The organism is uncultured Umboniibacter sp. (assembly GCF_947497555.1).
Taxonomy (GTDB): domain Bacteria; phylum Pseudomonadota; class Gammaproteobacteria; order Pseudomonadales; family DSM-25080; genus Umboniibacter.
This window is the reverse complement of sequence record NZ_CANMGY010000006.1, coordinates 1-57,671: the sequence shown is the minus strand read 5'-3', so window position 1 is coordinate 57,671 and position 57,671 is coordinate 1. Positions and strand designations below refer to the sequence as shown.

The 57,671-nt window shown below is 48.9% G+C and carries 52 protein-coding genes and 5 tRNA genes (1 of these 57 running past the window's edge); 26 read left to right on the top strand and 31 right to left on the bottom strand.

The features are described from left to right. From Q0698_RS08360 to Q0698_RS08350, 3 genes are all read right to left on the bottom strand, one after another. Positions 1-1,370: the 5' portion of a phospholipase D family protein gene (locus Q0698_RS08360; protein ID WP_298635658.1), read on the bottom strand. 193 nt of this gene lie to the left of the window's left edge; 1,370 of the gene's 1,563 nt are visible here — the first part of the coding sequence; the start codon lies at positions 1,368-1,370; its stop codon lies beyond the left edge, outside the window. A 311-nt stretch (positions 1,371-1,681) separates the two neighbouring features. Continuing rightward, the gene (gene dinB / locus Q0698_RS08355) at positions 1,682-2,761 is read right to left on the bottom strand and encodes a DNA polymerase IV (protein WP_298635655.1); all 1,080 of its coding nucleotides are present in this window, start codon (positions 2,759-2,761) and stop codon (positions 1,682-1,684) included. A 24-nt stretch (positions 2,762-2,785) separates the two neighbouring features. Continuing rightward, positions 2,786-3,139: a DUF5362 family protein gene (locus Q0698_RS08350; protein WP_298635653.1), complete on the bottom strand. Its 354-nt coding sequence runs from the start codon at positions 3,137-3,139 to the stop codon at positions 2,786-2,788. Positions 3,140-3,385: 246 nt separating this feature from the next. On the opposite strand from Q0698_RS08350, the gene Q0698_RS08345 reads away from it, so the two are divergent. Both Q0698_RS08345 and Q0698_RS08340 read left to right on the top strand, forming a co-directional pair. After that, complete coding sequence (locus tag Q0698_RS08345; RefSeq protein WP_298635650.1) at positions 3,386-4,555, top strand: GGDEF domain-containing protein; 1,170 nt, start codon at positions 3,386-3,388, stop codon at positions 4,553-4,555. Positions 4,556-5,066: 511 nt separating this feature from the next. Next, complete coding sequence (locus Q0698_RS08340; RefSeq protein WP_298635647.1) at positions 5,067-5,663, top strand: hypothetical protein; 597 nt, start codon at positions 5,067-5,069, stop codon at positions 5,661-5,663. Here Q0698_RS08340 and Q0698_RS08335 read toward each other — a convergent pair. From Q0698_RS08335 to rpsU, 7 genes are all read right to left on the bottom strand, one after another. Further along, on the bottom strand, positions 5,660-6,106 hold the full coding sequence (locus tag Q0698_RS08335) for a MarR family transcriptional regulator (protein ID WP_298635645.1): 447 nt from the start codon (positions 6,104-6,106) through the stop codon (positions 5,660-5,662). The two genes, Q0698_RS08340 and Q0698_RS08335, sit on opposite strands and share 4 nt — an antisense overlap. A 7-nt stretch (positions 6,107-6,113) precedes the next feature. Further along, on the bottom strand, positions 6,114-6,596 hold the full coding sequence (locus Q0698_RS08330; protein WP_298635644.1) for a hypothetical protein: 483 nt from the start codon (positions 6,594-6,596) through the stop codon (positions 6,114-6,116). A gap of 153 nt (positions 6,597-6,749) precedes the next feature. After that, a tRNA-Ile gene (locus Q0698_RS08325) sits at positions 6,750-6,826 on the bottom strand. 199 nt (positions 6,827-7,025) lie between these two features. Next, on the bottom strand, positions 7,026-8,903 hold the full coding sequence (gene rpoD / locus Q0698_RS08320; RefSeq protein WP_298635642.1) for an RNA polymerase sigma factor RpoD: 1,878 nt from the start codon (positions 8,901-8,903) through the stop codon (positions 7,026-7,028). A 94-nt stretch (positions 8,904-8,997) separates the two neighbouring features. Next, complete coding sequence (gene dnaG, locus Q0698_RS08315) at positions 8,998-10,815, bottom strand: DNA primase (RefSeq protein WP_298635640.1); 1,818 nt, start codon at positions 10,813-10,815, stop codon at positions 8,998-9,000. 43 nt (positions 10,816-10,858) lie between these two features. Next, complete coding sequence (locus tag Q0698_RS08310; protein WP_298635639.1) at positions 10,859-11,311, bottom strand: GatB/YqeY domain-containing protein; 453 nt, start codon at positions 11,309-11,311, stop codon at positions 10,859-10,861. 49 nt (positions 11,312-11,360) lie between these two features. After that, complete coding sequence (gene rpsU, locus Q0698_RS08305) at positions 11,361-11,576, bottom strand: 30S ribosomal protein S21 (protein ID WP_121876817.1); 216 nt, start codon at positions 11,574-11,576, stop codon at positions 11,361-11,363. A gap of 191 nt (positions 11,577-11,767) precedes the next feature. On the opposite strand from rpsU, the gene tsaD reads away from it, so the two are divergent. From tsaD to folK, 3 genes are read left to right on the top strand one after another with little or no spacing between them, the layout of a single operon-like run. Next, positions 11,768-12,808, top strand: coding sequence for a tRNA (adenosine(37)-N6)-threonylcarbamoyltransferase complex transferase subunit TsaD (gene tsaD / locus Q0698_RS08300; RefSeq protein WP_298635636.1), 1,041 nt, complete (start codon positions 11,768-11,770; stop codon positions 12,806-12,808). Further along, the gene (gene folB, locus Q0698_RS08295; RefSeq protein WP_298635635.1) at positions 12,798-13,157 is read left to right on the top strand and encodes a dihydroneopterin aldolase; all 360 of its coding nucleotides are present in this window, start codon (positions 12,798-12,800) and stop codon (positions 13,155-13,157) included. Before tsaD ends, folB begins: the two co-directional genes overlap by 11 nt. Continuing rightward, the gene (gene folK, locus Q0698_RS08290; RefSeq protein WP_298635633.1) at positions 13,154-13,672 is read left to right on the top strand and encodes a 2-amino-4-hydroxy-6-hydroxymethyldihydropteridine diphosphokinase; all 519 of its coding nucleotides are present in this window, start codon (positions 13,154-13,156) and stop codon (positions 13,670-13,672) included. The genes folB and folK overlap by 4 nt, the downstream gene beginning before the upstream one ends. An 81-nt stretch (positions 13,673-13,753) precedes the next feature. On the opposite strand, the gene Q0698_RS08285 is transcribed toward folK, so the two are convergent. From Q0698_RS08285 to lptD, 6 genes are read right to left on the bottom strand one after another with little or no spacing between them, the layout of a single operon-like run. Next, on the bottom strand, positions 13,754-14,572 hold the full coding sequence (locus Q0698_RS08285; RefSeq protein ID WP_298635630.1) for a symmetrical bis(5'-nucleosyl)-tetraphosphatase: 819 nt from the start codon (positions 14,570-14,572) through the stop codon (positions 13,754-13,756). Then, a complete protein-coding gene (gene apaG / locus Q0698_RS08280) occupies positions 14,572-14,952 on the bottom strand; it encodes a Co2+/Mg2+ efflux protein ApaG (RefSeq protein WP_298635628.1) in 381 nt (126 codons plus the stop codon). The genes Q0698_RS08285 and apaG overlap by 1 nt, the downstream gene beginning before the upstream one ends. Then, positions 14,949-15,758, bottom strand: a complete 810-nt coding sequence (gene rsmA / locus Q0698_RS08275; RefSeq protein WP_298635626.1) for a 16S rRNA (adenine(1518)-N(6)/adenine(1519)-N(6))-dimethyltransferase RsmA — start codon at positions 15,756-15,758, stop codon at positions 14,949-14,951. The genes apaG and rsmA overlap by 4 nt, the downstream gene beginning before the upstream one ends. A 19-nt stretch (positions 15,759-15,777) precedes the next feature. Further along, the gene (gene pdxA / locus Q0698_RS08270) at positions 15,778-16,755 is read right to left on the bottom strand and encodes a 4-hydroxythreonine-4-phosphate dehydrogenase PdxA (RefSeq protein ID WP_298635624.1); all 978 of its coding nucleotides are present in this window, start codon (positions 16,753-16,755) and stop codon (positions 15,778-15,780) included. Continuing rightward, positions 16,752-18,047 carry a peptidylprolyl isomerase gene (locus tag Q0698_RS08265; protein ID WP_298635622.1) on the bottom strand — a complete coding sequence of 432 codons (1,296 nt, stop codon included), beginning with the start codon at positions 18,045-18,047 and terminating at the stop codon, positions 16,752-16,754. The genes pdxA and Q0698_RS08265 overlap by 4 nt, the downstream gene beginning before the upstream one ends. Beyond that, positions 18,031-20,466: an LPS assembly protein LptD gene (lptD, locus tag Q0698_RS08260; protein ID WP_298635620.1), complete on the bottom strand. Its 2,436-nt coding sequence runs from the start codon at positions 20,464-20,466 to the stop codon at positions 18,031-18,033. The genes Q0698_RS08265 and lptD overlap by 17 nt, the downstream gene beginning before the upstream one ends. Positions 20,467-20,680: 214 nt before the next feature. Here lptD and rpe point away from each other — a divergent pair, with 214 nt between their 5' ends. From rpe to trpC, 5 genes are all read left to right on the top strand, one after another. After that, complete coding sequence (gene rpe, locus Q0698_RS08255) at positions 20,681-21,355, top strand: ribulose-phosphate 3-epimerase (protein WP_298635618.1); 675 nt, start codon at positions 20,681-20,683, stop codon at positions 21,353-21,355. Positions 21,356-21,595: 240 nt separating this feature from the next. Further along, entirely contained in the window at positions 21,596-23,083 is a 1,488-nt protein-coding gene (gene trpE, locus Q0698_RS08250; RefSeq protein WP_298635616.1) for an anthranilate synthase component I, read from the top strand. Beyond that, on the top strand, positions 23,080-23,664 hold the full coding sequence (locus tag Q0698_RS08245) for an aminodeoxychorismate/anthranilate synthase component II (RefSeq protein ID WP_298635614.1): 585 nt from the start codon (positions 23,080-23,082) through the stop codon (positions 23,662-23,664). Before trpE ends, Q0698_RS08245 begins: the two co-directional genes overlap by 4 nt. Continuing rightward, positions 23,664-24,695 carry an anthranilate phosphoribosyltransferase gene (gene trpD / locus Q0698_RS08240; RefSeq protein ID WP_298635612.1) on the top strand — a complete coding sequence of 344 codons (1,032 nt, stop codon included), beginning with the start codon at positions 23,664-23,666 and terminating at the stop codon, positions 24,693-24,695. The genes Q0698_RS08245 and trpD overlap by 1 nt, the downstream gene beginning before the upstream one ends. Then, positions 24,692-25,495, top strand: coding sequence for an indole-3-glycerol phosphate synthase TrpC (trpC, locus tag Q0698_RS08235; protein WP_298635610.1), 804 nt, complete (start codon positions 24,692-24,694; stop codon positions 25,493-25,495). Before trpD ends, trpC begins: the two co-directional genes overlap by 4 nt. 136 nt (positions 25,496-25,631) lie before the next feature. On the opposite strand, the gene coq7 is transcribed toward trpC, so the two are convergent. Both coq7 and Q0698_RS08225 read right to left on the bottom strand, forming a co-directional pair. Then, the gene (gene coq7, locus Q0698_RS08230) at positions 25,632-26,270 is read right to left on the bottom strand and encodes a 2-polyprenyl-3-methyl-6-methoxy-1,4-benzoquinone monooxygenase (RefSeq protein WP_298635609.1); all 639 of its coding nucleotides are present in this window, start codon (positions 26,268-26,270) and stop codon (positions 25,632-25,634) included. Beyond that, positions 26,267-26,692, bottom strand: a complete 426-nt coding sequence (locus Q0698_RS08225) for an OsmC family protein (protein ID WP_298635608.1) — start codon at positions 26,690-26,692, stop codon at positions 26,267-26,269. The genes coq7 and Q0698_RS08225 overlap by 4 nt, the downstream gene beginning before the upstream one ends. A 176-nt stretch (positions 26,693-26,868) precedes the next feature. Between Q0698_RS08225 and crp the strand changes: the two genes are divergently transcribed. Next, positions 26,869-27,513 carry a cAMP-activated global transcriptional regulator CRP gene (crp, locus tag Q0698_RS08220; protein ID WP_121876801.1) on the top strand — a complete coding sequence of 215 codons (645 nt, stop codon included), beginning with the start codon at positions 26,869-26,871 and terminating at the stop codon, positions 27,511-27,513. A gap of 74 nt (positions 27,514-27,587) precedes the next feature. Here the strand turns inward: crp and purD are convergent, their stop codons facing one another. The 11 genes from purD to Q0698_RS08165 all read right to left on the bottom strand — a co-directional run bounded on the left by purD (position 27,588) and on the right by Q0698_RS08165 (position 40,194). Next, entirely contained in the window at positions 27,588-28,859 is a 1,272-nt protein-coding gene (gene purD / locus Q0698_RS08215; protein WP_298635605.1) for a phosphoribosylamine--glycine ligase, read from the bottom strand. 11 nt (positions 28,860-28,870) lie between these two features. Beyond that, complete coding sequence (gene purH / locus Q0698_RS08210) at positions 28,871-30,436, bottom strand: bifunctional phosphoribosylaminoimidazolecarboxamide formyltransferase/IMP cyclohydrolase (RefSeq protein WP_298635603.1); 1,566 nt, start codon at positions 30,434-30,436, stop codon at positions 28,871-28,873. A gap of 172 nt (positions 30,437-30,608) precedes the next feature. Beyond that, a complete protein-coding gene (gene fis / locus Q0698_RS08205; RefSeq protein WP_298635601.1) occupies positions 30,609-30,881 on the bottom strand; it encodes a DNA-binding transcriptional regulator Fis in 273 nt (90 codons plus the stop codon). A gap of 32 nt (positions 30,882-30,913) precedes the next feature. After that, complete coding sequence (dusB, locus tag Q0698_RS08200) at positions 30,914-31,873, bottom strand: tRNA dihydrouridine synthase DusB (RefSeq protein WP_298635599.1); 960 nt, start codon at positions 31,871-31,873, stop codon at positions 30,914-30,916. Between the two features lie 77 nt (positions 31,874-31,950). After that, positions 31,951-33,999, bottom strand: coding sequence for a DUF3426 domain-containing protein (locus tag Q0698_RS08195; RefSeq protein ID WP_298635597.1), 2,049 nt, complete (start codon positions 33,997-33,999; stop codon positions 31,951-31,953). A 13-nt stretch (positions 34,000-34,012) separates the two neighbouring features. Further along, entirely contained in the window at positions 34,013-34,894 is an 882-nt protein-coding gene (gene prmA / locus Q0698_RS08190; RefSeq protein WP_298635595.1) for a 50S ribosomal protein L11 methyltransferase, read from the bottom strand. 96 nt (positions 34,895-34,990) lie between these two features. Further along, complete coding sequence (accC, locus tag Q0698_RS08185; RefSeq protein ID WP_298635592.1) at positions 34,991-36,331, bottom strand: acetyl-CoA carboxylase biotin carboxylase subunit; 1,341 nt, start codon at positions 36,329-36,331, stop codon at positions 34,991-34,993. A 15-nt stretch (positions 36,332-36,346) separates the two neighbouring features. Further along, complete coding sequence (gene accB / locus Q0698_RS08180; protein ID WP_298635590.1) at positions 36,347-36,805, bottom strand: acetyl-CoA carboxylase biotin carboxyl carrier protein; 459 nt, start codon at positions 36,803-36,805, stop codon at positions 36,347-36,349. Between the two features lie 46 nt (positions 36,806-36,851). Beyond that, positions 36,852-37,295, bottom strand: coding sequence for a type II 3-dehydroquinate dehydratase (aroQ, locus tag Q0698_RS08175; protein ID WP_298635589.1), 444 nt, complete (start codon positions 37,293-37,295; stop codon positions 36,852-36,854). 157 nt (positions 37,296-37,452) lie between these two features. Further along, positions 37,453-39,117, bottom strand: coding sequence for a protein-disulfide reductase DsbD domain-containing protein (locus tag Q0698_RS08170; protein ID WP_298635587.1), 1,665 nt, complete (start codon positions 39,115-39,117; stop codon positions 37,453-37,455). A 159-nt stretch (positions 39,118-39,276) separates the two neighbouring features. Then, a complete protein-coding gene (locus Q0698_RS08165) occupies positions 39,277-40,194 on the bottom strand; it encodes a catalase (protein WP_298635585.1) in 918 nt (305 codons plus the stop codon). A gap of 254 nt (positions 40,195-40,448) precedes the next feature. On the opposite strand from Q0698_RS08165, the gene Q0698_RS08160 reads away from it, so the two are divergent. The 3 genes from Q0698_RS08160 to Q0698_RS08150 are packed head-to-tail and all read left to right on the top strand — an operon-like array spanning position 40,449 to position 44,213. After that, positions 40,449-40,865 carry a copper chaperone PCu(A)C gene (locus tag Q0698_RS08160; protein WP_298635583.1) on the top strand — a complete coding sequence of 139 codons (417 nt, stop codon included), beginning with the start codon at positions 40,449-40,451 and terminating at the stop codon, positions 40,863-40,865. A gap of 25 nt (positions 40,866-40,890) precedes the next feature. Continuing rightward, complete coding sequence (locus Q0698_RS08155) at positions 40,891-41,925, top strand: DUF2333 family protein (protein ID WP_366140315.1); 1,035 nt, start codon at positions 40,891-40,893, stop codon at positions 41,923-41,925. Beyond that, the gene (locus tag Q0698_RS08150; protein ID WP_298635581.1) at positions 41,922-44,213 is read left to right on the top strand and encodes a DNA polymerase II; all 2,292 of its coding nucleotides are present in this window, start codon (positions 41,922-41,924) and stop codon (positions 44,211-44,213) included. Before Q0698_RS08155 ends, Q0698_RS08150 begins: the two co-directional genes overlap by 4 nt. Positions 44,214-44,230: 17 nt before the next feature. On the opposite strand, the gene Q0698_RS08145 is transcribed toward Q0698_RS08150, so the two are convergent. Next, positions 44,231-45,226 carry an adenosine kinase gene (locus Q0698_RS08145; RefSeq protein WP_298635579.1) on the bottom strand — a complete coding sequence of 332 codons (996 nt, stop codon included), beginning with the start codon at positions 45,224-45,226 and terminating at the stop codon, positions 44,231-44,233. 587 nt (positions 45,227-45,813) lie between these two features. Here Q0698_RS08145 and carA point away from each other — a divergent pair. From carA to greA, 3 genes are read left to right on the top strand one after another with little or no spacing between them, the layout of a single operon-like run. Next, positions 45,814-46,947, top strand: a complete 1,134-nt coding sequence (gene carA / locus Q0698_RS08140; protein WP_298635577.1) for a glutamine-hydrolyzing carbamoyl-phosphate synthase small subunit — start codon at positions 45,814-45,816, stop codon at positions 46,945-46,947. A gap of 10 nt (positions 46,948-46,957) precedes the next feature. Next, complete coding sequence (gene carB / locus Q0698_RS08135; protein WP_298635576.1) at positions 46,958-50,179, top strand: carbamoyl-phosphate synthase large subunit; 3,222 nt, start codon at positions 46,958-46,960, stop codon at positions 50,177-50,179. Beyond that, entirely contained in the window at positions 50,176-50,649 is a 474-nt protein-coding gene (gene greA, locus Q0698_RS08130; protein WP_298635573.1) for a transcription elongation factor GreA, read from the top strand. Before carB ends, greA begins: the two co-directional genes overlap by 4 nt. 109 nt (positions 50,650-50,758) lie before the next feature. Here the strand turns inward: greA and yhbY are convergent, their stop codons facing one another. Continuing rightward, the gene (yhbY, locus tag Q0698_RS08125) at positions 50,759-51,061 is read right to left on the bottom strand and encodes a ribosome assembly RNA-binding protein YhbY (protein WP_298635571.1); all 303 of its coding nucleotides are present in this window, start codon (positions 51,059-51,061) and stop codon (positions 50,759-50,761) included. 312 nt (positions 51,062-51,373) lie between these two features. Between yhbY and ftsH the strand changes: the two genes are divergently transcribed. From ftsH to Q0698_RS08080, 9 genes are all read left to right on the top strand, one after another. Next, positions 51,374-53,287 (top strand): ATP-dependent zinc metalloprotease FtsH, encoded by a 1,914-nt coding sequence (gene ftsH, locus Q0698_RS08120; protein WP_298635923.1) that lies wholly within the window; start codon positions 51,374-51,376, stop codon positions 53,285-53,287. Positions 53,288-53,332: 45 nt separating this feature from the next. Next, a complete protein-coding gene (gene folP, locus Q0698_RS08115; protein WP_298635569.1) occupies positions 53,333-54,166 on the top strand; it encodes a dihydropteroate synthase in 834 nt (277 codons plus the stop codon). An 11-nt stretch (positions 54,167-54,177) separates the two neighbouring features. Further along, the gene (gene glmM / locus Q0698_RS08110; RefSeq protein WP_298635567.1) at positions 54,178-55,524 is read left to right on the top strand and encodes a phosphoglucosamine mutase; all 1,347 of its coding nucleotides are present in this window, start codon (positions 54,178-54,180) and stop codon (positions 55,522-55,524) included. An 89-nt stretch (positions 55,525-55,613) separates the two neighbouring features. Then, positions 55,614-56,357, top strand: a complete 744-nt coding sequence (gene tpiA / locus Q0698_RS08105) for a triose-phosphate isomerase (protein ID WP_298635565.1) — start codon at positions 55,614-55,616, stop codon at positions 56,355-56,357. After that, positions 56,358-56,708 (top strand): preprotein translocase subunit SecG, encoded by a 351-nt coding sequence (gene secG, locus Q0698_RS08100; protein WP_298635563.1) that lies wholly within the window; start codon positions 56,358-56,360, stop codon positions 56,706-56,708. Positions 56,709-56,715: 7 nt separating this feature from the next. Further along, positions 56,716-56,801, top strand: a tRNA-Leu gene (locus Q0698_RS08095). Positions 56,802-56,819: 18 nt separating this feature from the next. Beyond that, positions 56,820-56,896 (top strand) — tRNA-Met (locus Q0698_RS08090). A gap of 165 nt (positions 56,897-57,061) precedes the next feature. After that, positions 57,062-57,138 (top strand) — tRNA-Met (locus tag Q0698_RS08085). A gap of 294 nt (positions 57,139-57,432) precedes the next feature. After that, positions 57,433-57,509: transfer RNA gene (locus Q0698_RS08080), tRNA-Met, on the top strand. Positions 57,510-57,671 lie beyond the last annotated feature (162 nt).

The window sequence follows — 57,671 nt, the reverse complement described above, 5'->3', positions numbered from 1 at the left end:
CGTTTTGCGAGCAGCGTACTTTCGAAGAGAACTCCCATTTCCGTATTTAGATCAACTGATCGGGGGTCCATATTGAAGCTCCCAACGAACATATAGCGTTTATCGACAGTGAATGTTTTAGCATGCAAACTGGCTCTGCTTATACCAAGAGAGTGGTTGTGAGCGTTACCCGCTGGCGCCGTAGGTTTAAATTCGAAGAGTTCAACACCTGCCTCGATCAACGCCTCACGGTAATTAATATAGCCAGCATGCACGATGCCGACATCGTTGGCGGCAAGCGAATTGGTGAGAATTCGTACTCGAACGCCGTTGTTGACCAATCGAGACATGGCTTTGACAAACTGATCGGTTGGGACGAAGTAAGCGGAGATAATTAACACATCATGATCAGCAATGCGTAGAAGGTTAAATAGATTGGCACCAACGTGCGTTGCCGTATCGGCTGATGAGTCTAACTCGCCCTTATTAGGAGCGTCATAGAGCACTTCGGCTCGCCCCCAATATAACGAATTTTCCACGTAAAAGTTGCTAAGCGGTAATCTAGATTCCGATGCAGCCCGGGTAAAATCACCGCTTCGTTCCCGCTGAACTCTAGCCATAATGTTGGTTCTTAGAATGGCTAGATCTTCGTCATCGACTTGGCTGGCGATATACTCAAATGGGTAGACCCAAGGACTATTCCAGTAACTATCGAACATGGTACTCACTTTACTCACCACCGGACCGATACTTAAAACATCCAGATCAGCAAAGGCTGCAAGTCCTCCAGCATTGAAATATTCATCGCCGATATTTCGGCCGCCAATAATAGTAACCTGACCGTCAACAGTCAGAGATTTGTTATGCATTCGATGGTTAACACGGTTAAGTTGATTAACACTTTCGAATAATCGGAAGGAACGGTTGGCGAACGGATTGTATACCCGAACATCAATATTGCGGTGTTGGTTTAAAGCACTTAGACCGGCATCCTTACCCGATGTGTCTAGGTCATCGAGTAATAGACGAACCCGAACCCCTCGCTCAGCTGCCTCCAGTAACGCATTAGCGAGGAGAAGCCCGGTGGAGTCGTTGTGCCAAATATAGTATTGAGCATCCACTGAGACTTCAGCTTTTTCGATCAGCTTGATTCTTGCCACGTATGCGTCCAGACCATCTTCCAGCATAAGGAAGCCTGAGTGGTTTGGACGTGCTGCAATCGCAGGATTTACATGCTCTGAGAGATACGTAATTTGATCGGCACCCATCGCAAAGGTTTCGGTGCGAGTTATTTCATCGGCAGGAGGTAGGCTTCGGCAGCTGCTTAAGCTAAGCGAAAAGGCAATGAACACACTGTAAAGCGCTAACTTTATTGAGGGGCTGGCCTGCATAGTTGCCTTCGAACCTAAATAGTTAAGAGGTTTCAAATAATCCTAGCACATCAAATGTATCCGTGTAGGGCGGTTACTTCCGCTGCCAATTGACCGAATCCTATTAAGATTCTCGATACTAACGCCAAGTCCGAGTGTGCGACGCACTTTCAGGCAGCGTTATTAGCAATTACGTCAGTAAATTAGCGACAGACCCAGGTGTAAGAGTGATTCATAGGACGACTCGACAAGTATCGCTCACCGAACTCAGGCGGGGGATCGGATAGTTAAGTTGAAGCTAGCGTGAAAGATTCAACGTTCAAAAAACAAAGCTAGTCGAAAAGTGGGAGTTGCTCGGCGACACCGGTTGGTTGTAACCGATCAAGTCCACAGTGAACGCCAATCAGCCGGACGCCGAGACCACTGCCGCGTTGATAAGCCGCTGAAAGGAGTTTTAGAAGCACCTCGTGATTGAGACTTCTCATTGCTTGGTCCTTGGTGGTTTGGCTGAAGTCAGAGAACTTAATCTTGATGCCAATTCGATTTACTTGATTACTCTCAAAGTAGCTTTTACTCCGGCGAGTGAATTCAGGAAGAATGACATCTTCATAAGCCTTAATGACTTGTTCTAGCGAGTTCAGATTAACGCTAAAGGTTCGTTCAACACCCACTGATTTTCGTTCTCGATAGGGAGAAATAGCTCGTTCATCGATGCCCTGGCAGCGCTGCCAAAGCACTTTACCGAACTTACCTAGTGCAGACGTTAGCGACGCCTCATCAGACGCCCTAATGTCGCAGCCACGACGAAATCCCAGCGCCTGTAAGCGCTCCCAAGTCACGGGTCCCACACCGGCGATCTTATTGAGTTCCAGTTCCTCAATAAATGATTCTACTTCGCTAGGCTGAATAACAGTTAAGCCGTCAGGTTTATGTATATCCGAAGCTATTTTAGCGAGAAACTTTAGCGGTGCGACGCCTGCGGAGGCGGTAAGACCGAGCTCAGTTTTGATATCTTGGCGGATGGCTTGGGCAATGAGGGTCGCAGAGCCTTGAAATTGCGTTGTGTCGCTGACATCGAGAAAAGCTTCATCTAGCGAGAGTGGCTCGATGACATCGGAATACCGTGAGAGAATTTCACGAAGCTGCGAACTAACTTCGCGATAGCGTTCCATCCTTCCAGGTACCACAACGAGTTTTGGGCACCTTCGGAGGGCTGTGGCGGTAGGCATTGCCGAGCGAACTCCAAACTGCCTGGCCTGATAATTGCAGGTTGAAATGACACCTCGACGCTCCGAAGCCCCCCCTACAGCCAGCGGGACCTGGGCAAGCTTGGGGTTGTCACGCATTTCCACCGCCGCAAAAAATGCGTCCATGTCGACATGAATAATTTTGCGAAGCAACGACGTCGACATAGATACAGTGGCAATGGCGCTTACTTAGAAGCCTTTAGAACCCGAAGCTAACTGACTGATAGCAGCAATGCCGCCTAAGCCTAGGAAGAGGAACATAAATACAAGACCGATCAACATCAGTACACCAGTGATGGTGAAATAAGTCTTTAATTTGGTTTGTGATTTTAAAAACTCGCCTTCGCTTTGGGTTAAATACGCCTGTTCAGAAGCTCCAGCTATTTGAAATAACAAAATCCCTAACCAGATAGGAACCCATGCGAAAATTATCCCAACCACGGATAGTGCCGTTAATACTCCGTTGATAATAAACATGACGCCAATAAATTTGAGCCAGCCACGTGCGCTGTAAAGAGGGCTACTAAGTGCTTGTAAGTCCATTTTTTTATTCCTTTAAAGGTTCTTATTGTTTGCGATATCTAGTTTATAACGAAATCGATTCTAAGAATACTTCCACAAGCTAGCATGACGGCTTTTCCGAGCGCTAGAGCACCAAGGTGAAGTCTTAAAATAGCTGGTCTGTCAATTAATTAGGGTGCTGTAACACTTTTGGCTATACTGGTATGAAAGAATTATTAGGTTTACCTTAACTTCATTTAGCGGTAGCTATAGAGATTGGGAGAAACAGTGAACACTGCTGTGATTGTGCTGTACATATTTCTTTTTCTTTCGATGTGCGTAAGTGCGACGGGAATTTGGCTTGCGCGAGATGGAAGTAAGGATTCGCGAGGAACCGTTCTGTGCACGATGTCCTATGTTGTCTTAGCGTTAGCGGCCTTGCTAGCAACACTGTGCTATACACTGCCCGCATCTTCGTCCATATTTTCCTTAAACATCATCAAGTTAATCGATTATTTACGCGCACTGTTAATGCCTAGCGCTGCCGCTTTATTTTACTTAGGTCTGCGAGTCCATGTAGAGCGCCCTAAGGATGACATCCCACGAGAAAAGCTATTGTTCTCGGCCATCTTTGCCACTGTGAGCTACGGATTCTTCACGTCTCAGCCCGAGGGTTGGCCAACAATCATTGTGAATTTTTGGATTGGTGTATCCGCTCTGCTTTGCTTGAGGCTTATCGTTGATACGAGGCGTCTCGCTACCGCAGACAAATTTATGGCTGGCGCACTGGCTTTATTATTAATGTTCTCATGGCTTCAAGTGATCTGGGGTTTTAGCGATCTGCATCGAGACCCGACTACTTCGATCGACGTTTTATTGTTAGTAGGCGCCACCAACTGTACCTTAGCTATCGCGATTGCACTGATTGTCCGGATCAATCACCGGGTAGTCGAAAGGCTTCGAAACCAAGCTGCAACAGATTCTTTGACCGGGGCCTTAACTCGCCGTGCTTTTTCGGAGCAGGGTGAATTTGCTATATCAATGTGCCGACGGCAGAAACTTCCCTGTACCGTTGCGTACATTGATATCGATAACTTCAAACGCCTTAATGATGATTTCGGCCATCGTATCGGTGACCGAGTACTGTATTCATTTGCTGAGGAATTAAAATCAGCAATTCGAAGCATTGATGTACTGGGACGTTTAGGCGGTGATGAGTTTGTCATAATATTCCCCAGTGCGACCGTTGCAGAGGTTAAGCGCTGTGTTGACCGCGTTCGAGATCAACTCGATCGAAATGTTACCACCGAGTTTCTCCAATTTAGCTGCGGAATCGCTGATGCCTTAGCGGCTGATCTGGAGCTTGATGAGGCCGTTTCTCGCGCTGATCAGGCGCTCTATGAAGCTAAAAAGTCAGGCCGCCATTGCAACTTTGTTTGGGGAGCAAAGGGCGCGTAGATCCGCTCCGTTTGGACGGTTTTGTTTAGGTCGCTCTCCAAGGATAGATTTTCGCGCTTTTATTTCCTTTTCTCGATACCTTTTTAACCTATCTAACGGATTGCTGGGAGCGGCTAGTTGCGCTTAAATTCGTCTTTCGATTGATGCCTTGATGGGATACCATAAAAATAGCCAGCGAGTTTATGTGTTGGATTGAATAATGAATTAGCGAAATCAACCCATCGAGATTGTAATGATTGTCAGTTTTTGAACGATCTTAATTTCAATCTCAACGTGAGTTCAACGTGAGTTCAACGTGAGTTCAATGTAGATTAAGTGCGTCCCAAGCGTTTAATTTATGCTCTGCCTGTTTATCCTTGTTTTATCGATGACGAAACTTCGAAGTATAAATAGATATGGGTAGTTGTTTCGGAGCTTCGATATGCATAGAAATTTGTGCGTTGGTACGAACTTAACTACCAATTATAGAGAATTTTAACTGCGCGAAGAGCGCGCTGATGGATATATGATAATGAAGCAATTATTAGCGGCTGTCGCACTGAGTTCCCTAGCAAGCTCTGGATGGGCCAACGAAATTAGTCTGCATTATGGGTATGTGGTGAGTGATTCTTTTCGTATTGAACGGGTTAGTGTTGAACCAAGCAGCGTGTCAGTTGAAGCCTTAGATGATTTTGCTGTGACGGTAAATTTTGATTATCAACGAGACCAGTTGATTGGCTTGTACTATAGCCATTTGAACACGCAAATGCTCGATAATCCGCTTGGAGATGATCCAGAATTGAGCGTCCAACATATTCATCTTATAGGAACAACTCTTTACCCTCAGGGCAACTGGACGCACCGCGTAAGCGCTGGGTTTGGTGGGAGCTACTTCTCGTATGGCAGTTCGGCAAACGGTGGCCAAGTTCGCTTCTCAGGTCAAATTGCGATTGGTACACGTTACGCCCTGACAAAGAATCTGGAGGTGGGAATCGAAGCGCGCTGGTTACCGCTCTTCATGAACGATGACGAGTACATTTTCTGTGATGATAGTTGTTCAGTAGGTTTCGGTTCGGATAACCTTTGGAACCAATTTGGCGCGGGAATGATGGTGTCGTTGAAGTTCTAACCAACAGACAAAACTTTTTCGCATAAACGCTTTAATACGGTTAATTCATCTATATCCAAGCCTAACTGACATGCCACGCGTTGCGGTATGTCAGTGGCGGCATGACGAATTTCTTCACCTTTTTGAGTAGTAGAAATTAGTCTTACGCGTTCATCGATACGCCCTCGCTTCCGCAGTACTAAGCCCTTCGCCTCCATGCGCTTCAATAGCGGGCTCAAGGTTCCAGAATCGAGGTTTAGTTTCGCGCCCAGCGCTTTTACCTCTAGCTCATTCGCCTCCCATAACACCATGAGAACAAGGTACTGAAGGTAACTTAGATCATACTCGGCGAGGTGAGGGCGGTAGGCCCTAACTACCTCGTTTGCGGCGCTATATAGAGGGAAGCAAACTTGGTTATCAAGCCTGAGTTGCTCGGGAATTTGTTTGCTATCGATGGTCGCCATTGAGAACTTACTTCGCCTTGAGCTTTAGCCACACTAGCTGACTAATAAGACCTATTAACCAGACGACTAGGATAATCAGGAACACCTTCTGGAGTAGAGGATCTTGCAAGCTAGAAACTACCGGAGCATCCATTGGGAAGCGCGTTAAGATTTCAGTTGCAGTAGGAAGAGCGTGGAATAATAGGGTGCCTGTGTAGCAAATATTACGAAGGTACTTGTTCCAGCCGCCAAACCACTTGGTAGCCTCAAGTACCACGCCCGCAAAGGTTGCCGCTAAGGTCAGAATAGCGAGCGCGTGAGCGGTGTTGAAACCACCGTGCTTAAAGATAGTAAGTGCCGATAGTGCGGTAAGCGCCGTCGCAATGAGATAGATCTTTCCCGAGAGGGTTTCAGCAAGAATTTGTTTATGCGTCCAAATTTGTTGGATAGCGGTGAATATAGCGATTAAACCAACTAGTGTGTGGAAAATTCCCATGGCGCTTAATGGCATCTTAAAAACCTCGAAGTAAGTTAAATATCAAAGTAAATTGTACGCAATTTAGTTGTGTGCGATATAAGTGTTTATCGAAGTGATCGGCCAGCAAAAAATGGGCAAGGTAGAAGTGCCTAGGTGTGGGGTTTTTATAGGTGTAGCGAAGAAAAATGGTGGGCCCGCCCAGACTTGAACTGGGGACCTGCCGATTATGAGTCGGATGCTCTAACCAACTGAGCTACGGGCCCGCTGAATTGAATTCAACTGTCGCAATTATAAAGAAAATTCAGGGATTTAAAATAGCTAAGAAGCGCTTTAGGAAAATAAATCGACTAAAGACAAAGACTTAGCGCCGTGAAGCGCCACGTAATCCTAAAGCGTCCTGTCATTTATTCGAGGCAAAAAAAAACACCAACCGAAGTTGATGTTTTTTGTGTGCCGTTTAGCCTATTTCTCGTCAATAAACGAGCGAAGATGCTCAGAGCGAGAAGGGTGACGAAGCTTACGAAGTGCTTTGGCTTCAATCTGACGAATACGCTCACGCGTTACATCAAACTGCTTACCGACTTCTTCCAGGGTGTGATCGGTATTCATGTTGATACCGAAACGCATGCGTAATACTTTCGCTTCCCTAGCGGTAAGTCCAGCTAGTACGTCTTTCGTCGCATTCTTGAGGCTTTCGCCCGTAGCTGAATCAACAGGCGAATCTAGGGTTGTATCTTCAATGAAATCGCCTAGATGTGAATCTTCGTCATCGCCAATAGGTGTTTCCATTGAAATGGGCTCTTTAGCGATCTTAAGTACCTTGCGAACCTTGTCCTCAGGCATTTCAAGTCGCTCGCCTAGTTCTTCAGGGGTTGGTTCTCTACCCATTTCCTGAAGCATTTGACGAGATACGCGATTGAGTTTATTGATCGTCTCAATCATGTGAACCGGAATACGAATAGTACGAGCTTGATCCGCAATAGAGCGCGTGATCGCCTGGCGAATCCACCAGGTAGCGTAGGTCGAGAACTTGTAACCGCGGCGATATTCGAACTTATCGACCGCCTTCATCAAACCGATATTACCCTCTTGGATTAAGTCCAAGAATTGCAGGCCTCGGTTGGTGTATTTTTTGGCAATGGAGATTACCAAGCGAAGGTTAGCTTCTACCATTTCCTTCTTGGCTCGACGCGTACGCGCTTCGCCGAGGCTCATTGCACGGTTAATCTCTTTGATTGCATTAAGCTCTAGCTGACCTTGTACTACGACGGCCGTCAGGCGTCGCTGGGAGCGCTTGATATCTTCTTCAATATGAACAATTTTGTCGCTCCATGGCTTACCAGCATTCTTTAGACTGTCAATCCAATCCGGATTAGTTTCGTTGCCAGGAAGAAGCTTGATAAATTCACCACGAGGCATACGACACTGACGAACGAGAAGTTGCATCAGTTGCTTTTCTTCCGTGCGAATACGCTCAAGACAGTCACGCACATCAGCAATGATTGGGTCGTAAAGTTCGGTGGTGAACTTGAAAAACTTAACCACTTCGGCGACTTCTTCAAACGCCTTGCGAGTAGATGGTGCATCGCGGCCATCTTTCTCTAACAGCTCAACCGCGATATCGTAAAGTTTGCGTGCGGCGCCAAAACGCTCAGCCGCTTCTTCTGGATCCGGACCGCTCTTAATGTCAGCCGAATCATCATCGTCGTCATCGTCGTCAGTATCTTCGGCGTCATCACCGTCGTTTTCGTTTTCAGCAGCTTCCGCGGCCGCTGCATTTTGACGAGCAATTTCGTTGGCACTTGGTACCACTTCCATTGGATCTAAGTAACCGATTAAAACGTCACTAAGGTCGAGATCGTCCTCTTCTTCACCAATACGATCATAGTGAGCAAAAATCGTTGGTAGCATGCTTGGCCAGTGAACCAAGGCGCTGGTTACGTCACGAACACCATCCTCAATACGCTTGGCGATCTTAATCTCGCCCTCACGGGTAAGGAGCTCGACGCTTCCCATTTCTCGCATGTACATGCGAACGGGATCAGTAGTTCGGCCGGTTTCGTTTTCTACGGCAGCAAGAGCCGCTGCAGCTTCAGCTGCGGCGATCTCATCGGGAGAACTATCGCCTTCCGCCATAATAAGCGTATCGGCATCGGGAGCGGTTTCAAAAACACGGATACCCATGTCGTTGATCATTTGAATGATTTCTTCAACCTGTTCTGGCTCTGAAATGTCATCGGGAAGATGATCATTGACTTCAGAATAGGTGAGGTAACCTTGCTCTCGACCACGTGCGATGAGCTCTTTAATACGAGATTGTTTTTGCGAATGTGCGGACATTAAGAAAACGAACCTTCTACTTTTGAAAGTTAAGAGGAGAATTATAGACTGTATATGGGGGCAATGGCTATGTATTCAAGTCAATTTGCTGAAATTATTCACGCCGTGTACGAATTAGTAGCCGATATTCATCGCGCTGTTCGTCGGACATTTCATTAAGTGGTATCTGCTTGAGTTCACTAAGTCGTTGAGATTTGGTTTGTGTGCGTGCTTTTTTGGCAAAATAAGTCTGATATTCCTTGAGCTCAGTGACGATATTAGCATCGGTCGTGTTTTGCGTTAAGGCAATGCAATCCATGAGCTCCTGGGCGTGAGTGGCGCCATGTTTCGCAAGCCAAACTCCGTAAAGTTGCGAGGAACTCATGTCGGGTCGCTTGCGAAGCACCTCGATTAAATCAATCAGGCTAAGTGTTGCGGGGGCTTCAGGCCAACTTGAATTCGTTTCGACGTCGCTAATAGCGAGTGGATGTCGACTGAGAAGGCCGATGACTCGGCGAATCATATCATTGGTGCGCGAAGCGGTTTGTATTGCCGCGAGTTTCGGCCTTACACGATGGGTCTCAGTTTCGTAAGAATGATAATCTTCCTGGTTCGTAGGAGGGTCTACATTCACCTCTGGTGAAGCCAAGATTCGATCAATCGTTGCCCGATTCAATCCTGTTCGCTTGGCGAGCTCATCGTTCATAAGTTCATGAAAAATACCCACGGGTAGCTTTGCAATTTGCGGCGCTACGCGCTTTGCTAACTTTGCTCGTCCGTCCATGCTGCTTAGATCAATATCTTCGCCAGCCTGCTCAAAAATATACTCTTCGAGTGGCATCGCGTGCGCGACTACCTTGAGGAACTGTTCAGTGCCAATTCGGCGAACAAGGCTGTCAGGGTCTTCACCATCAGGAAGGAATAGGAATCTAACGGTTCGGCCGTCCTCCACATAGGGCAGCGTATTCTGCAGTGCTCGCGCCGCCGCGCGTCGTCCAGCGGCATCACCATCAAAGCAAAAGACCAACTCTGGCGCATTCTTAAAGGCCAGTTGAATATGATCTTCGGTGGCTGCGGTGCCCAAGGTGGCAACGGCAAAGTGAATGTCGAATTGCCCCAGTGCCACCACGTCCATGTAGCCCTCCACCAGCATCAAGCGATCAATCTGCTTGAGTTTCTGCTTGCACTCGTAGAGACCGTAAAGCTCACGACCTTTATGGAATACTGGGGTTTCCGGCGAGTTGAGATATTTTGGCTTGCTGTCATCCAGCACTCGTCCGCCGAAGGCGATCACTCTTCCTCGGCTGTCCCGGATAGGAAACATCACTCGATTTCTAAATCGGTCATAGCGACGGTTACTGTCTTCGTTCTCAATAAGCAAGCCCGCTTCAATCAGCTGCTCGTCACGATAACCTTTGCTACTTAGGTGCTTTAACAGTGCGTCCCAGCTTCCCGGGGCGAAACCTAAGCCGAAATCGCGGGCGATTTGTGGCGATAGTTCTCTGCGCACCAAATAGTTGCGTGGCGCGGCTTCGTGTCGAAGTTGCGTAAAGAAAAATCGTGCGGCTTCAGTGAGCGCATCGTAGAGTGTCTTGCGTGTTTTCTCTTGCTTCTTTTGTTGCGGCGTTCGTTCTTCACGAGGTACTTCAATGCCGGCTTTGTTGGCGAGCTGTTCTACCGCCTCAGTGAACTCTAATCGCTCATACTCCATGAGAAATTTGATGGCATCGCCGCTCGCTCCGCAGCCGAAGCAATAGTAAAACTGTTTGTTGGGGTTAACGCTAAATGAGGGCGATTTTTCATTGTGAAAAGGGCAGCAGGCCATAAAATTTGCGCCCGTTTTCTTAAGTGGCACACGCGCATCAATCACTTCGACGATGTCGAGACGACTCACAAGATCTTCAATAAAGGTACGAGGTATTAGGCCAGCCATAGTTGGCTATTGTTGACTGTAGAGAGGGGCGTTGTAAAGGCGTTTAAGCGCTGAGAGCAGCCTTAACCAATTTACTGACAGCACCCATATCGGCACGGCCTTGAACTTGCGGTTTTACTAGCGCCATCAGCTTACCCATGTCCTGCATGCTGGCTGCGCCGGTTTCGGCTTTAGCGGCAGATACAATGGCGATGATTTCATCATCGGAGAGCGCTTTGGGAAGGAATTCCTGAATGATAGCAAGTTCGGCCTCTTCAATATCCGCAAGATCTTGACGATCCGCTGACTTGTATTGGTCGAGCGCGTCGCGACGCTGCTTCGACATTTTGTCGAGCACAGCAAGGCAACGGCTATCATCCAGTTCGATTCGCTCATCAACTTCAATACGTTTAAATTCCGCATTGATCATTCTTAATACGCCTAGGCGGGCTTTCGCGCGATCGCGCATTGCCTGCTTCGTTGCAGCAGAAATAGATTGTTGAACAGCAGAGCTCATCGGTGAATTCCTTTGAGTCGGGTACTAGCCGAAGCTAGTAAGCCAACGATTAGTACATACGTTTCTTATTTCGAGAGTCACGAGAAACTTTCTTCAAGTGACGCTTGACTGCAGCCGCTGCAGCGCGTTGACGCGTAGTTGTTGGCTTTTCGTAAGTCTCACGACTACGAACTTCTGCCAAGATCCCTGCTTTTTCACAACCGCGCTTGAAACGGCGAAGAGCCACGTCAAATGGCTCGTTTTCACGTACTTTAACCGACGGCATTAAACCACCTACCTTAAATAAATAATTAAAAGAAATTACCCGTATCTTATACACGGGCGCGGCATTCTACTATGATTGCCAGTCACTTTGCAAAGTTGTTTAAAAATCAAGCAGGCGGTTTTTGCCGTTTGAGATGGAAAGGCGTATCATGCGCGCTACCAACATGTGACCGCTTTATTGGGAGAATTAGTTTGCGCGTTCTTGGGATTGAAACATCCTGTGATGAGACAGGCATAGCCATCTACGACACGGATCACGGCATCATTGCTGATGCGCTCCACAGTCAGGTAGCTGTGCATGCAGAGTATGGGGGCGTCGTCCCTGAGTTAGCATCGCGAGATCACATTAAAAAGACCTTGCCCTTGATTCGCCAGGTTCTAGCTGAGGCGAATCTGAGCTCCGAAGATATCGACGCTGTTGCCTATACAGCCGGTCCGGGTTTAATCGGTGCTTTAATGGTTGGCGCTTGCCTGGGCAGGGCCTTGGCGTACGGCTGGAATGTTCCAGCGCTGGGTGTCCACCACATGGAAGGACATCTCCTAGCGCCGATGCTTGAAGAACAGCCGCCTGAATTCCCATTTGTGGCGTTACTGGTGTCCGGTGGCCATACGCAACTCGTAGATGTTAAGGCTATCGGCCGCTACGAGGTCATTGGCGAGTCGTTGGACGACGCCGCCGGCGAAGCCTTTGATAAAGCCGCTAAGATGCTTGATCTTGATTATCCGGGCGGACCTGAAATTGCTCGGCTGGCTGAATCGGGTGATCCCCATCGATTCAAATTTCCCCGTCCTATGGTTGATCGCCCTGGGTTGGACTTCAGTTTTAGTGGCCTGAAAACCTTCACGTTGAATTTAACGCAAAAGCATACCCTAGATGGCCCGCTACCCGATCAACAGACGATGGCAGATATCGCTGCAGGTTTTGAGCAAGCGGTGGTTGATACCATTGCAATTAAGTGCCGACGAGCATTGGAGCAGACAGGTTATAAGCGTTTGGTCATGGCAGGCGGGGTCTCCGCGAATCGAAAACTGCGACGTGAATTAGGTCAGAAGCTTGCCGCGGTCAAGGCATCGGTATTCTATGCGCGGCCTGAATTTTGTACTGATAACGGGGCAATGATCGCCTACGCGGGAGCCTGTAGGTTGGCGGCAGGGCAGAGCTCTGATTTATCAGTGATTGCGTACCCTCGCTGGCCAATGGATCAATTGGAGGCTATTGACGATGCAGGATAGTGTTATCATCGAAGGCTTGGCCGTTGATACGGTCATTGGAGTCTATGACTGGGAACGAAGCATTACGCAACGTTTAATATTTGACCTAGAGATGGCCTGGAATAATGCCCCGGCTGCCAGCTCGGATGATATTCAACTCGCTTTGAATTATGCCGAAGTGAGCTCAGCTATCCTCAGCTATGTCAGCGAGACAAGTTTTGAGTTGATCGAGACGGTGGCAGAACGAGTTGCCGAGCTTATTATTACTGAATTTGGCGTCTCAGAGGTCAGTCTAAAGCTGTCTAAGCCTGGTGCAGTTCCAGAAGCTACCAATGTGGCGGTTAAGATTCTCCGTAAGGCCAAGGCATGAGAACTGTTTACCTGGGGTTCGGCAGTAATACCCAGCGAGAGTATTTTTTGGCAAAGGGCTTAGTACTGCTTCGCGAGCAAGTCGGAGTCGTGACAGTTTCGCCGGTCTACCGCAGCGCTTCCGTTGGCTTCGAGGGCGAGGCCTTTTTCAATTTCTGTGTTAGCGTTAATACCAGCAAGCGCGTGAAGGATTTGAAAGCCATCCTAAAGAAAATTGAGGATACCTGCGGCCGTGATCGTAGTGCGCCAAAGTTTTCAGGACGGACGTTAGATATAGATATCCTCTATGTTGAGGGAGAAGTCGGCGAAGTGGATGGCGTTCAACTACCCAGGCAGGAAGTTTCCTTAAATGCCTTTGTCCTTAAGCCGCTCATCGATATTGCTCCCGATCTCAAGGACCCAAGAGATGGCAGTTACTTCCGCGATCAATGGTCAGTCTATGATAAGGCAAAGCAGCCTTTAACTCAGGTATCTGATGAATTTCTTAGTGTTACTAAGATAACGAGTGATGATTAATCGATTCGTGTTGGTGGGGTGCCATTCATCCAAGATGATAAGCGGCGCGGCGTCTAACTTCGCTGCTGAACAGCGAATTAACTAGCTGCTAGCGTACGACGGGTTGCTAACGCTAATTCGTCTGCCATCCTCAATTCGGAATGCGATCAGTCTTCCACCCCAGACACACCCACCGTCAAGTGCTTCAATATCCACGGTTGAACAATTACCCTCAAGAGCCGCCCAGTGGCCGAATAGTAGTTGATGTTCATCCTTTCTCGGCCAACTAAACCACGGTAGGAATCCCTTATCTTCTGGGCCAACTAAATCACTGCACTTAAACTCGAGCTCACCATTCGCACGAATATAACGCATTCGCGTAAAGTAATTAGTAATACAACGCAGCCGCGCGGTTCCCTTTAGCTGACCACTCCAAGTAGAAGGTTGGTTACCATACATAGAGGAAAAGAAACTGCGCCTTTTGTGCGGGTTTTTTAGGGCATAGCTGACTTCGTTCGCCAACTCTAGCGCCTCATTTACCGTCCAGACGTGGGGTATACCAGCGTGGCTTAGAACGAAGCGATCATCAATGACTCGCATGAGCGGTTGCTCAAGAAGCCAGTTGCAGTAGGAGGCAATGTGTTCACTGTTGAGCAGCCGGCCAAAGGTATCTTTACTGCCAGCAGGTTTGCCCAGAAAGTAACAGGCTAGGAAGTGTAAGTCGTGGTTTCCCAATACTGGGAAGACCACGTTTTTATGCGCATATAACCAGTCCAGTGTTGCGAGGTCATTGTCACCGCGGTTAATTAAATCACCGCAGAGGTAAAGCTGATCTCCTTGAGGGCTAAATTCAATGGCTTTGAGAAGGGTCTCAAAGGCACTAAAGCAGCCTTGGATATCACCAATTACCCACCGAGCCATCAGTGCAGAGCGCCGGGTCTTGTTAGTCTAAAGCAGGGGATTTCCACACGAAAGTGTTCTTGAGTATCGATATCAACGAAACCATAAAAACCGTGCATTGTACCGGCGTTAGTGCCAATCATCGCCCAGCTGGTATAGGAAAATTGCTCGTGTTGGCCAAGAATTGGCATTTCACCCACAACGCCTTCTCCTTCCACCCGATCTTCATGTCCGTCCGCGTCAATAATAGTCCATTCACGGGTGAGAAGTTGGATGTTTCTGCTGCTGCTATTCGCGATTTCAATGTGATAAGCGAAGGCGTGATGGAATGATCTCCCGCGCTCCTCAACACCCACATATTCGGTTCGAACGCTTACTTTTACTTGATCTGAAATAGTCATTGGGATTTATTGGCTTCAACTAGGAGGTTGGCGAGTGCTACGTACTCAGCAACCGATATGTTCTCCGGTCGTAGCGATAGATCAATACCAATGGAGGCAATGTCGGCGTTTTGGAGCAACGGCTTGAGCGAATTTCGTAGCGTTTTTCTTCGCTGGTTAAAGGCCGTTCTCACCACCGTTGCAAAGAACTCTTCGTCTAACAGTTTGTCCACTTCAGAACGGGGTACGAGTCGAACGATCGCGCTGTCGACTTTAGGGGGCGGATCGAATGACTCGGGGGGAACAATAAATAGCGGAATAACCTGGCAGAGATACTGGGTCATGACACTTAGTCGGCCGTAATTATTGTCGCCAGGCCCGGCGGCCATGCGGTCCACCACCTCTTTTTGCAACATGAAGTGCATATCTTTTATGGCACCTGAGAAACTAAGTAGGTGAAAGATAAGCGGGGTAGAAATGTTGTAGGGAAGGTTGCCGACAATACGCAGTGGTTCGCTATCTACAAAGGAACTGAAATCGGTCTTGAGGGCGTCAGCATTAACAATATCGAAATTACTGTCTTTTTCGAATTTAACCATTAGCCAGGGAATGAGATCCCGATCGAGTTCAACCGCCGTTACTTTAGCGCCTGAACCCACCAAATCTTCAGTAATAGCTCCCTGTCCGGGGCCAATCTCGACAATTCGATCTGCTTCCTTTGGCGAAACAGAGCGAGTGATACGAGAAATGATGTTGGAATCATTCAGGAAGTTCTGACCAAAACGCTTACGCATTCGATGGCCATTAACGATCGATTTAGACGACATTCAAACTCCGAAAAAAGATTTAAAAATTGCTGTGAGCACTCATTGTAGCCGCATAGTCTAGCGCACACCGCAAACTGCCACAATTTGCTCTACCTAAGCCCGCGATATCAAGTGCCGTGCCGTGGTCAACGCTAGTGCGAATAAACGGCAATCCAAGGGTGACGTTTACCGCGTCGCCAAACCCTGCATACTTCAGTACTGGCAGGCCTTGATCGTGGTACATCGCAAGCACTGCATCAATACCTTCCAATGCTCTGGGCGTAAACGCGGTGTCGGCGGGAAGTGGGCCGATAAGATCCATGCCAGTTTCCCGGAGGCTAGCGAGCGCAGGTTCGATAATCTCCTGCTCCTCGAGACCGAGATGACCGCCTTCGCCGGCATGGGGGTTTAAGCCGCATACCGAGATTCGCGGTTGAGCGATGCCAAACTGAGTTTTCAAGCTGTTATGAATAATTGCTAAAAGTACTTTAAGCTCTGGACCGTTGATGGCATCGGCGACAGCTCGCAAAGGTAGATGTGTGGTCGCAAGACAAACTCGGAGCTTCTCGCAGGCCAGCATCATCACTACCTTTTCAACGCCCGCTCGCTCGGCAAAGAATTCGGTATGGCCGCTAAATGGGATTCCTGATTCATTAATGATGCCCTTATGGACAGGGCAGGTCACAATCGCTCCACGGGAACTCTGAACCAGCTGCACACTGTGTTGCAGTTGAGCGAGGACATAGCCGGCGTTAGCCGTATCCAGCGTGCCTGCTGTGCAGGGAGCTCGCAGTGAAATATGGAAGACAGAGAGTTGGCCAGCCAGTTGGGTTACGGCGTCGCCGGGAAACCATGGCTGAAGTTCGCAATTAATTTTGAGCTGCTGAGCGCGTTGTTCTAGCAGCGAGATATCTGCTAGAACGATGACATTATGAGTGCGTTCAACTTGTGCGTATTGCAGACATAATTCTGGGCCTATGCCTGCTGGTTCACCGGAAGTTAAGTAGAGATAGCTCACATCAACTCGTCGTAGGGAGCTTTGTAGCTGATATAGGCTTCATCACGAAGCTCTCGACGCCAGCGTGGTAATTCGTCGTAGAATTTTCGGCTACGAATAAAATTCTCAGCTTGCATCTCAAGATAGCGTTCCGACATGTTTTGATCGCGACGGCCCGTGACTTCAAGAATGTGCCAGCCAAACTGTGAAAGGAATGGCTCGCTAACTTCGCCAATTTCTGCACTATTCATCGTTGACTCGAATTGCGGTACGAAACTCCCTGGCATCGACCAGCCTAGTGAACCCGCTCGGCGAGCACTACCATGGTCTTCAGAAAATTCTGCGGCTAATTCGCCAAAATCTTCACCGGCCAGGATGCGCTCACGAACCGCTAAGATTTGCTCACGCGCCTGTTCTTCGCTGCGAATAGCGTTAGGGCTAATCAAAATATGACGCACTTCTGTTTGTTCAACAACTTGGTCTTCGGCGCCACGTTTATTTATCAGTTTAACGATGTGGTAACCCGCGCCAGAGCGGAATGGTTCGGTGACCTCGCCAATCTCCATGACTTCAACGTGGGTTGCGAATACCGAAGGCAGCTGTTCAATTCTTCTCCAGCCAAACTCACCACCCTCTAACGCATCAGGAGATTTAGAGTGAGTTCGCGCCAAAGTGGCGAAATCCTCGCCGGCCGAAGCCGCATTGTAAACCTCGGTAGCCTCTTCCGCTACGGCCGTTAATTCGGCTGGAGTGGTCTCACTAGAGATTGGCAGCAGGATGTGGGAAACGTTGTAGTTGGTCGCAGTTTGGTTCTTGCCTTCATCAGACTCTAGAAAATTTCTAATTTCCTGTTCAGTGACGGTAATGCGAGCTGACACGGCTCCCTGTTGAACTTGGCTTAAAAGTAATTCGCGACGAATCTGTTCACGCGCCGCATACCAAGGCTGACCAGCGCTTTCGATGCTTGCACGGAATTGCTCAACAGTTTGGCCGTTACCCGCAGCAATTCGCGCCAAAGTTTCTTCGAGTTTGCTTTCGCCAATATTGACGCCAGCTCTTCGTGCTACTTCAAGCTCAAGCGCTTCTTCAACCAAGCGATTAAGTAACTGCTTACGGAGCTCTGCAATAGGGGGTAGCTGTTCAGCTGGATATTGAGAAGTAATCTGGCTCAAGCGCGTTTCCAGTTGAGATTCCATAATTACATCATCATTCACAATCGCGATAACACGATCGAGCAGTTGAGCGGCAAAAGCACTAGCTGTAAAGCTGATTAGTAATACTGAAAGGACAATCTTTTTAGTTATTTTCATCATAGTCGGTGTAGCCATATATACTGCTTATTAGTTTGTCGACAGGAGATTGACCACTGCCGATACCCTTTAGTTCAATTTGCAGTCGAAATGCACTGCGTTCACTCAATTGGTCAATTTCGGCTGCTGTGCCCGATTCAACCCACTCTTGATAAGCCAAAGCCACTCTCCAGCAGCAACTGTCGTATTCAATACCTGCCATGAAATCGATACGACGACTGTAGGTAATATCATGTGTCCAGCTGCCAAAGGCAGACCAATTACTCTCTGCAATAGGCGCGTAGACGGAAAAGTTACCTTGATAAGTATTTCGATCAATCACTTCCCCGGTCATTGCGTTAATGCCTTGACCTCGACGTTGATAGATTACGCCTAAATTGGCAAGCGCTTCACCATACTTACTATATTGAAGGTAGCTAGCGGTCTGATTTATCTGATTGTCGGTGGAGTCCCAGTTCAAATTGGAGGATATCCACCATTCATCAGCGAGGTTGAGTTGACCGTCAAACATGATATCGGACTTGTCACGTCTTAGATACTCAAGTTCTAAACCTTCTGCATCCGTTACGTCGGGAAGCAGGTCTGGGTTGTCGATAACATCCTTTGTAAGTCTAGGTTGCAGACTGACATAGCGATTTTCGAAATAAAAAGCTTGAGCGACGCCTAGCGTTAACCACTCCTGACCGCTTTCATTATCGATAAATCGAGAGGTTAAGCCTAGCGTCAGGCGATTGTTATCACCGATACGATCATTACCAGAGAAACGCTGGGGATTGAAGAGCTCCTGGTAGGTTTGAAGCGGTAAAGTCGTATCAAAAATAGCCTGATCACTCTGATCTTGATATGGCACATGGGTATAGAACAGTCTTGGCTCAAGTGATATCGCAGCGAAGGAGTCGTCTTGGAATCGCTCAAAAAAGACACCGGCGTCAACATAGCTAACGGGAACTGTTGTATGTGATTCACGGGTAGAAATCGATTCGGTACCGATTTTGCTTAAGTCATAGGAGAGCGCTTGAAGTGAGGATCCTACCTTGAGATAGCCGGGCAGCCAGTCCTTCTGATAGCTTGCAAAAACTCGGCCATTCGTTCGGCGGCCTTCATCGATGTCGAGGTCATCGTAGACGCTAAAATTAGTATTGTGAAGGTCGAAACCTACATTCAAGCCCGTGAAGAATGGATAGCTAGCCTCAACAAATATGTGTGGCATTTGTCGGTAGCGGTTTTGAGTGGTTACCGATATAGCTTGGTAGCGCCGAGTTTCAATCCCAACGTGAAAGATATCCGTTTGATAGCCAACTGCCGCATGCTGGGCAAGGTTAGTTTGTGCCTCAATATCTAGACCGTAGGTCCCAAGGTCACGAAAATAATCAATATCCGACACTTGCTGGTAGTCAATTCGGGTGTACCAATTACGATCTTCACCGCCTCGATGATCAATACCAACCAGCCATCTAGAGTCGTCAAATTCTTTGTCTCGCTCCCAGTAAGCACCGCTTAAGTCAGTTTGCTGGTAGTGATTTAAATAGCGAGTTTCCACTTCCAAGCCCGCGCCACGATCCGCAATATATCGTGGTGTAATCGTCGCGTCATAGTTGGGAGCAAGGTTTACATAGACGGGAACAGAGAAATCGACCCCGTCGCTTCCTACTTTCAATTCTGGAAACAGTATTCCCGTCATTCGACGATCGTCGATAGGGAACTGGACCCACGGTAAATAGAGTACGGGTACGCCTAGCACCTCAAACTTAGCATCGGTAACGGTACCGAGCCCAGTGTTGGTATCAAGTTCTACGGTGTCGGAACGCAGATACCATTGTTCATTGCCCGGTTCGCAGCTAGTGAAACCACCATCCTGAAGCTTTAACGAACTGGCATCGCTTAATCTAATTGAACCCGCTCTGCCTCGCAAACCCGATTCATGGATGACAAACTCTGCGCCATCAATCGTTGCCTCGCCTTCGCTCATGGTAACCGAAGCTCGCTCTCCGATAAGCAGTACCCCGGGTTCGCGAAAGGTCACATTGCCACTGAGTTCGGCGCGATTTTCACTTTGATTAATACGTGCGATATCTGCCGTTAGCTGGCGCGCACCTTGACGAACGAACACGTTGCCTTCCATGACGCTGGTATTACCTTCGTCCTCAAGACGACTGGTATCTGAACCAGCTAAAAGCTGCATGTTAGCACTATTGTTTTCAACCACTGCAAGATATTCAGCGGGCGGAATATAGGCGCCGCAGCAGCGAGACCTCACCGTGGCAAGTTGCTGTGCCGATAAAGCTGAAAGGGGAACCCAATCCAAGCGTGAGGCATTCGCTCCAGGCTGGCAGCTAGCGAGGGATGGTTGGGTCACTTCGGCCTTTGTGGTGCTCGCGAAGGCTATACCGACGATGATTAGCGCAATTCGTTTAAATAACATGTCGTAATTAACGTAAGTTCCTATGCAGCAGTGAGTCATTATTATTCTTAGTATGATAAACGATGGTTACATCACATCCTAGAACAAATTCGCTATCTAGCATGGATTAAAAACTAATCGTCACGCAGTAAGCGAGTTATTGATTTTTGAATTGGCACGGATTTTTTAGTGTTTTTTGGTTATGCTTGTCGTAATGACTATTCGAGGCATCGTAATGAAAGATTTTTGGCTTGCACCGTCCATTTTGTCCGCTAATTTTGCTCGCTTAGGCGAAGAGGTTGATGCGGTTTTAGAGGCTGGCGCCGACGTGGTGCACTTTGACGTAATGGATAACCATTACGTGCCCAACCTCACCATTGGTCCAATGGTGTGTAAAGCACTGCGCGACCATGGAGTGACCGCACCTATTGATGTTCATCTTATGGTCGAACCAGTAGATGCGATGATCAGCCAATTTATTGACGCTGGGGCGAGCTATATCACCTTTCACCCTGAGGCCAGCAAGCACGTTGATCGATCTCTACAGATGATCCGCGACGGCGGCTGCAAAGCCGGCTTGGTATTCAACCCTGCTACCTCATTGGATGTTCTGGAGTACACCTTGGAAAAGGTTGATATGGTTCTGTTGATGAGCGTCAATCCAGGTTTCGGTGGGCAGAAATTCATTCCCGCAACGTTAGATAAGCTCCGTAAAGCACGCGCAATCATCGATCAGTCCGGACTTGATATTCGCCTTGAGGTAGATGGTGGTGTTGGTCTGAGTAATATCCGCGAAGTGGCCGAAGCGGGAGCCGATACGTTCGTTGCGGGTTCGGCGATTTATAACACTGAAGACTACACGGCGACGATCGCTGCGATGCGTGCCGAGCTGGCGTTAGCTAAGCGTTGAAATTTGTTCGCTCTATAACATTTGGAATGCCTCCTATAACCCACGGTTTTAGTGGTTTATATGGGGTTTTTCTTTGTTAAAAGCTGGGGTACACTCGGGGTTAAGTAATGATATTTAACTAACGTCGGGCTGCTATGACTACCTCGCTTTTTATGAACTCACCCCTAATCCTTCGATGGCGAAGCTAAACGGACGCATTTTCCTGTCACTGCTAGTCGTTTAACTATTGCTGAGTTCCCTATGAAACCCGATTCGTTCTTCCAATTTGGCCGTCAAGGCTATAATTATGTCCCACTTGTACGCGAAGTTGTCGCTGATCTCGATACGCCTGTCTCTTGCTATTTAAAACTTGCTAATGATCCCTATAGTTTTCTGTTCGAATCCGTTGAAGGGGGTGAAAAATGGGGGCGTTATTCCATTATTGGTTTGCCTTGTGAGGAGATCTTAAAGGTTTATGGCAAACGGATAGAAATCTTCCGCAACGGTGGGCTTATTGAAGCCTTTGAAGTCAGCAATCCGCTGGACTATATCGATGAATATCGCAACCAATTCAGCGTTCCTGAGATAGAAGGTCTGCCGCGCTTCCACGGCGGTTTAGTTGGCTATTTCTCCTATGATACGGTGCGCTTAGTCGAGCCTAAGTTGCAGGGTGTAGAACTCGTCCGTGAGATTGACACTCCTGATATATTAATGATGCTCGCGAGAGATGTAATAGTATTTGATAGCTTATCGGGGACGCTGAAGATCATTACTCACGCTAATCCAACGGCGAGCAATGCCTACGAGCAAGCGCAGGCGCGCCTAGAATCAATTGAAGCCAAGTTAAAATCGGCACAGACTTCAGTGGGTCATATTTCACTGGATGATGACGCGACCATTGAAGATGAAGTCCAACTGCACACCAGTGAAGCCGACTTTAAAGCGGCCGTAAATCAGGTTAAGGAGTACGTGCTTGCAGGCGATACGATGCAAGTTGTGCTATCCCAACGGATGTCCATGGCCTTTAAACACTCGGCGACTGACCTCTACCGCGCCTTACGTCTGCTAAATCCATCACCTTATATGTACTGCCTTAATTTAGAGGATCACCATGTGGTGGGTTCGTCACCGGAAATTCTAGCTAGATTGGAGCAGGGTGAAGTCACCGTCCGACCTATTGCCGGTACCCGCAAGCGTGGTAAGACGGAAGCTGATGACCAAGCGCTACAGGCTGATTTATTGGCAGATCCTAAGGAGATTGCTGAGCACCTGATGTTGATCGATCTCGGGAGGAATGATGTGGGACGCGTCGCGCAGAGCGGCAGTGTAAAACTCACTGAAAAGATGGTGGTTGAACGTTACTCGCACGTGATGCACATCACCTCTAATGTCACCGGGAAATTACGTGACGGTCTAGGTTGTATGGATGTCCTTCGAGCTGCTATGCCAGCAGGCACGCTAAGCGGTGCACCAAAGGTACGAGCGATGGAAATCATCGATGAATTGGAAACTAGTCACCGCGGTATCTACGGTGGAGCGGTGGGCTATATTGGCTGGAATGGCAACATGGACACAGCTATTGCAATTCGCACCGCCGTGCTAAAGGGCGAGCGACTTTATGTTCAGGCTGGTGCTGGCGTAGTCGCCGATTCGCAACCAGACTTGGAATGGCAAGAAACTCGAAATAAGGCACGCGCCGTGCTGCGAGCAGCCTCAATGCTAACGACTAACACGGAGCAGCAGGCATGATTTTAATGATCGATAATTATGACTCCTTCACCTACAACATTGTGCAGTATCTAGCTGAGCTGAAGGCTGACGTTAAAGTTATTCGAAATGATGAGTTGTCAGTTGCCCAGATTGAGGCGCTGCAGCCAGAGAAAATAATCATTTCACCCGGCCCCTGCACCCCGAATGAAGCGGGTGTCTCCATGGCTGTCATTGAGCACTTTAAGGGGAAGCTTCCTATCCTGGGCGTCTGTTTAGGGCATCAAAGTATCGGCCAAGTATTCGGTGGCAAAATTATTCGCGCCGCGCAGGTGATGCACGGTAAGACTAGTCCTATTTACCACCGCGATGTTGGTGTTTTTGCAGGGCTTCCACAGGGCTTTACGGCCACCCGATATCACAGCTTGGTGATTGACAAAGCGTCGGTGCCCGATTGTCTGGAAGTGACCGCATGGACTCAAGATGAGCATGGCAACATGGAAGAAATCATGGGAATTCGCCACCGCGAGTTAGATATTGAAGGGGTGCAATATCATCCAGAATCAATTCTCTCACAGCATGGTCATGATCAGTTTGAACGATTCTTAAAGGGAGCGCGCTAATGGCGGTCAAAACGGCACTCGAGTACTTGCTGAATAATCAGCCTCTCAGCAACGATCAGATGCGAGCAGCCATGCTTTCGCTAATGAGTGGAGAAGTATCCAACGAGTTAATCTCGGGATTCTTGGTGGCGTTAAGGCTTCGAGGTGAATCGCCGGGTCAGATTGCCGCCGCAGCAGGAGTGATGCGTAGCTTAATGTCGCCGGTAGAGATTAAGTCTCAGAATGCTGTAGATATCGTGGGAACCGGCGGTGATGGCGCCAATCTGTTTAATGTTTCTACGGCGGCTTCGGTAGTGGTGGCCGCCGCAGGTGTTACGGTGGCGAAGCATGGTAATAGAAGCGTATCCAGTAGTTCCGGTTCGGCCGATGTATTGGAAGCGGCTGGGGTTAACTTGAACCTTCAAGGCGCTGCGTTGGCACGCTGTATTGACGAGGTGGGGCTGGGCTTCATGTTCGCCATTAATCATCATCCGTCAATGAAGTACGCCATTCCAGCAAGAAAGGCCTTGGGTGTTCGCACCGTATTTAATCTGTTGGGACCGCTAACCAATCCTGCGGCTGTCCGTCGCCAAGTGGTTGGCGTATTTGACCCAGCCTGGGTTGTTCCGGTGGCTCAGGCGCTGATGGAGCTAGGGTCCGAGCATGCCATCGTGGTGCATTCGGGTGACGGGCTTGATGAGTTCTCGCTAGCCGCGAGTAATTCAGTTGCTGAACTTCGCGATGGTGTAATCCATGAGTACCAATTATCCGCCAGTGATGTGGGCTTAGAGACGTTAGCTGATATCAGCGCACTCTGCGTCAATGGGCCGGCAGGGAGTTTGTCGATGTTACAGCAGGCGCTGAAGGGTGATCATGAATCGGCCGCACAGATGGTAGCGTTTAATGCCGGTGCGGCGCTCTATGTTGCCGGTGCTGCAGATTCTATTAAAGAGGGCGTTACCGTTGCATTGGATGTGATCGCCTCGGGCGTTGCCAGTGAAAAGTTAAAGGAATTAGCTGAGTTTAGTCAGCTGTTAGGAGAGTTTTCGTGAGCGTACCCACGGTATTAGAAAAGATTGTCGCGCATAAGTTGATGGAAGTCGAAGAGCGGAAGCGCCTCTTGCCTCAGGAAAAGTTAACGTTAATGCTTAACGAACTTAGGCCGTGTCGCGGTTTTGTGGCTCAGCTGAAAGATCGCGCAGAAAAGTTGGGTGCTGGCGTGATTGCCGAGGTGAAAAAGGCGTCACCGAGTAAAGGTATTATCCGCGAGAATTTTATCCCAAAGGAAATCGCCAGAGCCTACGAAGATCATGGTGCAGCCTGTTTGTCGGTACTCACTGATATCGCCTTTTTTAAGGGATCTGATGACTACCTAAAACAGGTTCGCGAAGAGGTTGATTTGCCTATTCTGCGCAAGGATTTTGTTGTTGATGCGTACCAGATTTGGGAATCAAGACTACTTGGTGCGGACTGTATTTTGCTTATTGTGGCGATTCTTTCCGATGAGCAATTAGCTGAATTCCACGGTTTAGCTACAAAGCTTGGAATGGATGTGCTCATCGAAGTTCACGATGCGGATGAATTGGAGTCTGCGTTGCGCGTCAATCCGAGCTTAGTTGGGATTAATAATCGTAATCTGCACAATTTTGAGACCTCGTTAGAAACCACAACTGCATTGCTTGAGCGTATTCCGGAAGGTTGTACCGTCGTGACGGAAAGCGGTATTCACACCGCTGAAGACGTAGCCTTGATGCGAGCAAATAATGTCTCAGCATTCTTGGTCGGCGAGGCATTTATGCGGGCGGAGAACCCGGGGCACCAGTTGGCAAAATTGTTTTTTCCAGCGGCTTAGGGACGGGTAGCTCAAGAGTCAAGCGAATTTCTGTGATTTTGAGCGCTGCATCATTGAAGGCTAAAGGGGGCTTCACTCAACGAGTTTCTGTATTAGCATGCTCGGCTGATCGTACCCCTTAAATGATGACTATGGTCTAGGTTCGATAAGCCAAGGTCGTCATAACCTTTGCCACCTCAGACATTCCTCGTTTAATGGGTGCAGGGAACTCATAACCCCCAGCGGCCAACGCCGCCTCACCATGGCGAAGTTCATCCTCATGCATCTGCTCTAGCACCGCCCGAGTTCGTTGATCGTCTTCAGGGAGCTTCTCTAGATGAGAGCTTAGGTGTCCACAGACTAAGTCTTCAGTTGCCGCAACAAAGCCCAGGCTGACTTTATCCGAGACAAGCCCAGCAGTAGCTCCAATGGCGAATGACATGCCATACCAAAGCGGGTTGAGAATGCTCGGTTTAGCATCTAGCTCGTTAAGACGCTCTTCACACCACACCAAGTGGTCAACTTCTTCGGCTGCAGCGTGCTCCATTTCCTGGCGAACTTCCGGCAGCTTTGCAGTGAGAGCCTGGCCTTGATAAAGCGCCTGAGCACAGACTTCACCCGCGTGGTTTACGCGCATCAGGCCGGCAACGTGAGCACGCTCAGAATCATTCAGTTCACAATGAGGTTGTTGCCGGGCAGGAGAGGGGCGGTCACTTGCCTGTTCACCGGCGGCGATAGTACGAAGCGCTCTATCGCTTTGGGTGATAAATTTATCAATGACACTTAGATTAATCATGCAGCGGGCTCCTTGATCACAATCTCATGGGTGATATTCACCCCACCGCGAGTTAGCATAATAGAGGCGGAGCAATACTTTTCGGACGAGAGTTTGACCGCACGTTCCACTAGGGCAGTCTTAATATTACTGCCGGTAACGATAAATCTCAGGTGGATATCGGTGAACACAGCGGGTGTCTCATCGGCTCGATTGGCGCTGACTTCTACATCAACGGCGCTCACATCTTGCTTCGCTTTCTTAAGAATACCTACTACATCGAAGCTGGCGCACCCTGATAATCCCATCAAAATGAGCTCCATTGGGCGTGCTCCTGCGTTCTCACCGCCGGAATTCGGCGGGCCATCCATAAGAACTTGATGGCCACTGCCCGATGTTGCTAAGAACTTAACGTCGCCCTGCCAACTGAGTTTAGATTCCATTTTTTGCTTCCAAATCAATGCATTAAGGAGTTTTAGCTAATATAACATAAAGAAAATTAGAGCCTAGTTCACAAACAAATGATTTATCGTCTGAAACTAGTGGTCATGTTAGTTTGATTAATCTCATAATACCGATAAGATAAACAATAATAACTTTAAACCTAGGAGCTATACGTATGGTCTCAAGTTTTCGGCCCATTATTTCGCCGGTAGACAAGTTTAGCGACTTCTTGAATCACTGCCATCGTCGCCGTTACCCTGCAAAGAGTACGGTAATTTATGCTGGTGATCGGCCCGACGCGCTGTACTTTATTATCAAAGGTTCTGTAACCGTATTGATTGAAGATGAGGACGAAGGTCGCGAGATGATCGTTGCCTACCTTAATTCTGGTGATTTCTTCGGTGAAATGGGCCTATTTAGTGAAGAGCCTACTCGCTCTGCCTGGGTCCGTGCAAAAACGGAATGTGAAGTTGCCGAAATTAGTTTCGCCCGCTTCCGTGAAGTCAGCCACCAACACCCGGAAGTTTTAGAGGCGCTTTGCCAGCAGATGGCTCATCGTCTTCGCGAAACTACTCAGAAAGTGGGTAATCTAGCGTTCTTAGATGTGACCGGTCGCGTAGCACGTACGTTGCTGGATTTGGCGAAACAGCCGGATGCGATGACACACCCAGATGGTATGCAGATCAAGATCACTCGTCAGGAAATTGGTCGTATCGTTGGTTGTTCACGTGAGATGGTAGGCCGAGTCCTAAAGAATCTTGAGGAGCAGGAACTGGTTTCAGTTAGTGGCAAGACTATGGTGGTATACGGAACTCGCTAATTGCTTACTCGAATTTGTACCGGCCAATAAAAAAGCAGCCCTCAAGGCTGCTTTTTCGTTTCCGAGATTCGCCGCTAGCGAATGGCTTTAAAGCCAATATCAGTGCGGTGATACTCGTCTTCCCAAGTAATCTTCTCTACGCCGTTATAGGCTGCTTGCTGCGCCTCGGCAACCGTGTCGCCAAGCGCAACAACGCACAGTACTCGTCCGCCCGCGGTGACTACCTCTTCACCTTGGATGGCTGTACCTGCGTGGAAGACTTTACTGACGGTGTCGGCGTTTTCGATACCCGAAATAACCCGAGACTTCGCATAGCTGAACGGATAACCGCCTGCAGCCATCACTACCCCCAGTGCATAACGTTCGTCCCACTCAGCCGATTCGTTGGCGAGCGAACCTTGAGTGGCTGCTAAGCAATGGGCTACCAGGTCACTCTTCATGCGCGACATGATGGGTTGAGTTTCAGGGTCACCAAAGCGAACATTGAACTCTAGAACCTTAGGGATGCCATCAGCGTCAATCATCAAGCCGGCGTAGAGGAAACCACGGAAGTAATTTCCCTCGGCGTTCATTCCTTTTACCGTTGGATAGATCACTTCCTTCATCACTCGCTGGTGCATTGCGCTATCCACTAACGGCGCTGGTGAGTAGGCACCCATACCGCCAGTATTCGGGCCTAAATCACCGTTGTCACGGGCTTTATGGTCCTGGCTGGTGGCCATCGGCAATACGTCTTCGCCGTCTACCATCACGATAAACGAAGCTTCTTCGCCGGCGAGGAATTCCTCAATCACAACACGACTTCCGGCATCGCCAAAGGCATTGTCTTGAAGCATGTCCGTAACGGCTTGCTTTGCCTCGTCGGTACTCTGAGCTACGACCACGCCCTTACCTGCTGCCAAGCCATCAGCTTTGACAACGATTGGTGCGCCTTTCTCATCAATATAAGCATGCGCAGGGGCAACTTCCGTAAAGACCTCATAGAAGGCGGTTGGAATATCGTGGCGCGCGAGGAAGTCCTTAGCAAACTGCTTAGATCCTTCTAATTGTGCGGCGCCTGAACGTGGCCCGAAGATTGCTAAGCCTGCCGCTTCAAAGGCATCTACCATACCATCTACTAACGGTTGCTCCGGACCAACGATAGTTAGACCGATGTTATTTTCCTTCGCCCAATTAATCGCTTCAGCGTGGTTGCTGACGTCAAAACTAACGTTGCTGAGTTGTGGATCAAGTGCCGTGCCGGCGTTACCCGGTGCGACAAATACATGCTCTGCAAGTGGGCTCTGAGCACACTTCCATGCCAGGGCGTGCTCTCGACCACCGCTACCAATAACTAATATGTTCATATTTTATCTCCTTAGTGGCGGAAGTGACGAACGCCGGTAAATACCATGGCGATACCATGTTCGTCCGCCGCGGCGATAACTTCTTCGTCGCGCATTGAACCACCCGGTTGAATGATCGCCTTAATACCGGCAGCGGCCGCAGCGTCAATACCATCTCTAAACGGGAAGAAGGCGTCAGAGGCCATTACTGAGCCCTCAACAACTAAGTTTTCGTCAGCCGCCTTAATAGCCGCAATTTTAGCGGAGTAAACGCGGCTCATTTGTCCTGCGCCCACACCAATCGTCATGCCATCATTCACATAGACGATAGCATTGGATTTCACGTAGTTGGCAACGTTCCATGCGAACAGTAAGTCACGGATTTGCTCCTCAGTTGGGGCAATCTTACTAACGATTTTAAGATCATCTGCAGTAATAGGTTTAAGGTCGCGATCTTGAATAAGTAGTCCGCCGTTGACGCGTTTAAAGTCATAGGCAGCGCCTTGCTCAGTTAAGTCGCCACAGCTCAGAAGACGAACATTCGCCTTCGTAGCAACCACTGCAGCAGCTTGGTCACTCACACTCGGAGCGATAATAACTTCAACAAATTGGCGATCGATAATCGCTTGGGCGGTGTCTGCATCGAGTTCTCGGTTGAATGCGATAATACCGCCAAAGGCCGAAGTTGGGTCAGTACTAAAGGCGCGATCATAAGCATTTAAGATATTCGAACCAATCGCGACACCACAGGGGTTTGCGTGCTTAACAATTACACAGGCTGGCTCTTCGAAGCATTTAACGCATTCAAGTGCGGCGTCAGTATCCGCGATGTTATTGAATGACAGTGCTTTACCATTGAGCTGAACTGCGCTGGCAACACTGGCTTCCTTTAAGTCGTGTTCGCGATAGAACGCTGCGCGCTGATGTGGGTTCTCACCGTAACGGAGGTCTTCAGTTTTAACGAACTGACGATTGAATGTGGTTGGGAAGGCGTCGCTTGGCGCGTCGTCCTCTAGTGCTCCCAGGTAGTTAGCGATAGCACCGTCGTAATCTGCGGTATGGGCAAAGGCCTTTGCGGCGAGCTCGCGTTTCAATGCGGTGCTTAAACCCTTGTCTGCCTTGAGTTCGTCAATGATACGGCCGTAGTCGCCCGCATCAACAACAATGCCCACATATTTGTGGTTCTTGGCCGCTGCACGAACCATGGTTGGGCCACCGATATCGATGTTCTCAATAGCATGGTCAAGCGAACAGTCAGGCTTAGCGATGGTTTCGCGGAATGGGTAGAGGTTTACCACGACCATGTCGATGTAGCCGATACCATGCGTTGCTGCAGTCTCGTCATCTTGGCCACGACGCGCAAGAATACCGCCGTGAATGGTTGGGTGAAGCGTTTTAACTCGACCATCCATGATTTCTGGGAAACCTGTGACCTTAGCCACTTCAGTAACAGCAATACCCTCGTTGCTTAGTAGCTTAAACGTTCCGCCAGTGGAGAGAATTTCTACACCTTGAGCAACGAGTTCACGAGCAAAATCGACGACACCTGATTTATCTGACACGCTAATTAGCGCGCGTTTAACAGCAGTTACTGACATGAGAGCCTCTAGTAGTGGTACATAGTAAAGGTGGAATTTTACAAAAACGACGGCAACATGTCGCAGGAACTATTACCATTTGCAGCGTTAGTTTTTCAGATGAGAAAAGAGGGCGAAGATAGGGGATCTTTGGGGGCGAAGCGAAAGGCTTGACGACCCCCAAGGAGAGGGCTTAAAGCATATCGTAACGTTTGAGCTTTTTACGAAGCGTTCCTCGGTTGAGGCCCATGATACTGGCAGCGCGAGATTGGTTATTCTTGGTAAACTTCATCACCGCTTCTAAAAGAGGCTCTTCAACTTCATTCATGACCATGTCATAAATTTCGCTGGGCTCCTGACCTTCTAAGGCCTTGAAATAATTGCGCATTGAACGGGCTACCGAGTCGCGTAATGTTGGATAATCTTCAACGTTGGCCTCGGTGGCCTTTAACAGCTGTTCACTCATGCTCTGAGTTCCTCTCCTATTAGGTCTTCTTATTAGCTAAAGAAGTTACAAATTGTTTGTAGTTGTTCTGTTTCATCGTCGATGCTGTTAAACATCTTTATAAATTCTCGATCTGCACCTACTGGTTTCAAATACCAGTTCACGTGCTTGCGCGCAATTCTGTAGCCCATAACGGGACCGTAGAATTCATGCAGCTGTTTGATGTGATCGAGGAGAATCTCAGCTTGTTCGGTTTGACTAATGGTTGGTAAGTGCTCACCGTTGGCTAAAAAATGATTGATTTCACGAAATAACCACGGGTTCCCCTGTGCGGCTCTGCCAATCATCACTGCTTTAGCGCCGGTGAATTCTATCACTTCTTTTGCCTTTTCCGGCGTCTCTATATCACCGTTTGCGGCGACAGGGATATCAACGGCCTCAACAATCTGACGAATGGTTTCATATTCGGCCTCGCCTTGGTATTTACAGGCCCGAGTACGACCATGAACGGCAAGAGACTTGATTCCTGCATCTTCGGCAATCCGCGCAATCGTCACACCATTACGCTGATCTGGAGACCAGCCCGTTCGGATTTTCAACGAGACGGGAACGTCCACGGCGGCTACCACGGCATGAAGGATCTCCGTTACTAATGCCTCGTCCTTTAACAGAGCAGATCCGGCGGCCTTCTTACAAACCTTCTTGGCGGGACAGCCCATGTTAATGTCAATAATCTGAGCGCCAAGCTGTTGGGTCATCTGCGCCGCATTGCCTAACATTTCAGCGTCACCTCCGGCAATCTGAATCGCCTTCGGTGTGACTTCATTGTCGTGACGAAGCCGGTGTCGGCTTTTGGTAGAGTTCCATAGCGATACGTCGGATGTCAGCATTTCACCCACCACGAGGCCCGCACCCATGCGATGACATAAGCGACGGAACGGTAAGTCGGTGACGCCTGCCATGGGGGCAAGTATGGTTGGGTTGGATAACTGATAGGGACCTATGGAATACATCTCAATAGCCATTTGTTCTGGGCGAGCGATTCTAGCTTATGACGCCGCTAAGCAAAAGAAGTTTGAGTGAAAATAGATCAGTTTTTTACGATGTAAGCCTGGTAGTTGGTTGCGATATCTCCAGGATCTGCAACATAGAGCTGAAGCTGGATGATTTCATTGGGCTCGAGCCGATCAATCGAGTCAGTCTTTACCAACTGGCTAATATCATAATTCAATGTTGCCACTGGAATGCCACTAGCGCTACTGAATTCTAATTGAAGCCCTGGAGCCCGCTGTGAAAAAGCGGCGCTATTACGCAGACTGATATTAACGTTTAGCAACCCCGCGGTGTTATCGGCTTCAATGTCGAAGGCAATGATTTCAATCGCTTTGACATCATCGTAGATCGGTAGTTCGCACTTGATGAGCTCGCAGGCTTGCTGATAATAGGGTCGATATTGCTCTATGGCAGACCAGGTGGGCAGCTTAAGCCACGCTATCTGCGCCCCCAAAATTACGATAAGTAACAGTGAGGTACTGCTCCAGAGGACGGTTGGTAAGCGGCTACGCTTCTCTAGCTGCAGATCCATTTCCGCAAGATGGGGCTGATATTCGTCATCATGTTGAAGGTATTCGGCTTCATCGTCTTCGTTACCGTATGAGTTGGTGTGCTCGTATTCACTATCGGGCAGTGTTTCTTCCTGTTCCGGTATGTTAGCGCGAATTGATTCATCCAGCTCGACCTCATGAGCAGTCTCGCCATCATCGATCTCGTCCAGCTCGGCATTATCCTCGGCAGCAATTGATTCGTTGCGGGTGGCCACTTCAGGGTTATCTGTGTGCTGTGGCTCTGGCTGAAGCGGATAATCACTGTCCGCTTCTTGAGAATTCGCTTCTTGAGAGTCTGAATCTTCGGAGTCAGCTTCTTGAGAGTCAGCTTCTTGAGAGTCCGCTTTGTCAGAGACCGATTCTTCAATAATTGCGTCCTCAGCGGAGCTATCATCAGTAATCGATGTTGGGTTGATCGCATCTTGCGAATCTAGGTCCGCTAAGTCCTCTCGGTCCCTCGCTTCATCTAGATTATCTGCGGAATTGGGTGCGCGAGAACTGTCGTCAATGCAGGTGTCGTCAGAGCTTGATTCCTCGTTGGGATCAGGACTGACGTCTAATTCTTCCAACTCGGCGTCGTCATTGAAAGGATGCTGCGTTTGGCTAAGCACCTCGACAGTCGGGATGTCACTAAAGTTGATGTCTTCAAACCGTTCCCCATTTGATGATGTATCATCGGAAGCGTTGAGTTTTAGATCGGCAAAAAACTCAGAACCAATAGTGGGTTCTTGACGTTCCTGGGCTTTTGGCGAATCTTTTCCCTCCGGCTTATCGAGAGATTCCTGCCGATCTTGAGGCGCGGCTGTTATTTCGTTTGATTGCTCGTGCTCATCCAGCTCAAGGTCTGGTTCTAGCGATTTAAAATCAGACTCAGACTCATACTCAGATGTTTCGTCGTCAACGTTAGTTGAAGGTTTGTCAGCCTCATCGTCTTTGAGTTCGGAGGTTGAAGGCTCAGCTAACGCTACCATTGCCGAAGCTTGGTAGTCAGAACCTGTTTGTTCTAGGCCTGCAGCGTCGTCGGACGATGACGTCGCATAGTCGAAGCTGGAGAGACCCGCCGATGGAGCGCTAGCGCGATGGTGAGACGAAGAATCCAATGGACTGGTTAAGTCTCCCTGCGCCTCGGGATAATCATCTTCGTTACTCACAACTTGATCCGCAAGAAGTGAATTTAGCTCACTGTCGATTTCACGGAAGATATCATCGTCGATTTCAGGGAGTTCGTCGTCGGTTAGAGCTCGCTCTGCATCAAGTTCAGCGAGTGCAATGAGTTCGTCATCCAACCAATCGGCAGAGTCAATTTGCCCAGGTTGAACCGGAGTGATGTCGTCTACAGCGTACGCGAGGTCTTCGAAGTAACCCTCAAATTCCACGTTATCCGTAATGGGTGATACCTGAGAAGCGGTACTAAAAACCTTTTGGCATGAACCACAGCGCACGTGACCATCTGCTTGGGCTAGCATAGCTTTGCTCACATAGAAGCGAGCCTTGCAGGCGGGGCAGAACACGATGTAGTTGTTTGTCTTGCTCATGTTTTTAAGGTGCTTAGTTTATTCTTGTTCCATCGAGTCTAGCCCATCCGTCTTGCAGGGTCACGGGATTCCACTTGATGGCGTGCTCATAGGATTTAGCCACGATCTCAGCTTGCTCTGCGAGAAGTCCGCTGAGCACAATTTTGCCGCCCAGTTTAGTTTGCCCAATGAGTTTATCTGATAAGGCCTCCAGCGGACCAGCAAGAATGTTGGCGATTGTGACATCGGCCAGAACCTCAGGCGCACCCTCGGGGAGAAATACACTGATGCGGCTGGGGTCTATGCGGTTGCGGGTCGCGTTTTCGTAGGTCGCATCCACTGCTTGGGGGTCGATATCGACGCCGACAGCGGTGTCTGCACCCAGCAGCAGCGCAGCAATAGCTAAAATGCCACTACCGCAACCAAAATCTAATACCAGCTCACCACTCCAAGATTGTTCGTCAAGCCACTTTAGACACAGCGAGGTAGTGGGGTGGGTTCCCGTACCAAACGCCAAGCCTGGATCAAGCATTAGGTTCACGGCATTGGGGTTAGGCGCTGCCTTCCAGCTAGGGCAAATCCATAGACGCTCGCCAAACTGCATGGGATGGTAATTGTCCATCCATGCGCGCTCCCAATCCTTGTTCTCAAGGATCTCCGCGCGGTAGCTAGGGAGCTCGCCGGTCCAATGCTCTTGGATGACATTGATCAAGGCATCGACATTAATGTCGGCGTCATACAGTGCAGTAATCTGAGTGTTAGACCATAGCGGTGTTTCGCCAACACCAGGCTCGAGAACTGGCTCATCTTCGTTATCGCGAAGCGTGATTGCGTGTGATCCGGTGGCCAAAAGAAGATCTTCGAAGGCTTCGACATCACTACGTTGTAAATCGAACTTAATTTGCAGCCAGTTCATGGTATTCATGTCCTCAGAAAGTAATGAGGAGAGTTTAACAGCTCCAATAAAAAAGGCGCAGAACAATCTGCGCCTCAGATGTGGGTAGCGTAACGACTACATTCCCAATTTCTTCTCAAGATAGTGGATGTTGATACCACCTTTCATGAACTCTGTATCGGTGACTAGGTCAACCTGAAGAGGAATGTTGGTCTTAATACCCTGAACTACCGTTTCGCCTAATGCCCGCTCGGTTCGCTTTAACGCCTCTGCACGGGTATCGCCCCAGCAGATGACTTTAGCAATTAACGAATCGTAGTTAGGTGGCACGGTGTAGCCACTGTAAAGGTGCGAGTCAACACGAACACCTAGGCCACCTGGTGCGTGAAATACATCAACTTTACCTGGGCTTGGTAGAAAGCGCTCAGGATCTTCAGCGTTGATACGACACTCGAAGGCGTGACCTTTAATTTCGATCTGGTCCTGGGTATAAGACAGTGGGAGACCCGCTGCAATAAGTAGCTGCTCTTTAACAATGTCTACACCCGTCACCATTTCCGTTACCGGGTGCTCAACCTGAACTCGGGTGTTCATCTCAATGAAATAGAACTTACCGTTTTCGTAGAGGAACTCGAAGGTGCCGGCGCCCGCGTAACCAATCTTCTTACAGGCATCCGTACAGGCTTTTTGGACTTGAACGCGAGCTTCCTCATCAATGAATGGTGCTGGCGCTTCTTCAAGCACCTTTTGATGACGGCGCTGAAGTGAGCAATCGCGGTCACCCAAGTGAATAGCGTTACCGTGCTTGTCTGACAGAACTTGAATCTCAACGTGGCGAGGAGTCTGCAGGAATTTCTCCATGTAGACCGTATCATCGCCGAACGCTGCCGCGGCTTCGGCTTTTGTTACCGCAATAGAGTTGATGAGTTCAGATTTCTCGTGAACAACGCGCATACCTCGACCACCACCGCCAGCAGCGGCTTTAATGATAACGGGTAGGCCAATTTCGTCGGCGAGACGTTCATTACGAGCAGGGTCGTCGTTGAGTGGTCCGTTGGAGCCAGGCACGGTTGGTACTTGCGCTTCAATCATTGCTTCAATCGCAGCAACTTTGTCGCCCATTTTACGAATCACCTCAGCGCTAGGGCCGATAAAGGTGAAACCGCTATTTTCGACTTGCTCCGCGAAATCTGCATTTTCAGCGAGGAAACCGTATCCAGGGTGAACAGAGTCTGCACCCGTAATTTCCATGGCTGCGATAATAGCCGGAATGTTCAGGTAGCTCTGTGGCGACGGATTCGGACCAATGCAAACGGACTCATCAGCCAGTCTAACGTGCTTAAGGTCGCGATCCACAACGGAGTGCACAGCTACAGTTTTGATGTCGAGCTCTTTACAGGCTCGCAAAACTCGAAGTGCAATCTCGCCGCGGTTTGCGATGAGAACTTTCTTCAACATAAGTGAAACCTCGAATTAAGCGATAACGATAAGTGGCTGGTCGAACTCAACTGGAGAACCATCTTGAACAAGAATAGCTTCTACCACGCCAGATTTATCAGCTTCGATCTGATTCATCATCTTCATTGCTTCAACGATACATACCACGTCACCGGCTTTTACCGTTTGTCCTACTGTGACAAATGGGGCTGAACCAGGCGCTGGTGCGCCGTAGAAAGTACCGACCATAGGCGACTTCAGTGCGTCAACTGGTGCGGCTGCTTCTACTGGAGCTGCTGCTGGGGCAGGTGCTGCTGGGGCAGGTGCTGCTGCAGGCGCGGCTGCTGGAGCCATCACTGGCGCGGCAACTGGCGCAACGGCTACGCCACTTCCACGGCTGATGCGAACCGATTCTTCGCCTTCTTTAATTTCAATTTCACCGATATCTGATTCTTCGAGCAGTTCGATTAGTTTCTTAATTTTACGAATGTCCATGACTTTTAACTCTCTAATTAGGTGAGCGGAAACAAAATTATTTCAATCAGTGGTGTGCTAAGGCGTTTATGATACCGGTTAGTGCCACGTCGTAACTTTGTGGACCAAAACCAACAACAACGCCTTGGGCGATATCACTGAGGAATGAGTGATGACGAAACTCCTCACGGCTATGAGGGTTCGACAAATGAATTTCAGTAAACGGAATGCCAACCGCCAAAAGCGCGTCGCGAAGGGCAACGCTAGTATGGGTATAGGCAGCTGGATTGATCAGAATGTGGCAAATGCCTTCGCCCGCAGCCTGCTGGATGCGATCGACCAAGGCGCCTTCATGATTACTTTGAAAGCTAAACAACTCATGGCCCGATGATTCAGCGATAAGACGCATTCGGGCGTTAATGTCTTCCAAGCTATCGGAACCATAAATTTCAGGCTCACGTGTGCCGAGAAGGTTGAGGTTGGGACCATGTATAAGTAACAGCGAAGACATTTCTGTGACCAGTCAGTTCTGATTTCTGCCAATTCTGCAGTAAAATCAGAACTCTGTCCAATAAAATGTCCAACTTCGGTGTAGTTTGATGAAATTTGTAGCATTTAGCGGCATTTTAAAACGCTCGTTTAAGTGTTTTCTCCTACTTAAACGCGATCTACTCTGCTGAAATAGTCTCTAGAATAATGTTTTTAGAGAGTAATTGTGGCAGTACGATACCGGCCTCGCCGGCATTCGGGTAGTAGACATAAAGCGGAACACCGGCGCGGCCATAACTACTAAGGTAGCGGCTGATATTTTCATCGGCGGAGGTCCAATCGGCCTCCATGAGGGTGACGTTGTTGGCCGTAAACTCGGTTTGTATTTCCTCGTCGTTCAATACCCGCTTGTTAGCCAGGCAGGTGATGCACCAAGCAGCGGTAACGTCAACGAACACTGGACCTGCTTGTCGTGCTTCAGTTAAAGCAACTTCTGAGTAGCTCACCCAATTGCTGGAGCTCGGCGCACTCGGTTTAGCAGCGTACACCGCAAGTAATAAAAATACTAAGCCCGACAGCTTTGCACCCTTTGATTTCATGTTAATTAACCAGAGTCCCATGGCTATCAGCAGCGCGCCAAAGGCAATCATCGTTAACCCCGTAACACCGGTTTGCTGGCCAACTACCCAAAGCAGGTAAAGTGCCGTGGCGAGGAGAGGGAAAACCATAAATTCGCGAACCTTTACCATCCAAAGGCCTGGTCTTGGCAAGCGTTGAATGAGTCCTGGCCAGTAGCTCAGTACGAGAATTGGCGCTGCCATGCCGAAGCCGATGGCGATAAAGATAGCAAAGGTGGCAGCCGCGGATTGCGTGAGTGCAGCACCCATTGCAGCGCCCATAAAGGGTGCGGTGCACGGGCTTGCTACAACAACCGCTAGTAGCCCCGTGAAGAAACTCGCGGATTTTGAGTGGCCCTGTTGAAGTTCAGATCCGGCACCCATCAAACGCTGTGCTAACGGCATATCTAGTGCCAGAACTAGCGCCATCGCGACGAAAAGATAAATCAAGATTGTGACCATGATGGGAGACTGAAGATGGAAGCCCCAGCCAACTTGTTGACCCGCTAAAGCTAGGCCGACAATCACCGCGGCAAAAAGTAGAAAACTCAACACGACACCAGCGGTGTAAATCCAGGCGTGTTGTCGTGCAGAAGCCCCCGCATTGATGAAACTCGTGGCCTTTAGCGCGAGCACCGGGAATACGCAGGGCATTGCGTTGAGGATTAGCCCACCAAGAAAGGCAGAAAAGACCATTAGCCAAGAGAAGCTTGGTGTAGCGATAGGCGCCACGATAGAACTGGCCGCAGTGGTTTCGATTTCGTCGGTGGGTGAGAATTCGCCGTTACCCAAATATTCGAAATACCAAGTTTCAGGCGGATAGCATAAGCCCGCGTCGGCACAACCTTGGAAGGTCAGAACTAACATATCACCCACGTTGGGCGCGTCAGTTTGTGCGACCACATAAGCATTATCGTAAAACACCGAGAGTTCTTGATTGAAGAATTCATCGAACTTGATAATCGCCGTATCCGGGTAGTCAACATTGAGTGTTTGCCCGTTAAGAATGTGGGAAAATTGATGCTGATACAGATAGTATCCAGGTTCGGCTTCCCAGATAACGGATAACTCGCCATTACGCCATTCGGGTGATGCTTGGTAGGCTTCATCTACGGCTAGAAAGCTGGGTGCTGCCGGAAATGTCGCATTGTCGGAGAACTGGGCGAAAGCGGCCGTGCTCGCAAAGATAAGCAGCGATGCTAGCGTGAGAGTAATTTTGTGAAACATGTTGGCTAGTACCTACCTTTACAGCATATTTAGACGTATGAGGAGAACAGACGTTGTCCTCGTAAATTCGTAAGGCAGTGTAAACTGTCGGATGAGATTAAGAAATTGGGTATTTACCGCGATGGCAGGCTGGAATTCGACAAGCAGGAATCTCTTAGATTAATTCCCGCTTAGTCGTTTACCGTAGGAGATTGCATAGGCAGCTGAACGCATCATTAGTACTGGGTCGTCCGAAATTGCAAACCCTGAAGTGACTTGCACTGGGTCAAAGGTAAAGGCGTCGCATTGATTATCAGCGAAACTTTGAATAGTCATTTTTCCTAGATTAATTCGAGGCCGTTCCTCGGGCCAAAGTTGCCCAGGGTCGACGTCAGTATCTTCATCGGTCCCTATTTGGGCTTCCCAGTTAAATTCAATGTAGTCTGAGGCCAGTGCGGTTTCGAGCTCTGTGCGATATTGATCATCAGTTAGGCTTTCACCATCTTCGAGCAAACGCTCGCCACCGTCTGGTAGAAGTGTCCAGCGAAATTTTTGACGCTTATCACCTTTCATAAAGAAGAAAGTATGCACGCCATAATAGTTGGCTGATGCATAGCTGGAGGGAGCGTTGTGCGTCGCCATCCATACCGATCGAGCTGCAATAGCTGGAACTGACGCCACGTACTCACTCAGAGCTTGCTGGTCTACTGTTCCGTCGGGGCCAGGCTCGCTGAGTTCCAATAGTGTGAAAAAGTCTGCAGGCGTTGATCCGGCAAATAGCGGTACCGTTAATCCTGCTATATTGTGAACACTCCCATCGCTGGCAAAAAATCGTACGGCAGCACCTCGCGGACCACCCGCGTTATCGGAGAGGCTTGGGTTTCCTCCACCCAGGGAAAAACGCAGCAAGATCTTGCTCTCTTCGGTGAAGATTGGTGAGTCTGAGTAGTTATTCGATTCTGGAGTGAACGTGCCACTCAGGCAGATGCCTTTAGCATGAGCTTTGCGAACGCCAGCGTGTGTTCCGCTTTGCCTTTCGAAGAGGTTGATAAAGTCAAGTGCAGTGGGATCGGAAGTTGGGTTGGCAGTAACCGTCATTGAGGTTACGCCTATAATGATTGAAGAAAGCAGGCTTACTTTTATCACGAATTTAGCTCCGTATACGTCCGTGGGAACGTTGAGCTTAGTTGGTCGAGAAAAAGTGGCAAGTTCGCAGAAAAACTATTGATAGCGCGAGCGCGAGCACGATTTTTACAAACAGCTAGTCTAGTACCTACCCTCATGACTTATTTGATCGTATGATGAGAGCAGGCCTTGTCCTGGAAAATATGTAAGGGAGTGTAAACTGGCAGATGAGAACAAGAACTTGGATAATTATCGCGATGATGGTGTTGACCTCGACGGCCAGCGCTGACGTGTTGATAGCGAATGGAGAGGTAAGACTACCGCCCCCAGGAACCTCTGTTGCAGCGGCCTACTTCGAATTGAGAAATACCAGTGATGATGAGGTTGTGTTAGCCTCGATAGCATCAACTGCAGCGCGCCACACGATGTTCCATCGTGTTGAAAATGTGGATGGAGTGATGACAATGCGCCATGTCAATACCATTAAAGTACCCGCGAACTCGATGATTGAGTTTAGCCCTGGTGCTTTGCATGTAATGATGATGGGCGTTGGCGCATTAAAGGAAGGCACCGAACTTCAATTTGAACTGGTGCTGGAGTCAGGCGTAAGTATTGACTTTACACTGCCCGTTGTGGCGCAGTGAACGGAAACAGGGAAGAGGTATCAACGTGACGATTAAAGAACGATGGAATAATTGGCGCACAGATCAGGGTGATCGCGTGGACGGCGGCTTTTGGCGTTGGCTAATCATCATTTTAGGCGTTTATCTGGTGATCATGATGATAGTCGGAATCGTGGTTAGTTCAGAGCCTGACCCCTTCGATGTTCGTCAGGAATTTGCCGAACGTTATCCTGGCCAAGATCCGGTGATTGGCTCACTCACAACGCAGTCATTAATCGTGCAAATGGAGACGCTGCTCGATAAACCATGGGGATACACGGCTAACGATGTAACGCCGCCGGGTGTCTGGTTGGATAATATCCCTAATTGGGAATATGGCGCGTTGGTACAAATTCGTGATTTATCCAAGGCTATGCGAGAGCAGTTCTCTCGCTCGCAGACGCAATCTACTGAGGATGAAACGCTTAAAAAGGCTGAGCCTAACTTAAACTACAATCATCTTTCTTGGCTGCTCCCCGCTTCGGAAGGGCAATATCGAGATAGTGTTAGGTACTTAGAGGATTACTTAGAGCGCCTAAACGATGAGTCTAATCAACGAGCGCAGTTCTTTGCCAGAGCAGATAATTTGAACGCATGGTTGACGACGGTTGGGTCTCGCTTAGGTTCATACTCTCAGCGTTTGGCGGCCTCGGTGGGCGAAGCGCGAATAAATACTGACTTAGCGGGTGATACCGCGGCTCAACAGTCTACCGCGTCAGCTCAAATGGTCTACGTAGGTACGCCTTGGCTGGAAATTGACGACGTTTTTTACGAAGCACGAGGATACTGTTGGGGTCTGGCACAAACACTCAAAGCCATTGAGTTTGATTTTGCCGATGTACTGGAAAAGAAGCGCGCCCAAGCGAGTTTAGAACAAATTATTCGTGAACTTGAAGGTACTCAGCGAGAGATTTGGAGTCCGATGATTCTCAACGGAAGTGGTTATGGGATGCTGGCGAATCACTCGCTAGTCCTATCCAACTATATTTCGCGTGCTAACGCGGCATTAATTGACCTACGAGACCTGTTGAATAACGGATGAATCAGGGACTTCTACTGAGTCGAAACTGGCGTGATGTGGGTGGCTATCTTGTACTAGAGTTTTGGTTTGCCACCCAAAGTCAGCCTCAATGTATTCAAATACGGGGCGAACGCCCCGTTTTCTTTCTCAGTGATCATGATTATCAGCAGGCTGGCAATACGTTGAGGTTTGCCGTGGAATGCCGCAAACTGACTCTCAAGTCCTATGCTCAAGAATCGGTCTGGGGCGTTTACTTTAATGCTTGGTCTCGTCATCAATCAGCGGCCTACGAGTTGCTCGAGCAAGGTCTCTTCCCACTCGAATACGATATTAAACCACCTGATCGATTTTTGATGGAACGATTCATTCGTGGTGATGCAACTTGGACGGGCGGTGCCTTAGATTCCCGCGGTACACTCCGCAACCCCGACCTTAGACCCGCCAGAGTGGAACTGCCATTGAAGCTTCTCAGCTTTGATATCGAAACTAACGCCTACCAAAATACCATTATCTCCATTGCAGCGGTGACCCCAGAAGAGCGAGCGGTTTGGGTGGTGGGTCATGACACTAACGAACACTTTATTGGTGTTAGTAATGAACGAGCATGCATCGAAGCTTTTCTCAACTGGGTGCGCCAGGTTGATCCCGATATCTTGACCGGATGGAATTGTATTCAGTTCGATATGTGGATGATTCAACAGCGCTGCGAATCATTAGGCATCCCGTTTCGAATTGGGCGAGATAATGAAGCGGTGACCTGGAGAGAAGATCGAGATGAACGGCGATACTGCAAAGTGCAGGGACGAAGCATCATGGATGCGATGGATGGAATTAAATCAGCGGGATGGCACTTTAGTTCTCATAGTCTGGAATTTGTGTCACAGCAGTTGTTAGGCGACGGCAAACTCATAGGCGTTAGTCATGGTATTGACGAAATCATCTCGTGGCATCGTGAAGACCCCAGCCAACTGGCTAAATACAATGTGATCGATTGTGAGTTGGTCCTGCGGATCTTGGCGAAGACTGGCTTAGTCTCCTATCTCATTGAGCGAGCGCGCTTAACCGGAGCGGAGTTGGATAGGGTGGGAGGGTCAGTGGCGCAGTTCGAATTTCTCTATCTGCCTAGACTCCATCGTGCCGGTTACGTCGCGCCGCTTCAGGGGCAGCGGGAGTTCACCTTTGAGTCGCCCGGTGGCTTTGTGATGGATTCAATACCGGGCTTGTTTGAGCATGTTCTGGTGCTGGATTTTAAGAGCCTTTATCCCAGTATTATTCGAACCTTCTTTGTTGATCCCTGTGCACTGTGGGAGGCTGAAGCGAATCCTGGTGCGCCAGCGGTTCCCGGTTTCGATGGGGCGAATTTTCAGCGTGAAGCGAGTATTTTGCCGGGGATCATCGAATCACTTTGGCGTGCCAGAGATGAGGCTAAGGCTGCTGGAGATCAGGCCCGTTCCAGTGCGTTAAAGATTATTATGAATAGTTGCTACGGCGTATTGGGGTCCTCGGGATGCCGTTTTTTTGATCCTCGACTGGCCTCGAGTATTACTCGCCGGGGGCACGAAATTCTGCAGGAAAGTGCCCGCTGGATTGAAGCTCAGGGGCACAGGGTGATCTACGGTGATACCGATTCCGTGTTCGTAGAGCTAGTGGCTGAGAAACTTGATGATGCGGTAGCAAACAACTTAGGGAGAGCGTTGCAGAAGGGGCTTAATGACTTTTGGCAACAGCAACTTCGCGATCGATTCGAACTGCCTAGTCAGCTAGAAATTGAGTTTGAGACGCACTTTCAGCGCTTCTTTATGCCGACCATTCGCCATCAAGAGCAGGGCAGCAAAAAGCGCTACGCCGGTTTGGTAGGTGATAAGGTCGTTTTCAAGGGGCTGGAGAACGTTCGTTCAGATTGGAGCGTGTTAGCGCGTAGAGTGCAGGCCGAACTCTTTGAACGGGTATTTTTTGATTTGGACTGGAAGGCCTGGTTGATATCACTCACACACGACATGTACACCGGTGTATTTGACGATGAGCTGGCTTATCGCAAACGTCTGAGAAAGCCATTGGATGCCTACGATAAACAGATTCCGCCCCATGTTAAGGCCGCAAGGATGTTGTCAAGAAAGCCAAAGCGCGGGGATTGGATTGAGTACAGAATTACGCTATCTGGCCCAGAGCCAATAGGTATGTCTACTCGACAGATGGACTACGATCATTATCTCGAAAAGCAAATAGCGCCAGCAGTGGATTCACTACTGGCGGTATTTGGTGAGAGCCTAGAGGCGCTGGTTAGCCAACAGATTGGCCTCGACCTCTAGCGAATTGACTTCAGCCATTAGCTAATGGTGGCAGCTATGGCTTCGTGTTGCTCAGGCTTTAGACGCGGACCAAACTGAGAAACAACGGCACCACTGGCGGCGCTGGCAAGCTCACCCGCGAACTCCCAGCTTTTTCCCTGACAGATCGCTGCCAAGAAGGCGCCGGCGAACATATCGCCTGCGCCATTCGTATCGATCGCTTTAACCTTACTGGCAGAGTGGGTGCGATGAGTCTCGCCATCGAAGCTGACCGCGCCATCGGCGCCACGAGTAATCACGTACGCGGTACTGAACTGTGCAAGTGACTTGCCGGCATCTTCAAGGTTTTCAGTATTGGTGAATTGAAGTGCTTCCTGTTCATTACAGAAAAGCAGATCTACACCGTCACCAATGATTTGTAACATGCCTTCGCGGAAGAATTGCACCATCGCTGGGTCAGAGAGTGAAAGAGCAACTTTATTGCCCGCCGCACGAGCGACCTCACGAAGGCGAATGGCCGCTTTTCGGCCCGTTGCCGAAGTGACCTGGTATCCTTCTATATAAGCCCAGTCTGCCGAGGCTGCTGCAGATTCATCTAACTCTGCCACGGATAGTGTTTCACTAATTGCCAGGCAAGTATTCATAGTTCGTTCTGCGTCAGGCGTAATGAGTACTAAGCAACGCCCGGTGGTTCCTGCTGGATCGTTGAAGCCGGTATTGCTTTCGACACCTGCCGCGCGAAGATCAGCAGCGAAAAAGGCACCGTTTTCATCGTCCGCAACCTGACAGCAATAATAGCTTTTGGCACCGAAGTAGCTTGCAGCGATAATGCTATTGCAGCCCGAGCCGCCACTTGCACGAGATGCGACGGTGCCGCGATCATTAAGTTGATCGAGGGCTTCATGAAGACGGGCGTCGTCAACAAGACTCATAATGCCCTTATCAATATTCATGTCGATCAAGTCTTGATCAGTCACTTCTATTTCGGTGTCAACGAGGGCAGCACCTAGGCCAAAAATCTGGTAGTTGTTCATGTGGGCTCACATTTGATGATGTCTATAAAGTGGTCATTATCGTTGTGCTGCGTAAATTTGCAACTGTAGACGCTAATTTCAAGGGGTGGAGCAGTGATCTTTTTGTTTTCTTCTTGATTGAACGGCGCCGTTTACTTCGTTGAGACGAGTTATAGATCGAAGTTGGAGTAATTAGTCTGGGTTTAGGTTTAAGGAAATTGGGTTGCATCGGCATTCTTGGTCTATTTTTAAGGGAGCTTGGAAGATTGCTGAATGGTGTGATGTAACCTATTACACGGTGCTGAGTCGGTAATATTACGAATGCTCGAGCGAAAACTTTTGCTAGCTTGATGCATGCGGTTGGGATATAATTTGCTCCCAGTCAAAGAGCCGTCACAGGTGCCGATAAACGATATGGAAAACGTTTTATTTGGCGACGGCAGCTAGAGCTTTCCGCTCAGGCATGCATCAAATTCCAAGCGAGGTGAGAGAGCTCATCTCGCTTTTTTATAGCCGAACGTTTTTGAGTTCAATGAAAATCACGTAGTCGAGAGGCTAGGTGTTTTGTTGTGCCAAAAATGCAAGGCCTTACGTTCGAAGGAGACGAAATGAGTCACATAGCCATTCTCGCGTTAGCAGATGGAAGCGTTTTTCGAGGCACTGCAATTGGTGCTACGGGTTCCGCTAGTGGTGAGGTAGTTTTCAATACGGCAATGACCGGTTATCAAGAAATTCTGACTGACCCTTCCTATGCCGAACAGATTGTTACCCTAACTTACCCGCACATTGGAAATACGGGTTCAAACAGCGAGGATGAAGAATCGCAGAAAGTTTGGGCCAAGGGCTTGGTAATTCGTGATCTCCCCTTACTGGCATCAAACTTCCGCAGTAAAGAGAACCTCAGTGACTATTTAGTAAGGCACAATATTGTCGGTATTGCCGATATTGATACTCGCCGCTTGACTCGTATCCTTCGCGAGAAGGGTGCTCAGAGTGGTTGCATTGTTGCAGGTCAGTTCGCATCTGCAGAAGAGGCGATTGAAAAGGCAAAGGCATTCCCCGGTCTAAAGGGGATGGACCTTGCGAAAGAAGTGACTGCATCCAACGCCTTCAAGTGGGAAGTTGGTAGCTGGCAGCTTGGTAAAGGTTTTGTCTCGCCTGCTGAGAAACCATATAAAGTCGTCGCCTATGACTACGGTATCAAGCGCAACATTATGCGTATGCTCGTTGATCGTGGTGTAGAGCTTCGGGTTGTTCCAGCACAGACTCCAGCAAGCGAAGTCTTGGCAATGAAGCCAGATGGCGTATTCCTTTCCAACGGCCCTGGTGATCCAGAGCCATGTACTTATGCAATTGAAGCAATTCAAACGCTGCTAGAGCAGGACGATTTACCGATTTTCGGTATCTGCCTTGGGCACCAGCTACTGGCATTAGCGTCTGGCGCTAAAACCGAAAAGATGAAGTTCGGTCACCACGGTGCGAACCATCCAGTGCAAGTGCTTGAAACTAAGCAGGTAATGATTACCTCGCAAAACCACGGCTTTGCCGTTGATGAGAGTTCGCTGCCCGATAACCTCGTAGCCACTCACAAGTCATTGTTTGATGGTTCCCTTCAGGGTATACACCGTACGGATAAGCCAGCCTTTAGCTTTCAGGGTCACCCTGAAGCAAGTCCTGGTCCACACGATGCAGCACCACTATTCGACCACTTTATTGAGCTGATGGCTCAGCGCAAAGCATAACGGAGCGGGTATGCCAAAACGTACAGATATAAAAAGTATTTTGATCCTAGGTGCTGGTCCAATTGTTATTGGTCAGGCCTGTGAGTTCGATTATTCCGGTGCGCAGGCCTGTAAGGCGCTTCGTGAGGAAGGCTATCGAGTTATTCTAGTTAACTCTAACCCAGCAACTATCATGACCGATCCCGCCATGGCGGACGCAACATACATTGAGCCCGTTGAATGGCGCACCGTTGCCAAGATCATTGAAAAGGAACGCCCCGATGCGGTGTTGCCGACTATGGGCGGACAGACAGCGTTGAATTGTGCGCTCGCCTTGGCAGACAATGGTGTGCTTGAGAAGTTTGACTGTGAGCTAATTGGTGCAAGTCGTGATGCCATCAATATGGCCGAGGATCGTGAATTATTCGACCAAGCGATGAAGCGTATTGGACTTAAGTGTCCGCCAGCGGGTATTGCGCGAAACCTTGACGAAGCACGCGCCATTCGCGATCGCTTTGGCTTTCCAATTATTATTCGCCCATCGTTCACAATGGGCGGTTCAGGTGGCGGTATTGCCTATAACCGCGATGAGTTCGAAGAGATTTGTACTCGTGGTTTAGATCTCTCACCCACATCAGAACTGTTGATTGATAAGTCATTAATCGGTTGGAAAGAATATGAAATGGAAGTTGTTCGCGACAAGAACGACAACTGTATCATTATCTGTTCTATTGAAAACTTCGACCCGATGGGTGTCCACACGGGTGACTCAATCACCGTAGCTCCGGCGCAGACCTTAACTGATAAAGAATATCAGATCATGCGTAATGCCTCGGTAGCAGTGCTTCGTGAGATTGGCGTTGAAACCGGCGGCTCGAACGTACAGTTCGCGGTCAACCCTGAAAACGGTGATCTCGTGGTGATTGAAATGAACCCACGAGTCTCTCGTTCCTCGGCGTTGGCTTCTAAGGCGACGGGTTTCCCGATTGCAAAGGTTGCAGCCAAGTTAGCGGTGGGTTACACCTTAGATGAACTGCAGAACGACATCACTGGCGGAACAACCCCAGCTTCGTTCGAGCCGGCAATCGATTATGTTGTGACCAAGATCCCTCGCTTTACCTTTGAAAAGTTTGGTGATGCCGATGCGCGTTTGACCACCCAGATGAAATCAGTGGGTGAAGTTATGGCGATTGGACGTAGCTTCCAGGAATCATTCCAGAAAGCTTTGCGTGGCCTAGAAGTTGGCTCAGCAGGATTCGAAACGATCGTTGATATCGATGCACCAGATTTTGAATCGGTGATTCGCCGTGAACTTTCAACGCCAGGTGCTAACCGAGTTTGGTACTTAGGCGATGCCTTCCGTGCAGGTATGTCTGTGGCTGAAGTCTTCGAGCTGTCGTCAATCGACCCATGGTTCCTGGTTCAGGTAAAAGACATCATTGATACTGAGTTATCAATTAGCACGACGGCACTATCGAATATTGATAAAGACGCAATGTACTCGCTCAAGCGCAAGGGTTTCTCGGACTCTCGTCTGGCGACCTTGTTTGGTGTGACTGAGAAGCAATTCCGTCGTACCCGTCAAAAGATGAATATCCGCCCTGTTTACAAACGTGTTGATACCTGTGCGGCAGAGTTCTCTACCGCGACGGCTTACATGTACTCTACCTATGAAGAAGAGTGTGAGGCAGCACCAAGTGCTCGCGACAAGATTCTTGTTCTCGGTGGTGGGCCGAACCGAATTGGTCAGGGGATTGAGTTTGATTACTGCTGCGTACACGCTGCCTTAGCAATGCGTGATGACGGTTATGAAACCATCATGGTTAACTGTAACCCCGAGACGGTTTCAACCGATTACGACACGTCTGATCGTCTATTCTTCGAACCCGTAACACTTGAGGATGTGCTGGAGATCTGTGATCTCGAGCAACCCAAGGGAGTGATCGTTCAGTTCGGTGGTCAGACGCCATTGAAGTTGGCGCGCGAGCTGGAAGCGGCGGGTGTGCCAATTATCGGTACCACTCCCGAAGCGATTGATCGTGCAGAAGATCGCGAGCAGTTCTCGGATATGATTCAGCGTTTAGGCTTACGTCAGCCACGCAACGCAACGGTGCGCTCTATCGATGAGGCGGTTGTTCGCGCTGAAGAGATAGGCTATCCATTGGTGGTGCGTCCTTCCTACGTGTTAGGTGGCCGAGCTATGGAGATTGTCTACAGCGAGACGGAACTGCGAACTTATTTCCGTGAGGCGGTTGAAGTTTCGAATGATGCGCCAGTGCTTTTGGATCACTTCCTCAATGCGGCGATCGAAGTCGATATTGATGCAGTATCCGATGGCAAGACCGTTGTTATTGGTGCCATCATGCAGCACATTGAGCAGGCTGGTGTTCACTCCGGTGACTCAGCATGTTCGTTACCTCCTTACTCACTGCCAGCTAATGTGCAAGATGAAATGCGCGAAATGGTTAAGAGCATGGCGGTTGAACTGGGCGTGATTGGTTTGATGAACGTTCAGTTGGCCTATCAAGACGGCGAATGTTTCGTCATTGAGGTTAACCCGCGAGCATCACGAACGGTACCTTTCGTCTCTAAGTGTATTGGCACCAGCCTTGCGAAAGTTGCAGCACGCTGTCAGGCGGGTACATCACTCGCTGACCAGGGGTTCACCTCAGAAATTGTTCCGGATTACTTCTCAGTTAAAGAGGCAGTCTTCCCATTCAATAAGTTCCCGGGTGTTGATCCAATTCTTGGGCCTGAAATGAAGTCGACGGGTGAAGTAATGGGTGTGGGTGATACCTTCGCGGAGGCCTATGCGAAAGCTCAGCTTGGTGCGAGCGATGAAGTACCTACGGAAGGCGTCGCATTCCTATCAGTTCGTGAGCCAGATAAAGAAGGTATTGCTGGTATTGGTCGTGACTTAGTTGAACTAGGGTTTGAACTGGTTGCAACGCGAGGTACCGCGAAGGTACTTCAGGAAGCAGATATTCCGGTTCGTCTTGTTAATAAGGTTATGGAAGGTCGTCCAAACATTGTGGATATGATTCGCAACGATGAAATTACCATGATTATTAATACGACCGAAGGGCGTGTTGCGATTCGTGATTCAGCGTTAATTCGTTCGAGTGCTGAGATTCACCGCGTTTACTACACCACAACATTAGCTGGTGGCCGAGCTGTCTGTATGGCTCTTCAGCACAAAGGTGAAGTTCAGGTGCGTCGCTTACAGGACCTACATCGGAGTATTAAAGCATGAATAAGACTCCTATGACGGTGGAGGGCGCGCAGGCGCTCGAAACCGAGCTAGAGCGTTTGAAGAAGGTTGATCGCCCTACTATTATCAAATCTATTGCCGAGGCGCGTGAGCACGGTGATCTAAAGGAAAATGCTGAGTACCACGCTGCTCGTGAGCAACAGGGTTTCTGTGAAGGTCGAATTCAAGAAATTGAAGCGAAACTTTCCGATGCACAGATCATTGATATTAAGAAGATACCGGCAACGGAAAAAGTTATTTTTGGCGTGACGGTCACGATTATCAATGTGGATACGGACGAAGAGAAAACTTATCGTATCGTTGGTGAAGATGAAGCGAATCCTGCGGAAAATCGGATTTCTTATTCTTCACCCATTGCTCGTGGTTTGATTGGTAAAATGGTCGGAGATGTGGTGAACATCGAGACTCCAGCCGGTACGGTTGAGTTTGAAATCGATGCAGTTGTTCATTAATTGATATTCTCTCCGCTACAAAAAAAGAGCCTTAGGGGCTCTTTTTTTTGCTGCGAAAAACGAATAGCTCTTGATTAACACCGCTACTCATTTCGCTACGTTGTCGTGTTTAGCGAAGTAGGTTTGAAAGCTTCGGGTTTGGCTTTCGGGCTTCGCGGCAAATAAGAATGATCTTACCTATCGTTTGCACAAGCGTTGAATTGGTCTCAGCAACAACTGCGTTCGCGACTTCGGCGCGATCGATGCGCTCGGAGATGGCAAGTTTAACCTTGATCAGTTCGTGATCATTGAGCGCGCGATTTAGCTCGTTTAACACGCCTTCGGTCAGACCGTTTTCAGAGATCATGACGACCGGCTTTAGCTTGTGGCCAATTGCACGAAGTTGTTTTTTGCGTTGCTGTGTGAGTGTCATTAGTTAACTCTACTAGATTAATTTGATCGTTTGACGGCATTCTACATTAAAGCACAGGAAAGCGAACTAAGTGATTCGCCTGAGTCTCAATATTATGTGTTGGCGCAATACTCACCAGCGCTTCAATGATCCATGATCGATATACTATTCGTAAATTACTCTGAAGACACTGAATTTATTGGATTACCGAAGTAGTAAAAAAAGTAATTATAGCCGATACTTGAAAAACTAAGATCTAGACCCGATATAGTTGTTTAGATAACAACGCGATTTTTAATATCGCTCAACCTTGAGGATGTTTCTTTGAAAGATATGACTCGGACTATGGTGCTTTGGCTTGTAATTGTCACAGTGCTTTTCATGGTGCTGCAAAACTTTAGTAGTCCAACTACCAGTCAAGATATGGCCTACAGTGACTTCATTACTTCGGTTAAAGCAGGGCAGGTTGATGCTGTCACCTTCCAAGGTTCAGTCATTCGCGGAACGGATACCAGCGGTCAAGACTTTAAAGTTTTCATCCCTTATTACGATGACGCGCTAATGAATGACCTCTATAGCGCCAATGTGAAGGTAACAGGTGAGCCTGTAGAGCAGCCTGGAATCCTAGAGAATTTATTCTACTCAATACTCCCAGTGCTGATTATCGTCGCTGTGTTTATTTTCTTCATGCGCCAGATGCAGGGCGGCGGTGGCGGCAAGGGCGGCCCAATGAGTTTTGGTAAATCCAAAGCACGCCTGCTGAGCGAAGATGAAATCAAAACAAGTTTTGCCGATGTGGCGGGTGTTGATGAAGCTAAGGAAGAAGTTTCTGAGCTCGTTGAATATCTGCGAGATCCTAGCAAGTTCCAACGCTTAGGCGGCAAGATCCCTCGTGGTGTTCTAATGGCTGGTCCTCCAGGTACCGGTAAAACTCTGTTGGCGAAAGCAATCGCCGGTGAGGCTCGCGTACCATTTTTCTCCATCTCAGGTTCAGATTTCGTTGAGATGTTCGTCGGTGTAGGTGCCTCACGTGTCCGTGATATGTTCGAACAGGCGAAGAAGCGAGCGCCTTGCATCATCTTTATCGATGAAATTGATGCAGTGGGTCGCCATCGTGGCGGCGGCGTAGGCGGCGGTAACGATGAGCGCGAACAAACGCTTAACCAGCTGTTGGTCGAAATGGATGGTTTTGAGGGTAATGAAGGGGTAATCGTCATCGCGGCGTCTAACCGTCCTGATGTGCTCGATTCGGCATTACTTCGTCCTGGTCGATTTGACCGTCAGGTGTTTGTTGGCTTGCCAGATATTCGTGGTCGCGAGCAAATTCTCCGCGTACACCTTAGAAAGACACCGGTGTCGGATAATGTGAATGTTCCCGTTATTGCTCGTGGTACCCCGGGTTTCAGCGGTGCCGATTTAGCTAACCTCGTTAACGAAGCTAGCCTATTCGCAGCGCGTATGAACAAACGTTTGGTGACAATGGATGAGTTCGAAAGAGCGCGAGACAAGATCATGATGGGCGCTGAGCGCAAATCGATGGTGATGTCCGACTCGGAGAAGATAAATACCGCGTACCATGAAGCCGGTCACGCGATTATTGGACGACTCGTGCCGGATCACGATCCTGTTCATAAGGTCTCTATTATTCCGCGTGGGCGTGCATTGGGTGTTACTCAGTTCTTACCGGAAGAGGATAAGTACTCGATTTCTAAGCGCGGCTTGGAGTCGCAGATTTGTGCGCTGTTTGGTGGTCGTATTGCCGAAGAGATGACGCTGGGCTTTGACGGCGTGACCACGGGTGCTCAAAATGATATCGAGCGAGCCACTGCACTAGCAACCAATATGGTGACCAAGTGGGGCCTTTCCGAGAAATTGGGGCCATTGAATTACGCTGGAGACGAAGCGCAAGCTCAGCAGGGACAGCAGCCGCGAGTCTCGGGTGAAACGGCAAAGGCCATTGATAGCGAGGTTCGTCGGATTACTGATTCCTGTTACGAGCGAGCGTCGACGATCTTGAAAGAGAATCGCGATATTCTTGAATCAATGAAAGACGCGTTGATGGAATATGAAACCATTGATTCGCTTCAGGTTGATGACTTAATGGAGCGAACCGCGGTACGCCCTCCTAGTAATTGGGAAACGCAGTCTGAGGCTAAAGGATATGGCGCGGCGCCAAGTGATGAATTTGACGGTGAGGAGCCCGAGCCGACGAGCGACGATGCTTCGGACGGCGAAGAGTCTAAATAATGCAAAAATGCTTCTGAAAGGAAGCATTTTTTTTAGAGGATAATAATGCATAACGCCTTTTTAAAAACTACACCTCAAGTCATGGCGATTCTTAATGTGACTCCGGATTCGTTCTCCGACGGCGGCTTGCTATTCAAGGGCTCCGCTATCAATAATGGCTTACTGCTTGATACGGTTGCGCAGCTCGTCACTGATGGCGCAGATATCATTGATGTCGGAGGGGAGTCAACTCGTCCAGGGGCTTCGGCTGTGGCAGTGCAGGAAGAATTGGATCGAGTTTTGCCAGCTGTAGAGGCTATTAAGGCCAACTTCGATGTCGCTGTGAGCGTTGACTCAAGTACCCCTGAGGTAATGACGGGAAGCGCTTTACTGGGTGCTGACATGCTCAACGACGTCCGTGCCTTTACGCGTGAAGGAGCGCTGGCCGCCGCAGCCAACTCCCAGCTACCTATTTGTATTATGCATATGCAGGGTACCCCTAACACCATGCAAATTTCCCCGCAGTATGATGATGTATGCAGCGAAATTCTGGATTTTCTTATCGCTCGTAGAGCGGATGCTGTTATTGAAGGAGTGGCGGCTGAGCGAGTGTGGCTAGATCCCGGCTTCGGCTTTGGTAAAACGCTGGAGCACAATCTTGATCTGATGAGGCATCTCCCAAAACTAGCCGAAGAAGCTCCACTGCTAATTGGCGTCTCTAAGAAGCGAATGATCGGCGATGTAACCGGAAGGGACGTGGATGAAAGAGTGGTCGGTAGTGCGCTATTCGGCTATCATGCTTTGCAAAATGGCGCGAGAATTCTTCGGGTTCACGACGTTAAATCGACTCGCGACGCAATTGCTACATTTATCGCGCTCGATCAACCGGAATATAAATAGGGTAGGTTTATATGTCTAGAAAGTACTTTGGTACCGATGGTGTTCGCGGTCGCGTTGGGGAATTCCCGATCAACCCTGAATTTGTCATGAAGCTCGGCTGGGCTGCCGGTAAGGTATTCATGCAACAGCGAGGCGATCGCCGCCCTTTGATTTTGATTGGCAAAGATACCCGTTCATCCGGTTATATGTTTGAGTCAGCGCTCGAGTCTGGGCTGATCGCGGCGGGAGTAGATGTAGGTTTGCTCGGCCCCATGCCAACTCCTGCTATTGCCTACTTGACTGAGACTTTCAACGCCATGGCGGGCATTGTCATTAGTGCTTCGCACAACCCTCACTATGATAACGGCATTAAATTCTTCTCAAGTGTTGGTCAGAAATTGCCCGATGAGGTTGAATCTGCCATTGAAGCAATGATCGACGAAGAAATGAGAGTGGTTGATTCAGCAGACCTCGGGCGAGCATCGCACGTTACTGATGCCGGTGGTCGTTATGTCGAATTTGCAAAGTTCACAGCGCCAAGAAACTTCTCCCTTCAGGGAATGAAAATCGTAGTCGATTGCGCACACGGTGCGGCGTATCAAGTTGCTCCTAAAGTCTTACTTGAGCTAGGTGCCGAAGTTATCAGTATTGGCAACAAACCGGATGGTCGTAACATTAATGAAGGCGTTGGCTCTACCTATCCTTCGGAGATTCGAGCCAAGGTGGTTGCGGAGGGCGCGGATCTTGGTATCGCACTCGATGGCGATGCAGATCGGTTGATTATGGTGGACCACAACGGAGAGTTGCTTGATGGCGATGATATTCTCTATGTCTTGGCTCGTTATAATTACGAGCGTGGCTTAGTTTGTGATGGCGTGGTGGGAACCTTGATGTCTAACATGGGTTTAGAGATCGCAGTGAAGAAAATGGGTATGGGTTTTGTTCGGACTCAAGTCGGCGACCGTTACGTAATCGAAGCGATGAAGACGAATAATTGGCCTATCGGCGGCGAGTCTTCAGGCCACATTATCTGTTCCAATGTTCAGAGTACGGGTGATGGTCTCGTGGCGTCTCTTCAGGTGTTAGTAGCGATTCGTTCCCTCGAGATGAGTTTGGCTGACGCCAAAGTCGGGATGACGCGCTACCCCCAGCGGATGATTAACGTCTCCGTAGGGCGAATTTCCGCCCTGGACTCAACTAAGTCAATCTGGAATGCGGTAGAAGCCAGTGAGCAGGCATTGGGCGACCGTGGGCGTGTGTTGTTGCGCCCATCAGGTACCGAGCCACTAATTCGCGTGATGGTTGAAGCTGAGACTCAAGAATTAGTGGATGAGCATGTAGAAGGTCTTGCTGATATAGTTCGCGCTTCACTTAGCTAAGTTGTTGAAAAGTTTAAAAAATTCTTGTCAGTTTGAGTGCGCTGTTATAAGATTCGCGCCATTGGCTGATTCATCGGAGATGGATAGTTATGAGACTTAAATACGTACTTGGAAATTGGAAGCTTCACAATCAATGCCGGGACATCGAGGCGTGGATATCAGCTTTTAATTACACTCCAAAGCAAGGTGTTAAAGTAGGTGTTTCTCCAACTTTTGCTTATTTAGGCATGATGAGAGGGCGGTTAGAAGACTTCATGATTGGAGCTCAAGATGTGAGCCAATTTAATGAAGGTGCTTTTACCGGTGAAGTTTCAGCAGCGATGCTAAGCGACCTCAATGTTGGCTTCTGCTTGGTTGGACACTCTGAACGACGACAGCTTTTTGGTGAAACAAACGAAAAAGTTGCCGATAAGGTGAAAGGCCTATTGTCTCAGGGGATAATTCCTGTAATATGCTGCGGCGAATCGCAAGCGGAATACGAAGCTGGTCAAGCGAAAGAAGTTATTCGGGCTCAGTTGGGCGCCGTCTTTAGTCAAATAGAAAGCAATCAGTTTTTAAAGGTTGTTGTGGCTTACGAGCCAGTGTGGGCTATTGGTACAGGTTTGACAGCCACGCCGAAAGTGGCACAAGAGATTCATCATTTCATTCGTCAGTTTGCGAGTGAAAAATTTAGCCCGGATGCGGCACAAAGTCTGTCCATCTTGTACGGTGGCAGCGTTAACGAACAAAATGCGGCAGAGCTTTTTGCTCAGCCTGATATTGACGGGGGTTTAGTCGGCGGAGCATCGCTGAAGCCTTCATCGTTCAATCAGATTATTGAGGCATTAAGCTAAATGGAACAATTGTTAATCATAGTTTTTGTTGTTGTAATTGTAGCGCTAGTAGCGTTGATTATGCTTCAGCAAGGTCGTGGTGCAGATGCTGGTGCTTCATTTGGCGCCGGTGCTTCACAGACAGTTTTTGGTAGCTCGGGTTCAGGTAATTTCCTGACACGGACTACCACAATTCTAGCGTTCGTATTTTTTGCAGTAAGTCTTTCATTGGCGTACATCGCGAACCAAAAGAGTCAAGTTCAGAGTTCAGTAGTTCCTGAGATTCAGGAAGTTCCTAGCGCTGACGCTGACGTACCTGTAATGGCTGATGACTCATCTGACGATGACGAAGCACCAGAGGTTCCTCAGTAGTAAATTAGCCGAAGTGGTGGAATTGGTAGACACGCTATCTTGAGGGGGTAGTGAGCTATGCTCGTGCGGGTTCAAGTCCCGCCTTCGGCACCATATAAAAATCCAGTTTGATGCGGGATGGAGCAGTCTGGTAGCTCGTCGGGCTCATAACCCGAAGGTCGTTGGTTCGAATCCAGCTCCCGCTACCAATTTTAAGATGGTGGTTTTAGATAGAGTGCCCGGTCGGGCTCAGCTTTCAATCGGCGCAGCCGCTGAAGGTCGATGGTGTTAAGCCAGCTCCCGCTGCTAATTTTTACTTGGTAGTCTGATTGAAAGGTCAGTTGTGAAAAGTCCGAAAGGATGAAAGTTTTTGATGCGGGATGGAGCAGTCTGGTAGCTCGTCGGGCTCATAACCCGAAGGTCGTTGGTTCGAATCCAGCTCCCGCTACCAATTTTAAGATGGTGGTTATAGATAGAGTGCCCGGTCGGGCTCAGCTTTCAATCGGCGCAGCCGCTGAAGGTCGATGGTGTTAAGCCAGCTCCCACTATTAGGTTTAGAGTGGTAGATTGTGTTAAGGCTCAGTTTTTGATGATGAGTCGATACCTGAAAAGTAGTACATCGCCTTAGTCTGTAAGACGAATGTTGATGAAGCTACGATAGGTCGTTTTGTTAGATTGTCAGTGTGTTAGTGATTCCTCTGGGTTGACTAGTGGAGCTAATCGCTTATAATTCTCACCAGTTTGATGCGGGATGGAGCAGTCTGGTAGCTCGTCGGGCTCATAACCCGAAGGTCGTTGGTTCGAATCCAGCTCCCGCTACCAATTTTAAGATGGTAGTTTTTAGATAGAGTGCCCGGTCGGGCTCAGCTTTCAACCGGCGCAGCCGCTGAAGGTCGATGGTGTTAAGCCAGCTCCCGCTACCAATTTTAAGATGGTAGTTTTTAGATAGAGTGCCCGGTCGGGCTCAGCTTTCAACCGGCGCAG

Bases quoted from the DNA above. Each gene is read 5' to 3' on its own strand.
- dinB (WP_298635655.1), bottom strand. From the start codon at position 2,761: ATGTCGACGTCGTTGCTTCGCAAAATTATTCATGTCGACATGGACGCA.
- Q0698_RS08350 (WP_298635653.1), bottom strand. From the start codon at position 3,139: ATGGACTTACAAGCACTTAGTAGCCCTCTTTACAGCGCACGTGGCTGG.
- Q0698_RS08340 (WP_298635647.1), top strand. From the start codon at position 5,067: ATGAAGCAATTATTAGCGGCTGTCGCACTGAGTTCCCTAGCAAGCTCT.
- Q0698_RS08335 (WP_298635645.1), bottom strand. From the start codon at position 6,106: ATGGCGACCATCGATAGCAAACAAATTCCCGAGCAACTCAGGCTTGAT.
- Q0698_RS08330 (WP_298635644.1), bottom strand. From the start codon at position 6,596: ATGCCATTAAGCGCCATGGGAATTTTCCACACACTAGTTGGTTTAATC.
- rpoD (WP_298635642.1), bottom strand. From the start codon at position 8,903: ATGTCCGCACATTCGCAAAAACAATCTCGTATTAAAGAGCTCATCGCA.
- dnaG (WP_298635640.1), bottom strand. From the start codon at position 10,815: ATGGCTGGCCTAATACCTCGTACCTTTATTGAAGATCTTGTGAGTCGT.
- Q0698_RS08310 (WP_298635639.1), bottom strand. From the start codon at position 11,311: ATGAGCTCTGCTGTTCAACAATCTATTTCTGCTGCAACGAAGCAGGCA.
- rpsU (WP_121876817.1), bottom strand. From the start codon at position 11,576: ATGCCGTCGGTTAAAGTACGTGAAAACGAGCCATTTGACGTGGCTCTT.
- folB (WP_298635635.1), top strand. From the start codon at position 12,798: ATGCAGGATAGTGTTATCATCGAAGGCTTGGCCGTTGATACGGTCATT.
- folK (WP_298635633.1), top strand. From the start codon at position 13,154: ATGAGAACTGTTTACCTGGGGTTCGGCAGTAATACCCAGCGAGAGTAT.
- Q0698_RS08285 (WP_298635630.1), bottom strand. From the start codon at position 14,572: ATGGCTCGGTGGGTAATTGGTGATATCCAAGGCTGCTTTAGTGCCTTT.
- apaG (WP_298635628.1), bottom strand. From the start codon at position 14,952: ATGACTATTTCAGATCAAGTAAAAGTAAGCGTTCGAACCGAATATGTG.
- rsmA (WP_298635626.1), bottom strand. From the start codon at position 15,758: ATGTCGTCTAAATCGATCGTTAATGGCCATCGAATGCGTAAGCGTTTT.
- Q0698_RS08265 (WP_298635622.1), bottom strand. From the start codon at position 18,047: ATGATGAAAATAACTAAAAAGATTGTCCTTTCAGTATTACTAATCAGC.
- lptD (WP_298635620.1), bottom strand. From the start codon at position 20,466: ATGTTATTTAAACGAATTGCGCTAATCATCGTCGGTATAGCCTTCGCG.
- rpe (WP_298635618.1), top strand. From the start codon at position 20,681: ATGAAAGATTTTTGGCTTGCACCGTCCATTTTGTCCGCTAATTTTGCT.
- trpE (WP_298635616.1), top strand. From the start codon at position 21,596: ATGAAACCCGATTCGTTCTTCCAATTTGGCCGTCAAGGCTATAATTAT.
- Q0698_RS08245 (WP_298635614.1), top strand. From the start codon at position 23,080: ATGATTTTAATGATCGATAATTATGACTCCTTCACCTACAACATTGTG.
- trpD (WP_298635612.1), top strand. From the start codon at position 23,664: ATGGCGGTCAAAACGGCACTCGAGTACTTGCTGAATAATCAGCCTCTC.
- coq7 (WP_298635609.1), bottom strand. From the start codon at position 26,270: ATGATTAATCTAAGTGTCATTGATAAATTTATCACCCAAAGCGATAGA.
- Q0698_RS08225 (WP_298635608.1), bottom strand. From the start codon at position 26,692: ATGGAATCTAAACTCAGTTGGCAGGGCGACGTTAAGTTCTTAGCAACA.
- crp (WP_121876801.1), top strand. From the start codon at position 26,869: ATGGTCTCAAGTTTTCGGCCCATTATTTCGCCGGTAGACAAGTTTAGC.
- purD (WP_298635605.1), bottom strand. From the start codon at position 28,859: ATGAACATATTAGTTATTGGTAGCGGTGGTCGAGAGCACGCCCTGGCA.
- purH (WP_298635603.1), bottom strand. From the start codon at position 30,436: ATGTCAGTAACTGCTGTTAAACGCGCGCTAATTAGCGTGTCAGATAAA.
- fis (WP_298635601.1), bottom strand. From the start codon at position 30,881: ATGAGTGAACAGCTGTTAAAGGCCACCGAGGCCAACGTTGAAGATTAT.
- dusB (WP_298635599.1), bottom strand. From the start codon at position 31,873: ATGTATTCCATAGGTCCCTATCAGTTATCCAACCCAACCATACTTGCC.
- Q0698_RS08195 (WP_298635597.1), bottom strand. From the start codon at position 33,999: ATGAGCAAGACAAACAACTACATCGTGTTCTGCCCCGCCTGCAAGGCT.
- prmA (WP_298635595.1), bottom strand. From the start codon at position 34,894: ATGAACTGGCTGCAAATTAAGTTCGATTTACAACGTAGTGATGTCGAA.
- accC (WP_298635592.1), bottom strand. From the start codon at position 36,331: ATGTTGAAGAAAGTTCTCATCGCAAACCGCGGCGAGATTGCACTTCGA.
- accB (WP_298635590.1), bottom strand. From the start codon at position 36,805: ATGGACATTCGTAAAATTAAGAAACTAATCGAACTGCTCGAAGAATCA.
- aroQ (WP_298635589.1), bottom strand. From the start codon at position 37,295: ATGTCTTCGCTGTTACTTATACATGGTCCCAACCTCAACCTTCTCGGC.
- Q0698_RS08170 (WP_298635587.1), bottom strand. From the start codon at position 39,117: ATGTTTCACAAAATTACTCTCACGCTAGCATCGCTGCTTATCTTTGCG.
- Q0698_RS08165 (WP_298635585.1), bottom strand. From the start codon at position 40,194: ATGACGGTTACTGCCAACCCAACTTCCGATCCCACTGCACTTGACTTT.
- Q0698_RS08160 (WP_298635583.1), top strand. From the start codon at position 40,449: ATGAGAACAAGAACTTGGATAATTATCGCGATGATGGTGTTGACCTCG.
- Q0698_RS08150 (WP_298635581.1), top strand. From the start codon at position 41,922: ATGAATCAGGGACTTCTACTGAGTCGAAACTGGCGTGATGTGGGTGGC.
- Q0698_RS08145 (WP_298635579.1), bottom strand. From the start codon at position 45,226: ATGAACAACTACCAGATTTTTGGCCTAGGTGCTGCCCTCGTTGACACC.
- carA (WP_298635577.1), top strand. From the start codon at position 45,814: ATGAGTCACATAGCCATTCTCGCGTTAGCAGATGGAAGCGTTTTTCGA.
- carB (WP_298635576.1), top strand. From the start codon at position 46,958: ATGCCAAAACGTACAGATATAAAAAGTATTTTGATCCTAGGTGCTGGT.
- greA (WP_298635573.1), top strand. From the start codon at position 50,176: ATGAATAAGACTCCTATGACGGTGGAGGGCGCGCAGGCGCTCGAAACC.
- yhbY (WP_298635571.1), bottom strand. From the start codon at position 51,061: ATGACACTCACACAGCAACGCAAAAAACAACTTCGTGCAATTGGCCAC.
- ftsH (WP_298635923.1), top strand. From the start codon at position 51,374: ATGACTCGGACTATGGTGCTTTGGCTTGTAATTGTCACAGTGCTTTTC.
- folP (WP_298635569.1), top strand. From the start codon at position 53,333: ATGCATAACGCCTTTTTAAAAACTACACCTCAAGTCATGGCGATTCTT.
- glmM (WP_298635567.1), top strand. From the start codon at position 54,178: ATGTCTAGAAAGTACTTTGGTACCGATGGTGTTCGCGGTCGCGTTGGG.
- tpiA (WP_298635565.1), top strand. From the start codon at position 55,614: ATGAGACTTAAATACGTACTTGGAAATTGGAAGCTTCACAATCAATGC.
- secG (WP_298635563.1), top strand. From the start codon at position 56,358: ATGGAACAATTGTTAATCATAGTTTTTGTTGTTGTAATTGTAGCGCTA.